Raw genomic sequence first — 57,671 nt, 5'->3', positions numbered from 1 at the left:
ACCCCAGTGACACGTCCCCCAGCGTCAGCAGCCCCATCAGGCTCAACAGGGTCAGCAGGCCAAACACGGCCATTATCAGTTTTGAATTCATACGGATCATTTCAACTGACTCGCCATGCCTTTAAGTTCAAACGCGCCATACCACGCCGAGCAGGCAAGTACAGCCGAAGGCACGGTAATCTGCTTGCCCGCCGCCTTCGCCGTCTCCAGTTTTTTGCGTACCAGAGGATGCCGCCCCGGCACACGCCGCATGGCATAGGCATCCGCATAAAACCCGAGCGCGTAGACATCTGCCGATTGCCGGATAAATACCTCAGGCGACAGATAATGATAACTCGCCTGCTCTGAGGCCATCGTAAAGCCAAGGGTTTTGAAAATCTCGCCCACCCATGTCTCCGGCCCCGCCGACCAGGCCGAGGGCGTATAATAGAGGACACGTCGTCCCTTTCCTGTCGCCTCAGCCCCTTTAAGCGCCTTTTGCATGGCCTGACGTTGCGACCGACCGGCTTGCGGCACCCCCAGCATTTCTCCGACGCGCACGACCTCATCACCTGCCTGAGAAAAGTCAGACACCTCATTGATCTGTATTATTTTTATACCCCGCGCCTCAAGACCGGACAGAAGCTTAAGATCGCCGCCCCATGTCCGTATCACCGCATCGGGTTTAAGCATCAGAAGCGTTTCAAGACTAAGCGGCCTTTGCGGCACCCCTGCCGCGCGCTGTTGAAAATAGGAGTCCGTATGACGCGAACGCTTCGAAATTCCCAGCAGATTTTCACGTGGCAACAGGCCCAGCGCATACTGATCCGCACACATATCAAGCGACACAACCTTTAACGGCGCAACAGAAGCAGGCGCGCCGAAACCGAAGGCGAAAATTGCAAAACACACGCATAAAGGGAAATTAATCCGCATCAACACTACCGGCAATTGGTTACCCTCAACACACGCATGTGCTTAATAAATTGTTAACACACCCCTAACGGGAACAGATGCAGGCAGGGGGGAACATGCCACATTCATCTACGCTGTACATAGCTGATTTCCGCCAGAAATGGCTGAATGGCGTTACGGCCCCCTTACGACCCGCTGTCACACCTGAGATAGCTGCCCTTGCACGGGCCTTCAGCGCCCGCTCCTGCCTGTCTGTCTGGCAGGTTGTGTTTCTGAGTACGGGCCTCCTAACCGGTATAGTCTGCACATATCTGTGGCCCTATACGGTTGCCACCTGCCTCTACTGGCTGTTTTTCAGCGGCTTTATGCTATCTGCGCTCATCCGTCTTTTCGCCAGCCTCATACCGGTCGCCCGGGCCAAACCGCCTAGCGTTAATCGCGCTTCCAACGAAAATTTGCCGTCCTATAGCGTGATCGTCGCCATGTATAAGGAAGCGCGTATCGCCACCCAGCTGATTACCGCGCTGAACCGCCTTGATTATCCCCGCGACCGGCTTGAGGTTTTGTTTGCTCTCGAAGACGATGACACCGAAACCATCCGCGCCTTTGAACAGGCCCTGTCCGGCCGTCCCGAACTCCGGCACATGCGCATTATCCGCGTCCCCGACGGCACGCCGCGCACCAAGCCCCGCGCCTTAAACCATGCCCTGATCCACGCCACTGGCGACCTGACGGTGATCTATGACGCCGAGGACATGCCTGACCCGCAACAGCTTATGACCGCCGCCCGCACCTTTGCCGAAGGCCCGTCACATCTGGCCTGCCTTCAGGCCCCGTTGCGCCCCCTGCACAGAAACAATTTCATATCCCGACATTTTGCCGCCGAATATGCCGTGCAGTTTGAAGTCATCCTGCCCGCCATGCACCGGTTGGGCCTGCCGTTCCCGTTGGGTGGCACCAGCAACCACTTCAAAACCGATATATTGCGCCGGATCGGGGCATGGGATGCCTTCAATGTCACCGAAGATGCCGATCTTGGCCTGCGGCTCACCCAATATGGCTACACAAGCGGCCTGATCCCTACACCTACCTACGAAAGCCCGCCTGAAAATGTGCGCACATGGATTCCGCAACGCACCCGCTGGATCAAGGGCTATATGCAAACCATCGGCGTCCATACACGCCTGCATACCGCCTTCAGGTTTAAGGTCTGGCTGGGTCTGGCCCTGAGCATCGGCCTGAGCGTGCTTTCGGCCCTGTGCTACGCGCCCTTTACCAGCCTGATCCTGACCACGGCCCTGATCAACCTGTTGCAGCCTGAGGCCATCACCCTACTGTGGCCGGACAAGCTACTCTTCATCGTCGGCATAATTTCGGCGCTCACGGCACTGGCCATAGGCACACGGCGTGCACGCGCGGTTTTCACCTTAACCGATATGCTGACCCTGCCCGCCTACTGGTCGCTGCAATCGATCGCTTGTTTGCATGCCCTGTGGCAACTGATCGTCTGCCCGTTCCACTGGGACAAGACCGAACACGCGCCTGTATTAGCGCCCGCTGAAACAACCCGCTGATTGACGCCATAGGCCGCTTGCGGCGAGAGCGTTTTCCCAATAAGTGGCTTCACTTATTGGGTAAGAAAGAGCGAAAAAATAAAAAGTTAGAGCAAATTTCCGATTCAATTTGAACGGAATTTGCTCTATGTGCGAAACATGAGCGTTTCAGATCATCCCATCACCCTACGCACCCTGCCCTGGCGGGATTACGCCCTGATCGATTCAGGCAATGGCCGCAAGCTTGAACGCTACGGCGACTATCTGGTCGTACGCCCTGAGCCACAATGCTGGTGGCAGCCGAAATATCCCGCCCTGTGGGATAAGGCCGACGCGATTTTCGACGCAGAAAACGAAGACGAAGACGGTGGACGCTGGGCCTTTTCGCGCCGCCCCGAAGAGCAGTGGGTATTGGGTTACGACCGCGTAAAATTCTACGGGCGCTTTACCTCCTTCCGTCATCTGGCTTTTTTCCCCGAGCAGGCGGCCAACTGGGGCTGGCAAAAATCAATCATTGAAAAACGCGACGACCAGCCGCACGTGCTGAACCTGTTTGGCTATACAGGCGTTGCCAGTCTGGTCTGCGCGTCAGCCGGTGCGCGGGTCACCCATGTCGATGCCTCAAAAAAATCCGTGGCCTGGGCGCGCGAAAATGCCGTCCTTTCGGGCATGGAAGACGCGCCCATTCGCTGGATCGTTGAGGACGCGCGCAAATATGTGCAACGTGAAGTCAAGCGCGGCAATAAATATGACGGCATCATCCTCGATCCGCCGAAATATGGCCGTGGCCCGACCGGCGAAGTGTGGCGTCTGTTTGAAGATCTGCCAGAACTTCTGAGCCTTTGCGCACAGCTTCTGTCCGATAAGGCCGCCTTCTTCCTGCTCAACGCCTATGCCGCCCGCGTCTCAGGCCCCGCCCTCGCGCACCTGATGGCCGAAAGCGTACCGGCAAAACTCGGGGGCCATATCGACTACGGCGAACTGACCCTGATGGAAGACGCAAAGACACCTAAAGGTGCCAAACCGACCGACATTGCCCCGCGTGAAATCGGCCTGTCCTTCTTTGCGCGCTGGAGGGCTCATGTCGATTAAACAGATCACCTCCCTGACCAATCAGACCATCAAGGACATACGCGCCCTGCATATGCGCAAAGAACGCGAAGCGACCAAAACCTTCCTGTCTGAAGGTCTGAAAATCGTTGTCGATGCCCTTGAACAAGGCTTTGTGCCGCGCATCCTGATCTATGGCAAGGACGCCGACCGCCACCCGCTGCTTGAGCGCGCCATTGCCGACACCCTTAAGGCAGACGGTCAGGTCTTAGAGGTAACCCGCGAAATCCTAGAGAAAATTTCGCGAAAGGATAACCCCCAGATGGTTCTGGCGGTCTTTGATCAGGTCATCTACAGACTAGGCGACATCGACCCGCAAACCAACCCTGTATGGGTGGCACTGGAACAGGTACGCGACCCGGGCAATCTGGGGACTATTATCCGCACTGCCGATGCCGCTGGTATTGGCGGCGTGATCCTGATTGGTGATTGTGTTGATCCGTTTTCCGTCGAAACCGTGCGCGCCACCATGGGGTCTGTCTTTGCCCTGCCTATCGTCAAATGTACGCGTGAAGAATTTCTGTCTGACCGCGCGCGCTGGACAGGTTCGGTTGTCGGCACCCTTCTGACCGCGACCCACAGTCATCGCTCAGCCCCTTATCAGCGCCCGACCCTTATCGTCATGGGCACCGAGCAATCCGGCCTGACACCGGAAATCGCCGCCACCTGCGACACCAATGTCAAGATTCCCATGCGTGGCAAGGCCGACAGTCTCAACCTTTCGGTCGCCACCGGCATCATGATCTATGCGGCCTGCGGCGACTGATTAAGCGCAGTTTGCGGCCGGTATCACCTGATTGATCGCACTTAGCAAACTATACGCCTCATCGGCATGATCCGCGGTTACTTCAAACAGCATGATCCCTGCCATGCCGCGTTCAAGGATCAATTGCGCCTTGGCGCGGGCCAGTTCCGGCGTCTCGAAGAAAACATGCGCCATGCGCCCCTTGTTCAGCGGCACTTTCTTTGCGTGGGCCTGCACCACCAGATCGCTGTAATCATGATGGCGGACGTCTTTCTTCTTGCCGTCAACAAACTCGATGCCATAGGCCGGCATACCAACGGTCAGCTTTTCCGGCACAAATCCCCGCTCTGTGACATAATCCAGCGCCCGCTTAAACGTCTTTAAATCCGCATGATGCCCTATCGGCGATGCCTCCCAGGCGCCTGTAAAATCATAGGCCATCAGCACGACATAGTCGGCATGATCCTGCAGGGCACTCAAGTACTGGTCGCCTACCCACGATCCGGCAAACACATCGACACTGAGAATCAGCGGGCGCGGCAAGGCTTCACGCAACGCCTGCATCAGGGCCACAAGCCGCTGGCTTTCCTCAGGGTCATTGCCCCCCTTGTTCTTCGCGTTCTGATAGGTCCAGTATTCCCAGTCAATATCCACCCCATCAAACCCGTTGGCCTTCACATAGGCCGCCAGATTTTCAATAAATTTCGCCTGAAGTTCAGGGTCACGCGTCAGGGATAGAAACGCCCGGCTCCCCTCACCACTGCCGCCGACCGATAATATGACCTTCCTGCCCTTGCTATGCGCCGTCTCGACAATCGCCGTGGCCGCTTCAAGGCCTTCTGTAACCAGACTTCCGTCTTGCGCCGGATAAGCCGAGGCAATGGCCAGATGGGTGAACCTGTCCCACGGCAGGGTTTCCGGCGGATGTGATGCAAATTTCCATACCGGATAGACGGCAATGACAGGCTTGCAGGCTTTGCTGACAGCAGGTTCCGCCGCCCCCTGACAGCCGGTCATTAGAACCGCCGCCCCACTCAAAGCCCCGCAGGTAAATCCGCGCCGCGATACAGGCATATTCGCCCCCCTGAGATAACTCCACTATGTCTAACAGAGCCTCGTCAGAAACCTAATTAAACTCCTGAAAGGTCTTCGATGTGCATGGGCCAGCCCCACTCCTTCTCCTCCCTATGCGATAGCATGGGGAGGTGGCGGCGAAGCCGTCGGAGGGGTATCTTTTCTTCGTGTTGCTAATCAAAACCCTCCTGTCATCTGGCTAACACCATCTGCCACCCTCCCGCTAAGCCGGAGGAAGAAAAAGACTTAAGACACCCCTCGGTTTTGCAACACTTTCCCCCTTGTGCAAACCCTCAGGTACCCCTCGGTTTTGCAACACTTTCCCCCTTGTGCAAACCCTCAGGTACCCCTCGGTTTTGCAACGCTTTCCCCCTTGTGCAAACCCTCAGGTACCCCTCGGTTTTGCACGGGCGGTCGCATCCGCGTTTTTCGGGTCCTCCGGCCACACATGCCGCGGATAACGGCCTTTCATTTCGGTACGTACCTCAGGCCATGAACCGTCCCAGAAGCCGACAATATCCTTAGTAATCTGAATAGGCCGATGGGCAGGCGACAATAGCGCCAGCGTGATCGGTGTCTTTTTCGGCCCCACTGACGGATGCACCTTCGTGCCATAAAACTCCGTCACACGCGCCTCGGCCCGTGGCCCGCCTTCGGCGGCATAATCGATCCGCACATGACTGCCGGTCGCCAGTTTCAACATCTCCGGTGCCAACCGATCAAGTTCACGCTGCTGGTCATAGTCAATCAACCCCAGCAAGGCCTGAGACACATCCCCCGCCGACAACGACATGAGCGGCTTACCCGCCGCATAAGGCCCCAGCCAGTCCGACAGCGCACCCAAAAGCGCCGCATCCGACATATCCGGCCATGCCTCATCCTGCGTCCGCAGGAAATTGACCCGCGCTCTTATCCCTTGCGCATTCTCTGAAAACCTGAGCGCCTTCAACCCTTTGGAACGAATTTCTTCAGCTTCGGCTTCAACCAGCAATTCCGGCGGCACGGCCTTAAGCTGCCGCGACTGAAGCACAAGTTCCCCTAACCGTGTCTGTTCAAACGCCTTAAATCCCGAAGGCCCGCGCTCAAGCACAACCCGCTTGTCCAGCCGATCAGAAAACAGGGCCAGAATCTCAGCTTCGTCCAATGCCGCCGCCAGAAGCACACGGTCACGCCCCGTCCCGCCCCCCAGATCGCCGACGGCAATATAGTCTGCCCGCGCCAGAGCATCATGTTCATCCACATAGACGCCCCGCCCGTTGGCCATGACAAATTCGCCCGCCTTACCGCCTGCCATCTTTCTGGCCTTGGCCACCCGCTCGGGAAAACATTCCGCCAGCAGCGCATGTACCGATGTTACCGCCCCTGTTCCCCCATTGCCCGCCAGCTTTTCCGCCATCTTCGCCCAGTTGGCCGCCAGTTGCCGCGCTTGCATTACCTTAGGTGAGCGATCACGCGACAAGGCCTCAAGCCGGGTATTGAGATCAGTCGAACGCCCCCCCAGACCATTTTCTGACAACAGAACCGCCAGAGCCGCCCCCTTGTCCGACATACCCTCTCGCGCCGCCAGCAACAGCATGTGCGCCAGTCGCGGACTGAGCGGCAATTTGCCGATCACCCGTCCGTGCGCCGTCAGATTCCCCTGCGTATCCAAAGCCCCCAATCCGTTCAACAGCTTTTCGGCCTCAGCCATAGCCGCTTTTGGCGGATGATCCAGAAGCGCCAGCCCCTCGGTCGTCTTTGCCCCCCACAGCCGCAAATCCAGTACCAACCGCGACAGGTCGGTTTCCATGATTTCCGGCTTGGCAAACGGGATCAGAGAGCGGTCATTTTCCGCGTCCCAAAGGCGGTAACAATCGCCCGCCTGCGTCCGTCCGGCCCGCCCGCGCCGCTGATCGGCGGCCGCCTTTGAGACGCGCTCCGTAACAAACCGGACGACACCCCGCGCCGGATCGAACCGCCCGAGCCGTGACACGCCGCTATCGACAACCATGCTGACCCGATCCAGCGTCAGGGATGTCTCGGCAATCGCCGTCGCCAGCACGATCTTCGGGCGGATGTTTTTTGCCAGCACCTGCGTCTGGTCACGCGCCTCCATCGCCCCATAAAGCTTAAAGACATCAATATGTTCGGGCAGTCCCTTTTCAGCAAGCATCGATGCCACGCGATGTATTTCGCCCTGACCGGGCAGGAAAACCAGCATCGTCTCAGGCGCTTCGGCCTTAAGTTTAGCCGACAGGCGATGGACGGTTTTCGCCACATCTTCCTCAAGTCTTATGGCCTGATTACGCCCGACATAGTGCGTCGTCACCGGAAAGGCGCGCCCCTCCGAATGAAGCACCTCAGCCCCCTCAAGCAAACCACTGACCCGCTCGCCATCAAGGGTCGCGGACATAACCAGCACCCGCAAATCCTCACGCAGGACACTCTGGCTGTCACGGGCAAAGGCCAGCCCCATATCGGCATCAAGGCTGCGCTCATGAAATTCATCAAAGATCACGCAGCCGACGCCCTCAAGCGCCGGATCATCAATAATACGCCGTGAAAAAATCCCTTCAGTTACCACCTCGATGCGTGTTTTCGGCCCCATCCGGCTGTCACCGCGCACGCGATACCCCACCGTTTCGCCGACCTTTTCCCCGAGCAACTCCGCCATACGCATAGCCGCCGCCCGCGCCGCCAGACGCCTTGGCTCAAGCACAATGATCGACTGCCCCAAAAGCCAGTCTTCATCCTTCAGGGCCAGAGGCACACCCGTAGTCTTACCGGCACCGGGCGGTGCGATAATAACCGCCGTGTTCGCCTGCGCCAGATGCGCCCGCAGCGCCGGAAAAATCTCTTCGACAGGTAAGGACATGTTTCTGCCCTTAACAGACATGTGTTCGGGGTCAAGCCGCCGACCGCCAAAGCGTCTGCATAAGCGCATTGTCAAATCAGGATTATGACGATAGCGTGTCTGTAAAACGCCGGTATTTTCAGCGCAACAGGGGTCAAAAACACACTATGTCCGGAATTTTTGCACGCCTTGGCCTCAAGAAATCGATTCTGAAAATCCAGACCGAGGCGGCCCGAAGCCCCCTCAAACGCAGCCTTGGGCCGCTCAACCTGATCTCACTTGGGGTTGGCGCCATTATCGGTGCCGGCATTTTCGTCCTGACCGGTGAAGTGGCTTCCGGCTATGCAGGGCCGGCCATCATCTTCTCGTTCATTCTGGCGGGCATTGCCTGTGCGCTGGCGGGTCTGTGTTACGCGGAACTTGCCTCGACCATGCCGGTGTCAGGTTCAGCCTACACCTATGCCTACGGCACCATGGGCGAAATATTCGCCTGGATCATGGGCTGGCTTCTGGTGCTGGAATATGGGGTCGCCGCCTCAACCGTCGCTGTCGGCTGGTCAGGTTATGTCGTCTCCATGCTGGGCGATTTCGGCATCAATTTCCCTCAGGTAAGCGTTGCCGGTAAGGACGCGCCTGCGCTTGCCACCCCGCTCATTCAGGCGGCGAACATTCCCGTCCTCAACGCGGCGGGCGAAGAGGTGCATCGCACGGTCTTTACGATGACCGGCACCTTTAATCTGGTAGCGGGCTTAGGCATCGCCGCCGTCTCCGCCCTGCTGGTCGCAGGTGTTTCCGAATCGGCCAAGGTCAATAACGCCATTGTCGTCATCAAGGTCGCGGTCCTCCTGACCTTCATTGCGGTCGGCATCGCCTATATCAACCCCGAAAACTGGCAACCCTTCATCCCGCCTCAGGGTGAGACCTGGGACAAGTTCGGTTACGGCGGCATCCTGCGTGGCGCGGCGATTATCTTCTTTGCCTATATTGGCTTCGAAGCCGTATCCACCGCCGCAGCCGAGGCCAAGAACCCTTCGCGCGATGTGCCTATCGGCATTCTGGGCGCGCTTATTGTCTGTACCGCCCTCTATATCATTGTGGCTCTGGTTATGACCGGCGTTGTGCCCTTCCCCGAACTGGCCAGCCCCGCCCCTATCGCCGTTGCCATTGACCGCATGGGGCTTGAGTGGGCCAATGTGCCTCTGGCCACTGCCGAAGGCGGCCAGCTCAACCTTATCAGCTTTCTGGTGAAAATCGGCGCGGTAACCGGCCTCGCTTCGGTCATGCTGGTACTGGTCTATGCCCAGACCCGCGTGTTCTACACCATGTCACGTGACGGGCTCCTGCCCGCCGTCTTCTCTAAAATTCACCCGAAATACCGCACCCCGTGGTTAGGCACCATTGTGCTGGGCGTAGCGATTGCTACCGCTGCCTCGTTCCTGCCGATCCGCATTCTGGGGGATCTGGTGTCATTAGGCACGACCATTGCCTTTGCCATTGTCTGCCTCAGCGTTATCTATCTGCGCGTCAAACACCCTGAGATGGAGCGCCCCTTTAAGGTTCCGGGCGGCGTATATACGGCCGGCGCAGGCATTTTCGCCTGCCTAGGCCTGGCCGCTTTCAACTTTGCCCCGATGATCGAACACGCCCTGAACGATAACCCTCTGCCGCTTATTCTGCTGGCCTGTTACGCAGGCGTCGGCGCGGTCATCTATGCCGCCTATGGCTTCTGGCACTCGAAACTCGCCAAGGGCATCGACATCACCGAAGATACCGAGCTTTCGTCAGCCACGGACGCTTTCCGCGGTGATATCGACGACAAGAAATAGACCTTTCGCCAATTCAGGTCTTGATCTGAAGGTCCCCGTCACGGCACATACGGGGGCCTTTTCTTTTACCCAGAGTATCCCCACATGTCCGCCGAACCGCCTGTCCGCCTGTTTGTCGCCCCTGTCACACCGCTTCAGCAAAACTGCACGGTCGTCTGGTGCACCAAAACCCACAAGGCGGCGGTCATCGATCCGGGTGGCGACATCGAGCCGGTGCTGGCCGAAATCAAGCGCCGCGGCCTGACAGTTGAAAAGATATGGGTCACCCACGGCCATGCCGACCACGCAGGCGGCACACAAAGCTTACGTGAAGCCACCGGCGCACCGGTCGAAGGCCCGCACAGGGACGATCAGTTCTGGATCGACCAGATACCGGACAATGCCAAACGCTGGGGCATCTATGACGCCCAAAGCTTCGTGCCGGATCGCTGGCTGGAAAACGGAGACACGGTGACACTGGGTGACACCGAATGGCAGGTCATCCACTGCCCCGGTCACACTCCCGGCCACGTCGTGTTTTATCACGCCCCGTCACAATTCGCTCAGGTCGGTGACGTCCTGTTCAAAGGTTCTATCGGACGCACAGATTTTCCGCGTGGCAACCACGCCGACCTGATCAACGCCATCACGACGCGCCTGTGGCCGCTGGGCGATGTGCGCTTCGTCCCCGGTCACGGGGGCATGTCGAGCTTCGCCGAAGAACGCCGCTCAAACCCGTTCGTGGCCGATAGCGTGATTGCCAACTCGGCCCCGAACTCAAGCGGCTTCGGCTAGCATACCTCCTCATCTCTGATGGGGAGGGGGACCGCCGCGCATCAGCGCGGGGGTGGTGGGGGTTCTTACTTCATAAGGTAAAGCCGCCTCACCCCTTCAACAGCGGGATTAACTTCTGCGCCAGCATCATATCGCCCTGCACCTTCAGCTTGCCCTGCATAAAGGCTGCGATGGGATCAAGCTCCCCCTTGGCCAGCGCCTTGAAATTATCCAGTGACACATTGATCGTCGTGTCGGCGTCGCCGTCTTCATTTGTGACCGTATTCGGCACTTTGGCCGCATTGATCAGCACCTTGCCCTCATCCCCCAGATCAAGCTTGATGATCTTGCCGATACCGGAATCCTCCCCCAGAGCCGAAGCGATTTTTTGCGTAATGGTGGCCAGATCGGTCATATCACTCTCCTGAGTTTGCATATATTGGCATATGACCTTAAACCGGTTTCAGCTTTCAACAAGCCTGTCCCTGCGTCAGCTTGTGACTAATTTTTCAGGATTTTTGTCGTTTTGCCCAGATTTGATGCGGTTATAATAGGTGCCGGTGCCGCAGGCCTGATGTGCGCCATCGAAGCCGCCGGTCGCGGTCGCAAGGTTGTGGTGCTTGATCACGCCAAGGCCCCTGCCGAAAAGATCCGTATCTCAGGCGGCGGGCGCTGTAACTTTACCCACCTTGAGGCCGCACCGAAAAACTATATTTCGGCCAATCCGCATTTCTGCAAATCGGCCCTGAAACGTTTTGGCCCGTGGGATTTCCTCGACCGCGTCATCGCCCACAAAATCCCCTACCACCATAAAACCGAAAACCAGCTGTTCTGCGATAATTCCGCCATGGATATTATCGACATGCTGCTGAATGAGCTACGTCACAAAGGCGGCGAACTGTGGCTGCAAAGCCCTGTGACGCATCTGGAAAAAACCCCCGAAGGCTTCCGCCTCACCACGCCCGACGCCGTTCTTGAAACGCCCAAACTTGTGCTGGCCACCGGTGGTCTGTCGATCCCCAAGATGGGGGCAACCGGCTTTGCTTATGAAATTGCCCAACGCTTCGGCCACAGCCTCGTCCCGACCCGCGCAGGCCTTGTGCCCTTTACGCTAGGCGGTGAAAAGCTCGACTATATCACCGGCCTTTCCGGCGTCTCAATGACCGCCAACATCACCTCCGACAAGACCCGCTTTACCGATGGCTTCCTGTTTACCCATCGCGGCCTGTCGGGGCCTTCGGTGTTGCAAATTTCCTCCTATTGGCAACCGGGCCAGTCCATCAACATCGATCTGAGGCCCGATATCGACGTGCTGGCCGCATTAAAAGAACGCCGTCAGACCACCCCGAAGCAGCTTATAAGCACTGTCCTTGGCGACATACTGCCGTCACGCCTCAGCGAACGGATACTGGAACGCACAGCCATTACCGGCCGCATCGCCGACCTGTCAGACAAGCACCTGACCGCCCTCACCGCCCTGATCCAGCCGTGGACCTTGATCCCTGACGGCACCGAAGGCTACCGCACCGCCGAAGTCACTATCGGCGGCGTCGATACTCAGCAGATTTCATCCCAGACCATGGAAAGCCAGATTTGCCCCGGCCTGTACATCATCGGCGAAGCCCTTGATGTCACCGGCTGGCTTGGCGGCTATAATTTCCAGTGGGCATGGTCCTCCGGCTGGGCCGCTGGGCAGGGCCTATAGGCAGGGCCTCAGGCCCTGCACCCGTTTGCCCCGAGGCTTGCTTCTTCGTCCGTTATATAAACTCCCTTATCCATGCCTTGCGGAAGGGAGTACCTGTACATTAGCAACGCGATCAAAAGGCGTTTAAACCTACTCACATATTGCGGGATAATCGTAACAAATCGCATCAAGACGATATTCCAAATCATCCTTTTCATTTTGCAAATCTGCAACTTTTTCTTGCAGTGCTGTTATTCGATAATGCGCATCACGCGCGTTATTAAACGCTAAATCAGCATGCTTATAGGTATCGTCAATCACGGCACTAAAACCGAAAATAGACAATATAAACGCAACAACAATTAAGATCATTTTCCGCCCCTCTTAGACATAAAAAAAGGAAGCATATGCCAAGCAAACGCTAAACATACACCTCCTTTATTTCACCAAGCATTAAATGCTTCAGAGACAAAATAGAACGCACTAACGTTGTGTCAATCTCTGAACTATGCTGCCTTGGTCAGTTGATCCTTAAGGCCATGCAGACGCTCGGCCACAAGGAACGACAGTTCCAACGCCTGATCCGCATTGAGGCGCGGGTCACAGTGCGTGTGGTAACGATGGCTCAGTTCGTCCTCGGACAGGGCACGCGCCCCCCCAAGACACTCGGTCACGTTCTGACCGGTCATCTCAAGGTGCATACCGCCCGGATGGACGCCTTCGGCGGCCGCCACATCGATGAACGAACGCACCTCCGAAAGGATACGGTCGAACGGACGAGTCTTGTAGCCGTTATTGGCCTTGATGACATTGCCGTGCATCGGGTCAATCGACCAGACCACCGGCACGCCATGTTCTCTGGTGGCCTTCATCAGCGCCGGCAGACGCTCGCCGACCTTCTCTGAACCAAACCGCCCGATAAGCGTCAGGCGACCCGGAATAGCTTCGGGGTTCAGGGCATCAATCAGGCGCTTCAGGTCATCAGGTTCCATGGTCGGGCCGCACTTGACGCCGATCGGGTTCTTGATGCCCTTCATGTAATGGACATGGGCCCCATCAAGCTGACGGGTGCGCTCACCGATCCACAGCATATGCGCCGAGGTGTCGTACCAGTCACCACTGGTCGAATCGACGCGCGTCAGGGCCTGCTCATAATTAAGCAACAGGGCTTCGTGCGAGGTGAAGAAGTCCACCTGACGGATTTCCTGCGCCGTTTCCGAGGTAATGCCGATGGCCGACATGAACGACAAGGTCTCGCTGATCTTCTCAGCCAGATGGCGGTAACGCTCCCCCTGCGGGCTGTCCGAAATGAAACCGAGCGTCCACTTATGGATGTTATACAGGTCCGCATAACCGCCATTCGCAAAGGCGCGCAGCAGGTTCAGCGTCGCCGACGACTGATGATAGGCCTTCACCAGACGCTGGGGATCAGGGATACGGGCTTCAGACGTGAAGTCCATGCCGTTGATATTGTCCCCGCGATAGCTCGGCAGGGTCACGCCATCGATGGTTTCAATGGGCGAAGACCGCGGCTTGCCGAACTGACCCGCGATCCGGCCAACCTTTACCACCGGCTTGCCACCGGCAAAAGTCAGCACCGCCGCCATCTGAAGGATCAGACGGAAGGTGTCACGGATATTGTCAGCGGAGAACTCCTTGAAGCTCTCGGCGCAATCGCCCCCTTGCAGAAGGAAGGCTTCACCCTTGGCGACCTTACCCAGAGCGGTCGTCAGGCGACGGGCCTCACCGGCAAAGACCAGAGGCGGAAGACCTGCGATTTCGGCCTCTGCGGCGCTCAACGCTGCCGCATCGGGGTAATCGTCAGGAATATGAAGTGCCGGCAGTGACCGCCAGCTTTGGGGGGACCATGTACTTGTCATAGGTGCTATTTAGGGCCTTATGCACGCAAACTCAATATCCACAGTTACACATTATTTTGCACCTGTGTCCAGAAAACACCTGAAAGTTCAGGATATTATAGTTCAAACTGAAACCTTTATAGTTTAGTTTGCAACGGCATCACCCGGACGCACTGCCTTTTGCACCACAATCATCACCACCGTCGCCAGCGCCCCGAGCGCCAGCCACCACTCCTGCCAGATGCCGAAACTTAAGCAGGCAATGGTGAAAAAGGCCGATGCCGTTGCCAGGGCATAGGGCCGTGTATCGACCTCGACGCCCACCGTCGGCGAATCCAATGACTGAAGCTCAGTCAGATTTACCCCCGTCGCCTCTGCCCCTCCCCGCCCGATACGCAGGATCAGATACCCCCAGAAGACCGCCAGAATAGCCACGCCGACATAGCCCAGTTCAAGGCCCACCTGTATCGGCATATTATGCGGATGCAGCGGAATGTTCTCGCCACCAAAGGTACGGCTTGAATTAAAGCCCCAGCCAAGCAGCGGCTTTTCAAACAGGCGTTCCGCCGCAAACTGCCAGATGTCGATCCGCGCATCCCATGACGGCGGCGCAAAGCGTTTAAATGCCCCCAGAATCCCCGTATGCACCACCGCCGGCGTCGCCAGAACAAATACCGCCACAAGACCGGCAAATATCTTATAGACGCTTATCCGCCCGATATAGGGGGCCTGTCTGGCCGTATAAAACACCGCCACCGACACAATAAGCGCCAGAACCGGCGCATTGGCTCCGGTAATCAGCGGCACCAGCACACAGGCCAGCAGCGTCACAATGCCCGTCCTGTAGGTGTGCTTAACCCGCGTCAGCAACAGGATCGGCCAGAAGACCAGCACCAGCGCATAGGCGGCAATCGACAGCTTGACCATGGCCAGATCGGGCCGGATCGGCTGATAAAGGGCGGCGGATAACTGCTGATAGATGGCCGCACCGGAGATGGCGTCCAGCAGCACCCACACACTTAAGGCCAAAACCCCGTAAGCGACCCATTTCGCCAGCCATCCGGCGTGCCGCGCCTTCAGATCAAACGCCGCCAGCACCAGCGCCGGATACCACAGGGTCTGGAAAGCTATCAGCACCCAGTCCTGCGCCGTCCCGCTTTTCAGGTCAATGACGCCCGTTGCACCTATATCCGACATCAGCGTGCTGCGATAACCAATCCAGGCGACCATGCCCAAAACCAACAGCACCAGCCCCCCCAGATGACGCACATTGCGCCAGTGTCCGAGCAGCAAAAACCCGCCCAGCGTCGCCGTAAGCGCAAAGGCCAGCGGCCCGACATAGCTGAACACCAGAAACAGACTGAGAATGAATGCCAGAACGCCCGCCGTATATCGCGGAAACTCCAGCCGTTTGATCGCTTCAGCCATTGGCTATCCAACTCCTTGCATACCTCCCCATCTCTGATGGGGAGGGTGGCATCGCCTTGGCGATGACGGGTGGGGTATCTTACTATCCTGCCTTCACGCGGTTCGCTTATCGCGCAAGGTAACAAACTCCTCCGCTGCCGTCGGATGCACCGCGCAGGTCGCATCCCACTGCGCCTTGGTCAGTCCGGCCTTCACGGCAATACCGGCCATCTGGATGATCTCGGCACTGTCAGGGCCGACCATATGCACCCCTAAAACCACATCGGAATTATGATCGACAATCAGCTTCATGAAGGTACGGCTTTCCCCGCCCACAAAGGTCGTCTTCATCGGACGGAAACGCGCGGTATAGATATCCACGCGGATGCCCTGCGCCACGGCCTCGGCTTCCGTTAAGCCCACCGTGCCGACTTCGGGCCGTGAAAACACGGCGGTCGCAATCAGCGCATGATCATAGGCTGTCGGATTGTTTTTGAACACCGTTTCAACAAAGGCCACGCCCTCACGGATCGCCACCGGCGTCAGGTTAACGCGATTGGTGACATCGCCCACGGCATAGATATGATCCACCGAGGTTTTGGAGCAGTCATCGACGCGCACGGCCCCGTCCCAGTTCAACTCAACCCCGACCTTCTCAAGCCCCAGGCCCGCCGTATTCGGCGTCCGTCCCGTGGCATAGAGCACCGTCTCAACGACCATTTCCGTGCCGTCCGTCAGCGTGACCTTAATGCCGTCATCGACCTTCTCCAGCGCCGAAGGTTCGGCATGAGTCATGATCTTAATGCCTTTTTTGGCCATTTCCTGCGTAACGTGCTCACGCACCTCATGGTCAAAGGGGCGCAATATATGCTCCCCGCGATAAAGCAGGTGCGTCTCAACCCCCAGCCCATTCATCACACCGGCAAATTCCACGGCAATATAGCCGCCGCCGACAATGATCATCGATTTCGGCAAATGATCGAGCAAAAACATATCATCCGAAGTAATCGCCAGTTCGCGCCCGGTCACCTCAGGCACAAACGGCTTACCACCAACGGCAATCAGTATGTGTTTTGCCGTCACCTCATAAGCGGCATCGCCGTTTGACGGCGCAATCGATACCGTGTGCGGCCCCTTGAGACAGGCTCGCCCGAGCAAAAGATCCGCGCCCGCCTTAACCAGATTGGCGGCATATATCCCCGCCAGTCGATTGACCTCAGCCTGATTGGCATCCCGAAACTTCGGCCAGTCAAATGTCCCGCACTGCGCGCCCCAGCCAAAGCCACGGGCATAGGCCACCTGCTCCGGCACGTCAGACGCATAGACCATGAACTTCTTGGGCACACAGCCGCGCAGCACGCAGGTGCCACCGGCACGGTCTTCTTCGGCCACCCCAACCTTAAGCCCCAGTTGCGCCGTCAGACGTGCCGCACGCACCCCGCCGGAACCCGCGCCCAGCACAAACAGATCGTAATCGTACTCAGACATGAGGCCCCTTCAGAGACAAAACAGAAATCATTTTCATACCTCCCCATTTTAATGGGGAGGGTGGCATCGCGTCAGCGATGACGGGTGGGGTATCTTGTTTCCGCCAGGATTCAAAGCATTGTAACACTTTAGGGGTGAAGCACTTCCACACCCTCATCAGTGCCGATCAGGGCGATATCCGCCAGATCAAGGAACAGGCCGTGATCCACCACACCCGTGGTCGCTTTCAGCGCATTCGCCAGTCCCGATGGATCATGAATTTCCCCGCAGGCAATATCGAAGATAAGATTGCCGCCATCGGTTACAAACGGCTCACCGCTCTTTTTGCGCAGGATCGGCATTTTAGTGATGTCGAATTCGCTCAGCACATCGGTCACACGATTAATCGTTCCTTTGTATGCAAAGGGTTCAACCTCGATCGGCAGGGCAAACGCCCCCAGCACCGGCACATGCTTGGCCGCGTCGGCAATGACGATACAGCGATCGGCCATTTCCCAGATCAGCTTTTCCCTGAGCAACGCCCCGCCGCCGCCCTTGATAAGCGACAGGCCCGGCCCGATCTCATCGGCCCCATCCACACAGACATCCAGCCGCCCGACATCATTGATGTCCTTGATCTCAAGCCCCAGAGACTTCGCCAGTTGCGCCGTCTGCACCGAGGTCGACACCAGCGTCAGCGTCATCCCCGCCTGCACTTCATCAGCCACCGCCTTGACAAACCAGGCCGCCGTTGAACCGGTACCCAGACCGACCTTCATGCCGTCCCTGATATGATCAATGGCCGCCAGTCCCGCCGTCTGTTTCTGAATATCTGCGCTCATGCTTATCGATCCTGTTTTTTAAGAGCGGCCTTTTCAGCGGCCTTGCGTTCACGGAAAGTCTTTGCCCAACCAGCTTTTTCACTCTGACGCGAGCGCTCAAACGCCAGCGCATCAGGGGCGACATCATCGGTTATCACCGATCCGGAGCCAGTAATAGCCCCGGCCCCCACACTTACCGGTGCCACCAGCGCGGTATTGGAACCGATAAAGGCCCCCTCGCCGATGGTGGTCCTATGCTTGATATAGCCATCATAGTTACAGAAAATCGTACCGGCCCCGATATTGGCCCGCGCGCCGATATCCCCGTCCCCCAGATAGGCCAGATGGTTGGCCTTGGCCCCTTCGCCGATTTTGGTGTTTTTCACCTCGACGAAATTGCCGATATGCACATCGCGGCCAATATCGGCGCCGGGGCGCAACCGCGCATAAGGACCAACCAACGCCCCCGAAGCCACCCGCGCGCCCTCAATATGCGAAAAGGCGCGGATAACCGCCCCGCCTTCAACCACAACGCCCGCGCCAAACACCACATTCGGTTCAATCACCGCGCCCGCTTCGATCACCGTATCCCACGCCAGAAATACTGTCTCCGGCGCGATCATCGTCACCCCGTCACGCATCAGTTCGGCACGACGACGTTGCTGCCATATCTTTTCGGCAAAGGCGCGTTCGCCCTGCGAATTAATGCCCGTCACATCGGCCTCAGGTGCAAAGGCGACCTTGGGCTTAAGCCCGCGTGCCCGCGCCAGACCGACCACATCCGTTAAATAATATTCGCCCTTGGCATTGTCATTCCTGACCTCACTTAAAAGCGAGAACAGCACCGCCCGATCCGCCGCCAGCACGCCCGAATTACAGACCGTGATCCCAAGCTGATCCGGCGTCGCTTCCTTGGCCTCGACAATAGCCTCAAGGTCATCTTCACCGGTGATAATCAGCCGCCCATAGGCTCCGGCATCTGCCGCCTCAAACCCCAGCACCGCCAGATCAGACCGGTCGGCCAGATCAAACACGCCCTTAAGCACGCCCGCCGTAATCAGCGGACAATCGGCATAGGACACAATCACCTGACCGTCAAAATCCGCCAGAGCCTCTTTGGCCGCCAGCACCGCATGACCTGTCCCCAGCGGCGGGTCCTGCACCACAACGCTTGCCTCGCCCAACCGCTTGCGCGCCGCAATCCCGACTTCAGCCGAATGGGCGCCGACCACCACGACCACGCGCTCACACCCCAGCCCCTCGGCGGCATCAATCGCCAGATCAAGCAGGGTCCGGCCACCGACCGTATGCAGCACTTTGGGCACCGGCGACTTCATGCGCGTACCTTGTCCGGCAGCAAGGATAACGGCGGCGCGTCTGGATGTCTGGCTCATATTTCTGATTCACCTGTTGCAGTGCGTCTGGATTTAGCCCAAAGCACAGGACAATTCGACGCCTAATTGCTTATTCATCAAGTTTTCTGGCTCTCTCAACTTTATGGCAGGATTACATGAGCGCAAGCCCCTTACCCGACCTCAGCGGCTATTGTCTGGCCTTTGACCTCGACGGCACCCTTGTCGACACCGCGCCGGACATTATCGGCACGCTGAATGACCTGCTGGCCGATCACGGGGCCGCCCCCTTCCCCGTTGAGGCTGCCCGTCGCTTTGTCGGACGCGGGGCACGCTCCCTGATCGAGCGCGGCTTCAGGGCCGCCAGCCTTGACATCGGCCCTGAAGCCGAAGACGCCCTCCTGCCGGTTTTCCTGAGCCGTTACGCCGAACGCATCGACCACGAAAGCCATCCGTTTGACGGCGTTTACGACACGCTTGATCTTCTGTTGTCCGCAGGCGCGAAACTGGCCGTCTGCACCAACAAACCCTATGACCTGTCGGTACTTCTGCTCACGCGTCTGAATATGATTGACCGCTTTGGTGTCGTCGTCGGTGCCGACAGTGTGGAACTGAAAAAACCCGATCCGGCCCACCTTAAGGCCTGCACAGATCACTTCGGCCTGCCCCTGTCGCAGTCCATCCTGATCGGCGATTCCGAAACTGACTTCAGAACCGCCCGCAATGCCGACGTGCCTTCGGTACTGGTCAGCTTCGGCTATAACGAAGCCCCCGTCGCCGATCTTGATCCCGACGCCCTCATTCATCATTTCAATGAGTTACCCACTGCCCTGATTGATCTCGTCCAATAAGGTCTTGTCAGCCTGATTTTGAAACGCTAATACCCGCCACCTCGCAATTGGTTCGGACTCGTAGCTCAGCGGGAGAGCATTCGCTTCACACGCGAAGGGTCACAGGTTCAATCCCTGTCGGGTCCACCATAACGTCTCATATTAAAGTCCTTCGCTTAGCTCAGTGTACTTTAATGTGAGGTCATCACGAAAAAATCAGCTCGAAGCGGTTCTTCGCTGATTTTTGCATTTTTCTCCAGTTCATTACGACAGCACGCCGCGAGGGCGGCGAACGATCGCCGACGCCCGGTCGGGCGCTGGGCAGCGCTGACAATACATACCTCCCCAATTCATTGGGGAGGGGGACCGCGATCCGTCAGGATCGGGGTGGTGGGGTGTCTTACTTACTTTGCTGTCGAAACAGAAAAGCAAGCCTGCATCCGGCTTGACTCTGATAAGGCCACATCACGCACGCCTTACAACTCAGTTTCTGAACAACCCCATTCTAAAACATGTATTGCAAGCGGGCATAAGATGCGTCTCCGCTGGAAAAAAAACGCGCAGAAAACCGATCAAACAGACCTTATCCCCCTGTACGACACCTTTTTGCACTCACCCGCAAAATTTGTGCATCATCTCGCAAAAACCCTATTCCCCCCACACCCTGCGCACCCACCATCGCCGTTGCACTTACAAAACAGACTTACCCAATTAGAACATTGTTTATATTAATATAATTTATTTTCACAACACTGCATTATTTCACTTGAAAGAACTTCGTTTTAAAAATAACGTCCCGACAAATCAGGCGTATGGGGGATAACTCAATGAAAAAATTTCTGGCAGCGATAACGCTGGCCGCAGGCCTCGGGCTGGGCACAATCACACCTACTCATGCCGCCACGCCTGTCACCCATGTCGCTATCGAAAAACCGGCTCAGGGTACGACCATACTCATCGTCACCCCCGAAGTCAGCCTGGGGATTCTGACCGCTTCAGGCATAACCGAACCACGCGCCGAATGGTCAAAAGCCGCCACCGGCTACTTTTCTGACGCTCTGAAAAAAGCGCTCGAAACGCGCGAATATGCGACACACGAAATCCATCTGGACACCTACGAAGACCCGCGCGCCCTGCAAATGCTCAAGCTGAACGACGAGGTCATCTCATCCATCATGCTCAACGCTTTCTACAAACTGCCGACCAAGACGACCTTCGACTGGACTCTGGGTGAAAACGCCGAAATTCTGATACCTGCCGATCTCGCAGATACCGAAACAGCCCCGCGCTACGCCCTGTTCCTGCGCGCCAGAGGCAGTTACCAAAGCTCAGCCAAGGCCGCGCTCAATGTCGGCATGGCCTTGCTGGGCGGGCCAATGCAGTTTGGCGGACAGGCGGTTCAGGCTACTCTGGTTGATCTCAATACCGGTCAGATCGTGTGGTATGAAATGGACGCCGTTCCGGCCGGTGAAGACATCCGCGAACCCGAAGGAGCCGTTTCGGTTATTGAGCGCCTGTTCAAAAAACTGCCCCTTTAAGCGGTGAAGTCCATGCTGATATCCGCAAACCGTCTATCCGGTCTTGTTGCTGTCCTGATGCTGGGAACCGCCCTACCGGTTATGGCCGCCGATGACATTCGCCGCCAGCCGGGCCAGCAACCCGAAGCCAACAGCCTTGAGCAGTCCATATGGGAGGAAACCCGCAAATCCGAGCGGGCGGCCCGCACCTCAGGCGAACGCAACCACGATCCTGAACTGAATGCCTATCTCAAGGGCATACTCGATAAGGTGTCCGGCGAATACAAAGGCGACCTCCGCCTCTATGTGATGAACCGGCCTTTCTTCAACGCCAGCATGGCCCCCAACGGCTATACCGAGGTGTGGACAGGCCTGTTGCTGCGCGCCCAGACCGAAGACGAAGTGGCCTTCGTCATGGGCCATGAATTTGCGCACTTCCGGCAAAACCACTCCATAAGGGCCTTTGAAAACGTCAAAGCCAATCAGAATGCCGCCACGGCCGCCACGATTGTTATCGCCGTGGTCGGTGCCGGTGCCGCCGCCAATGCCGGAAGCTACAGCGCCGCGCGCGACATCTCGAACCTGACCCGCGGACTGGTGGACGCGGTTTATCTCGGCTCGATTGCCGCCTATTTCGGCTATTCACGTGAAACCGAAGAAGACGCTGACCTGCACGGCGGCGAAGTAGCACATCTCGCGGGCTACGATCCCTATGCCGGTGCCCGTATCTGGCGCTTTCTCCTCGATGAGACCGCTGCGTCTGATTATGAACGCACCCGCCGCAGCCCCTCGCGCATCAATATATTCGGCTCGCATCCGCTGGAAATCGACCGCATTAGCGCCATCGAAAGCGCGGCTAAAAAACGCGGCGCGACACCCCTTTCGGACGAAGACCTGAAACAACAGCGTCTGACCTACCGGCAAAACATACGCCCCTATCTCGCCCAGTGGCTGCGCGACGACCTTCGCCGTCAGGACTATGGTCAGACCCTGTTTATCATAGAGCGCCTGAGCATCGACAATCAGGATCAGGGGCTTCTGAACTTCTATGCTGCCGAAGCCTATCGTCTGCGCGGCAAGGGCGACGACCTGACAAAGGCCGTTACCCATTACCAGACCGCCCTCACCTTCGAAGATGCCCCCGCCACGACTTGGAGGCAGCTCGGTGACGTCTATCGCCGTCTGGAAAGCACCGATGACGCGCTCATGGCCTTTGGCCGCTACATCACACTTCATCCTGACGCTGAAGATGTCTGGATGGTCGAAGATCAAATGACTGCACTTAAATCCGGCGCGACCGCGTCTGTTCCGGACAACCATCTTTAACGCACTTACAAAAAGCGCTTGGGGGAATTATCATGCGTATTTCGAAACCCGCCCTTGGTCTGGCACTGGCCGCTGTTCTCCTCAGCGGCTGTAGCGCCGTTGTTCTGGCCCCTAAGGGTAATCTGTCGGTGGGCACCACATCGGTCACCCTGAGCCGTGACTGGACCGATATCACCAAGCTCTATTATAACCGTGCCAAAAAGGTGAAAATCCTGTCGCTCGATGGCCCCGGCCTCAACCGCCTGTTCATTTCTGAGGGTTTGTCGAGCAAAGACCCGCTGATGGTTCACCCGCAACGCGGAGATCGCAAATCCGCGCCCGCCCCGCGCGGTAAATCCAATATGTCCTTTCAGGAACATATCGAACTGGTCACCACCTCTTTAAGCATTATTGACCTGCAACAGGTCACCACCTCAGCGCCGAAGCCCGTTGATCTTGGCGGCACACGGGCCGTGCGCTTTGACATCACCGCCAAATCGCCTGAAGGGCTTGACCTAAAGGGGATTGCACAGGCCACCAGCAAGGGCGGACTGAACTATTATATCGTCTATATTGCCCCGTCCGAGCATTATTACGGGGCCGCGCTCAATGATGTACTGGCCACAATGGACAGCGCCAAACTCCCCTAAGCCGGAAGTCTCTCGCAACTAAGACAGGGGCCTTTTATCCCGCCCCTGTTTTTCGCGCTATAATAGTTGTCTATCTGCCCCAGTGGGGCCTGCAAAGACGCTTAAAAACGCTCAGCAAGCCCTTCCACACTATTTTTCTTTCGTAAGCCCCCCACCCACCCAATAATATAATTTTATATAAATATATTATTTTATCAATTTTACTTATTCTGCTTCCACAACCTATTGTCCGTGAACGCATCCTCACAAGGGTGGAATATACGGAGATAACAAAATGAGTGAAGCCAAATGCCCCTTCCTGCATGGTGCGGTTCAGACCACCACCGCAGGTAACCCCATAGCCGATAATCAGAACAGCCTGACTGCCGGGGCACGTGGCCCTGTACTTTTGCAAGACTATCAACTGATTGAAAGACTGGCACACCAGAACCGGGAACGCATCCCTGAGCGGGTCGTGCATGCCAAGGGCTGGGGTGCGCACGGCACCTTCACCGTGACGCATGATATTACGCAATATACCCGCGCCAGAATTTTTGGTGAGATCGGCAAGCAGACGCCGCTGCTGGCGCGTTTCTCGACCGTGGCCGGTGAACTGGGTGCAGCCGATGCCGAACGCGATGTGCGCGGCTTCTCGCTGAAATTCTATACCGAAGAAGGCAACTGGGATCTGGTGGGTAACAATACGCCCGTGTTCTTTATCCGCGATCCGTATAAGTTTCCCGACTTCATTCACACGCAAAAGCGTCACCCGAAAACGCACCTGCGTTCGGCGACGGCCATGTGGGATTACTGGTCCCTGTCGCCCGAAGCCCTGCATCAGGTCACCATTCTGATGTCGGATCGTGGCATTCCGGTATCGCCCATGCACATGGATGGTTTTGGATCGCACACCTACAGTTTCATCAGTGCCGAAGGTGAGCGCTACTGGGTGAAATTCCACTTTAAGACCCGTCAGGGCAAAGTGAACCACACCAACGAAGAGGCCGCACAGGTGATCGGCCAGACACGTGAATCCTATCAGGAAGCCCTGTTTGGCGCCATTGAGGCGGGCAATTACCCGGCATGGGACCTGAAGGTTCAGATCATGCCGGAGACTGACGCCGAAAAGACGCCCTATAATCCGTTCGACCTGACCAAGGTCTGGCCGCACGCCGATTACCCTCTGATCCCTGTCGGCACGTTTGAGCTGAACCGCAATCCTGAGAACTATTTTACCGATATTGAGATGGCGGCCTTCTCGCCCTCCAATATCATTCCGGGGATCGGCTTCTCTCCGGATAAGGTCTTACAGGCGCGTATCTTCTCCTATGCGGATGCGCACCGCTACCGTCTGGGAACGCACTACGAAGCCCTGCCGGTCAATGCCCCGAAATGCCCGGTCAATCATTATCACGCTGACGGCCCGATGCGGTTCTTTACCAATTTCTCGAACCCCGACGCCTATTATGAACCTAACAGCTTCAGCGGTCCGAAACAGGCCCCTGAATATCGTGAACCACCGCTGAAAATCTCAGGCGATGCAGACCGCTATGATCACCGCGCAGGTAATGATGATTACAGCCAGCCCCGCGCCCTGTTCAATCTGTTTGATGAGGGGCAAAAGGCCCGCCTTTGTCAGAACATTGCTGGTTCAATGAAAGGCGTGCCGGAATTCATTATCGAACGCGCCCTGAGCCACTTTGAGAATATCCACCCTGACTATGCCTCAGGCATCAGAGCAGGGCTCTAGACCTTAAAATTTAAGCCTCTGCGCCATACGGCTCAGGGGCTTAAATGTCTAAATCTCCATCACATCTGATCGATCTTTGCGTTTGCGTAGGGATATAACGACCAACTCAACCAGAATGAAGCCGATACCTATACCCGCCAGCGCCGCCATAAGCGGCAGCTGATCACGGTTGACCGCCGCGCTCAGTATCCAGAACAGCGCCCACATCACCGGCAGGGCATATAGCCGGCTCCGCGTCAGCCAGATCATCGTCATGGCAAACAGAACCAAAACCATAAGCACAAAGCCTGAATTCATCGGCACACGCGGGTCAAAGGCGGCAAAGCCGGATTCCACCAGCGCCGAGGTGATATTGACCGTCAGGGCCGCACTCACCCAACCGGTCACAAGCGCCAGCGGCAGGGCGACAAACAGAATGTCCTTAACATCCAGCTTCTGATGTTTAAGCTGCATAAGCGCCGACAGGCCTGCCACAACGCTTATAACGATTATGATGACACTGGCCGGATCAAAACCCCGGAACGGCACCCAAAGCGCCCAGAAACCATTCATGACAAATATCAGCGACAGGCATAAAACCGCAAAACGGAAGCGTTGCGGGCGTGTATTTGCAGGCAAAACAGCCCAGATACCGGAAACCACCCCCAACAGATAGATCAGGCTCCAGATGCTAAAGGCCGCCCCTTCCGGCACCAGCGGGTGCTGGGCCTGAAAGGAACGCTCGTTAACCGCTATGCCCCAGTCGAAAACGGCAGGCAAGACAGCGCCAATGATCTGAAACAGAGCCGCCGCCAGCAAAACCACACCGACAGGGTTCACACCTGAGCGCGTGCGGTCAGAATGAGAACCACCAGAGTGATGAGCAGATGTATTATTCAAAGGGTCAGGCCGCACCTGAGGCTCATGAACCGGTATCACCATAACGACACTCCGTTAGCTTATCTGGATATCCCAAGAGTTAGCGCCTTCAGAAATGTTATATAAATACCGTCTGCCACTACCTGCATAAGCAGACTGTAAGTCAGGCCTTCTTGATAAACTCGGTCCGCAGGACGAGACCGCGCACCTTTTCGTGGTTGCACTCGATTTCGTCTTCGTCATAGGTCAGGCGGATATTCTTGATCAAGGTCCCACGCTTAAGCGTCACGCCGCCGGAGCCTTTAACCTTAAGGTCCTTGATCAGGGTCACGCTGTCGCCATCGCTCAGGCGTGTGCCATTGGCATCCTTTACGATCAGTTCTTCATCATCAGCCATATGGGGAATCCTTTTATGAATGCCCCTAGCTATCCTATGGGTTTAATCGCGGCAATAGCCTTCACCGGTTTTCACCACAATACAGTCGCGCTTATCCATCAGCCATTTCATGCCGGTGTCGATACCGCTGCCGTGCACGACCAGCAAAGACTCACCATCGCGATTGATACGAATGCCCTCACCCTCAACCGAACCTTTGAAACTGCGCATACCATCCAGGTTTTGCAGAGAAACCTCATATCCACGCCCAAGCGCCGTAATCTCGGCATAGGTGCCTTCCGGTCCGTTCCACCTTCCGACAAAGTCACTGCCGATGGTCGCCGCACTTGAGGCCGCGACAGATACAGCGACCGCTTCGGGTGGCAAGGGCGGCTCTTCCTCACGCGCCGTACAGGCGGCAATAACGCTGATCGCTCCGATTACAAGATACCTACGCCACATGATGATCGCCCCTTTACAACTTTCACCGTTAACCTAGCTGTAAGTGGCGCATAAATTCATGCGTAGATGTAGCTATAAAATAAAAACCGCATAATCCCGCCGCAGCAGAACGCACAAGAAATTCACGCAATTATCTGATTTCAAAATAAAAATCAAAACAACGCATCAACTTCGCTTTGCAAGGTGCTGCCAACCGGTTCGCGCCGACCATGAATATGCGAATCCATCTCCAGCACCAGAGCCTTCATGGCCTCCAGCCGCGTCTCAAGATCATCACGCGGGGCCGGTGCGGCCTCGCTGGAACTTAAGAGGATATGAATAGCCGATTCAAACACCTCAAGCGCGTGGGCGCAACAGTCATCAAAGGCCTGACGTGTAATGATGTCAGCCTGCTCATAGGCAGCGATCACCACATCCTTCTGCTCAAAACCGGATTGATCGAAATGCGCCTGATACCCACGCGGCGCCCAATCCATCAGTTCCTCGGCCATGTCAGGCATGTCTATGCCCATTTCGAACAGCATAATCGCTTCATTGAACAGGTTCAGATAATCGGTAGCCAGACCCGTTGCCGGATTGACGTTCGCTGCCCGTAATGCCTCTTCGTCATAAAGCCGCATAGCCCTGTCTTATCCCCACGCCCACATCCGGTATTGCCGAATCTCTTTCGTTACCGGCCCACATTGACACAGCACACCTTACCAAAGGGTGGAGATAGCTATTCGGAAGGACGCAACCCGTCAAGAAGCCGTGAGCGTATCTCCGGCAGAGGCTGATTGAGCGGATGAAATATATGCCGCTCAAGGAAGAATCCGGTCAGGCCAAACCCGTCTTCCAATGATTTTCCGCCTCGCACCCCCTGTGCGGACAGCATGAATTCCGGCAAGGCCAGCAACTTGCTTTCGTAAGGCGCACCGGCCTTGCGGCTGACGGCGCGGCCCGATTTCGGACTGACATAGATCAGGTCGTCCATCTCACCGGTGACGGCACAGCTGCTCAGGTCAAGGCCAAACCCCATCGCCTCAAGCAATCCCGCCTCAAAGCGCACATAGACATAGGGCCAGATATCCGGCCACTCAAACGACCGAATAAGCGCGGCAAACGCCTCGAAGGCCCCCACCTGCGGATCACGCTCCGGCAGAGCGGCCCGGGTCATGACACAGGCGCACTGAAGCCCCAGAAGCGCCAGCGGGTCATCCAGCACATCGGCGCCCTCACCTAACGGCTCAAGGGTCGCCGACCCCAGATTATCCGAGGTACGCGCCCTATAACTGAGGCGTACATGACTTGCCGGTTGCAGATAGGGCTTAAGCCGCCGTGAGGCCGCACCCGCCACATGGGCGGCGATATGCCCATGCTCACGCGTCAGGAAATGCACCACCGCCCCTGTCTCACCGTGCGGACGGGCACTCAGGACAAAGGCCTCATCCTCATAGATCACGAGTCGAATTCTAGCCCGAACTGGCTGTACAGGCCGCGGTCATCTGTCCAGCGCTCATTGACCTCGACATGCAAAAACAGGTGCACCTTGCGATCAAGGATCAGCATCAGTTCCTCACGCGCCTTCTGTCCAATCCATTTCAGGGTCTGACCGTTCTTACCGAGAACGATCGGACGCTGGCTTTCGCGCTCGACATAGATAGTTTGTTCGATACGCGCCGAACCGTCCGGCATTTCCTTGAAGTCCGTACTGGCCACAGCTGCGGCATAGGGCAGTTCTTCGTGTACGCGCAGGAAAAGCTTTTCGCGGGTAATTTCTGCCGCCAGAATACGTATCGGGGCATCCGCCGCCTGATCTTCCGGATAGAGCCACGGGCTGGCAGGCATTTTATCGGCCAGCGCCTGCTTTAGGTCAGCGACCCCATGCCCCTTATCGGCCGAGATCATGAATACCTGCTCAAAGATACCTTCCTTGAACAGATGATCGGCCAGCGCCAAAAGGTTATCGCGTCTCAGAAGATCGATCTTATTAAGCGCCAGAATGACCTTTTTGCCATTGGCCTTAAGGCTTTCGATAATGGCTTCGGCATCGGCGACATCGCGCTTGTCGGCCCCGGACGCCTTGGTGTCTTCGGTTGGGAAATGGACATTCAGGTGTGCCGCTGCATCAATCAGCAAGACCACAACGTCTGCATCATCCGCCCCGCCCCAGGCCGATTTAACCATGGCGCGATCAAGCCGACGGCGCGGCTTGAAGATACCCGGCGTATCCACCAGCACAATCTGAGCGTCGCCTTGAATGGCAATACCGCGCACCGGAAAGCGCGTTGTCTGGACCTTTTGCGTGACAATGCTGACCTTGATGCCAACCAGTTGGTTGACCAGTGTGGATTTTCCGGCATTAGGCGCGCCGATAATGGCGGCAAAACCGGCTTTTGTATCAGAGATAGCAGACGTATCGGACAAGGGAACTCTTCTTGAATAGGATGATTAAGGCTTATCAAGACCGTGGCGCTCGATAAAACCGACAGCCGCCGCCTTTTCCGCCTCCTGCCGTGACCGGCCCTTGGCGATTAACACCTCATACCCTTTTAGCGTCAGTTGCATCGTAAAGATAGGGGCATGGTCAGGGCCTTCGCGTCCGACCACCTCATACTCCGGCGCAGGCAGCTTCTGACGGGCCGCCCATTCCTGAAGATGTGATTTGGGATTGAGCACAGCGCGGCGCACACCGGCCTTAATGCGCGGCAACCAGTAAGGCAGGATGATGCGGTCAACCGTCTCCTTACCGCCATCCAGATACAGTGCCGCAATTACGGCCTCACAGGCGTCGCCTAGTATACTGAGGTTCTTGCGCCCCCCGCTGCGGGTCTCACCGGCGGCCAGACGCATGACCGGCCCCAACTCCAGCGCCTGAGCGACCTCGGCACAGGTTTCACGGCTCACGAGGCCATGCAGGCGCTGCGACAATTCACCTTCATCGACATCTGGGAAACTGCGGATCAGGTTTTCGGCCACCATCAGCCCGAGAACGCGATCGCCGAGAAACTCAAGGCGCTCATAGTTGACGACCTTGGTATCCGTGACACTGGGGTGCGTAAGGGCAGCATCCAGAAGACTTTTATCTTTGAACTCATAGCCCAGCCGCGTTTCAACGGCGCTCAGTTGACCGCGACGATGATCGGACGTGTCTTTTTTCAGTATGCGTACCATCCAGAAGGTTGCTTCTGGTCTAGTGCAAGGACTTGAAGAAACGATCCCAGCGCAGATCAAGCCATGTCCACGGCTTCCACAGAGACGCGCCACGGTTCCATGACAGCAGGATCATGCTCGCCTTTCCTTCAAGATTTTCTGCCGGCACAAAACCGACGCCATCCGCATAGACAGGGAAGCGGCTATCGGCCGAATCGTCGCGGTTATCGCCCATGACGAAGTAATGGTTTTCAGGCACAATGAAGGCTTCGGTATTATCGCCCTGTGTGTCGTTACGCAGGTCCTGAATCTGGTGGTTTTTACCGTTCAGGCTTTCCTGTTGTATCGTAGCATAGGCATTACCGTATTTTTCGAGCACAGGCCCCTGATCGATCAGGGGTACCACCTCGTCATTCAGGAACAACTGCCCGTTACGCATCTGCACCTTATCACCGGGCACGCCGATCACGCGTTTGATGTAGTCAGTCTTGTTGTCACGCGGCAGCTTGAAGACGACAATATCCCCACGCTCGGCCTGTTTAGCAAATATGCGGCCTTCAAACACAGGCGGCGAAAACTGAATGGAATGCTTGGAATAGCCATAGTTCCATTTGGAAACGACAATGTAATCGCCTTCATACAGATTCGGCTCCATCGAAGCCGATGGAATGGTAAACGGCTGAAACAGGAAAGTACGGAACACCAGCGTGATCAGAAGCGCAATCAGCACCGTCTTGACGATATCCCACGTATCTTCCTTCACCGGTTTATCGGTATCAACGCCTGTATTATCTGCGCTCATGAATATGCATTCCCCATAAATATCAGGCCTGACTATCGCCGTTTTGTGGCATGGATAAGGCTTCAATGACCACATATGCCCCCGCATAGGGCCATTCGTCCGTCAAGCTTAGATGAATATGTGCCTGCTGACCAGATGGCGTAAGCGCCCGAAGCCGCTCAAGCGCCCCGCCCTTAAGGATGACCGACGGCTTGCCCAGATCATCCCGTGCAATTTCAACATCCGGAAAGCGGAACCCTCTGAGGCCCGTCCCCAGCGCCTTCATCACCGCTTCCTTGGCGGCATAGCGCTTGGCGTAAACAGCCACGGGCTTAGCTACCGATTGCGCATAGGCCTGTTCCGCAGGTGTGAAGACACGGTTGACAAAGCGCTCACCAAAGCGGGTCACCGACTGCTCAATGCGGCGTATATCACACAGGTCTGTGCCGATACCGATGATCACAGTCGGGCCGCATCCATCAGGTAACGCATCCGGCGTATGGAGGCATTAAGCCCCGTAAAGATCGCCTCACCAATCAGAAAATGGCCGATATTCAGTTCGCGTATCTGCGAAATTTTCGAGATAAAGCTTACGGTGTCATAGTCGATGCCATGACCGGCATGGACTTCTATACCGACCTCATGCGCCAGATTGGCTGCCCATTCCAGACGCCGCATCTCATCATTGAACAGGGTCATTTCCCCTGCCCGCCAAGTATCGCACAAGGCACCGGTATGAAACTCAACGACCGGCGCACCTATATCAGAGGCCGCTGACACCTGTGCCGCATCCGCCGCAATGAACAGAGATACACGAATACCCGCCGCCTTGAGACGCGCGGTCGCTTCGCCCACCTGATCCGTATTGCCCGCCACATCAAGCCCGCCTTCGGTCGTGCGTTCCTGACGCCGTTCCGGCACCAGACACACCGCATGCGGCTTAAGCTTAAGCGCGATACCGATCATTTCATCAGTAACCGCCATTTCAAAATTAAGCGGCGTATTCAGTTCGTTACACAGATCACCTAAGGCCCAGATATCCTTATCGAGCACATGCCTGCGATCTTCACGCAGGTGCGCCGTAATCCCGTCAACACCCGCTTCAATCGCCTGTCGGGCTGCGCGAACCGGATCAGGCGCACTGCCACCACGGGCATTGCGCACGGTCGCTACGTGATCGATATTCAATCCTAAACGAATACGGTTGGGGGTCATCAGGAGGCTTTCGATATCCGGCGCGAACCGGGGTCTTCAACCGGAACCGCCGCCAGCTCAGGCGGCAGGGCATCCGCCGGATAAGCGGGCACCTCTAAGGTAGCCAGAGCGATCAAAGGCACCCCGACATCGGCCTTACCCCCCGAACGGTCAACGATACAGGCCGCAGCCACCACCTCACCACCGGCGGCCTTAATGGCAGCGATACATTCGCGTGACGACAGGCCCGTAGTGACGATATCTTCTACCATCACCACCTTTTCACCCGGTTCGATATGGAACCCGCGACGCAGCTTGAATTCGCCGTCCACACGCTCAACATAAAGCGAGCGCACCTTCAGGTGACGTGCCGTCTCATAGCCCGGAATAATACCGCCGACCGCCGGTGAAATCGCCACATCGACCTGACCGACTTCAGCGGTAATTTTTTCAGCCAGCGCCTTACACAGGCGCTCGCAGCGCTCCGCCTCCATGAACACCAGATTCTTTTGCAGGAACAACGGGCTATGAAGACCACTTGAGAGAACGAAATGACCTTCACGCAGGGCATTGGCGGCGCGAAATTCGTTGATTACGTCTTCAGAGGTCATGCGGCAGATTCCTTAACTAACAGCGCTTTCCTTTACCCCAAGCCGCGCCGCAGACGCAACGCCTTTCAGCAGGGCTAGCGCGCTCAAGCAGCGAAGCGGTAGCGCCTCACAAAAGCCCCTGCACCCGATTGACCGGAGGTGTGAGGCGTCTTCCTTTGTAAATGACGACATCTAGCACTTTTTTTTGTCTTATGGCGTGACTTACTCATCCATCGTTGACCCTATGCCCCTGTACGCTCACGCCACAGGTAAGATGCAATGTGATATCGGAATGGACGAGGTTTCACACCTAGGGGCAATCGGGGGCAGGGTCTAAGACCCTGCCTGCCTAGCCCCGAACGCGTTCGACACCTTCAACCGACGGACAGGTGCGAATAGCGGCAATGATATTGGCCAGATGTCGGGCATCCATTACCTCGATGTCAAAGCGGGCATCAATGAAGTCCACCTGTTGATCGGCCAGATGAATATTGACGATATTGCCCTTGGCCTCCCCGATCAGGCCACAGACCTGCCCCAGAACCCCCGGATTATTACGAATGCTCGCCCGGAGACGCGCCGTCGAAATGGTGTTCTTTTCGGCATTAAGCGTCCATTGCAGATCGATCCACGCCTCCTTGTGGCCTTCAAAGGCCTCAAGCGTATCACATTCGATAGAATGGACATGCACGTCGTCGCCATCGACAATACCGACAATGCGATCGCCCGGCACCGGCGTACAGCACTTCGAGAACCACACCTTCTGATGCGGCTTCAGGGCCTGACCGCGTACAAAGTTGCCCATGTCGTCGCCGTCCTTGATACGGCTCAGGGCGTCGGTCGTCAGGGTGGCGGGCAGCTTCAGGCCGGGGAACAGAACCTCAAGCACCTTAAGCGTCGGAATCTTGCCGCGCCCGACCAGTTCATAAAGCTCGTCTTCGGTCTGGACCTGAAAACGCTCCAGCGCCGGACGCCAGCTTATATCGGTGATGGACTTGTCAATCTGCGCCGACGTCCGTTCAATCGAAGCGCGCCCCAGACGGATAAAATCTTCTTTTTGCGTCTGGCGGATATGGCGACGAATGGCCGACCGCGCCCGACCGGTAATGGTCAGAGAAAGCCAATCCGGATTAACACGCGATTCAACCCCGCTGATGATTTCGACCTGATCACCGTTTTGCAGTACGCTACGCAGGGGTTTGTGTTCTCCGTTAATGATCGCACCAATTGCCGTTTCACCAACCTCAGTATGCACCGCAAAGGCAAAATCAAGCGGCATAGCCCCCCGTGGCAACGAAATCAGACGGCCCTTGGGCGTAAAACAGAAGACCTGATCGAGGAACATCTCAAGCTTCGCATGTTCAACCCATTCTTCCGAATCGCCGCCGCTTTCTACGATCTGAACGATATTGCGCAAAGAGTTGATCGGGTTACGGCCATCCTTTGTCGCCGCTTCTTCATCGAAGCCATAGGACTGATTCTTGTAGCCCCAGTGCGCCGCCAGACCTTCTTCGGCAACACGGTCCATGTCTTCGGTGCGAATCTGCATTTCGATCCGCGTGCCCTTATGGCCGATGACGGTCGTATGCAGGGACTGATAGTTATTGCTCTTGGGCGTCGATATGAAGTCCTTGAAGCGTTCCTGCACGCACGGCCAGGCGCGGTGCAGCACCCCAAGGGCGCGATAGCAATCGTCTTCGCTGTCGACGATCACCCGAAAGGCATAGATATCCGAAAGTTGCGAAAAGCCGATGGATTTTCGCTGCAACTTCTTCCAGATCGAATAGGGTGATTTCTCACGTCCCGACACACGCGCCCTGATACCAGCCTCAGACAGATGCAGGCCAATGTCGCGGGCAATTTCGGAAATGGCCTGCCCTTTGTGGGTGCGCATTTCCACCAGACGGTGGGTAATCGCCTCAAGGCCACGCGGATTGATAAAGCTGAAGGCCAGTTCCTCAAGTTCGGTCGCAATGCGGTTACAACCGATCTGACGCGCCAGAGGGGCATAGACCTCAAGTGTTTCGCGCGAAATGCGCTCACGCTTGTGTTCCGGCACAAACTGCAGGGTGCGCATATTATGCAGACGGTCAGCCAGCTTGACCAGCAGCACCCGTACATCCTTTGAGATAGCCAGAATGAACTTGCGCAGGTTTTCCGATTGCTTGGTGTATTCCGACTGAAGCTCAAGCCGCGTCAGCTTGGTCACGCCCTCGACCAGTTCGGCAATTTCCTCACCAAACAAAGAGGCGATTTCCTCATGCGTAGCGGGCGTATCTTCGATGGTATCGTGCAGCAGTGCGGTGACAATGGCCGCCGTATCCAGCTTATAGTCCGTCAGGATACCCGCAACCTCAATCGGGTGCGCGAAATAGGGATCACCCGAAGCCCGCAACTGTGCGCCGTGCATACGCATGGCATAGACATAGGCGCGATTGAGTGTCGCCTCATCCATGGTCGGATCATAGGCCGCCACTTTTTCAAGCAGTTCCATTTGACGTAAAAACCGGCGCGGTGCCGGTTTTTTTTCTTCAGTCTTTGAGATTTGAGGCGCGTCCATAGGCGGCGGAATTTCCGTCGGCGGCGAAATGGGCGGCGTTTCCGCTGGCGGGGTTATCGGCGGCGTCTCGCTGGGCGGATCAATGGGCGGCGTTTCCGGCGGTGGTGCCGGTTCTTCCTCATTGGGTTTCTCAGGCGGGAAGCCGGGCGGCACCTTTGGCGGATCGTTCGATTCCGTCAGATAGCCTGCTACACCGGTTTGGCCTTCACTACTCATCTCACCTGCCGCCACTCAAAATTCCGAGGCGTGCGCGTCCGTCCAGACCGCCTCACCCTAAGATATATAGGAAGCTTACGCCCAACCGCCCGTCTTAGCTACAAAATATCTTGTGAAGACTTACAAAAAGGCACGAAAAACCGCGCCACCCTACGGCAGCGCGGTTTGAATTTCGGCTTAATACAGGCCAAAGCCTAGTAGCGCTCTTCCTGACCACCGTCACGATCCGACTGCAAAGCGCGGATCAGTTCCGATTCCGACATTTGCTGATGTTGCGGATCAGCCAGCAGGGCGAGGGTTTCAGCCTCTTCCTCAGCTTCCGTGCGTTCATCGACGCGTTGCAGGCTGGCAATCAGGCTTTCGGTCAGGGTTTCCGGCGGCAGCACCTCATCGGCGATTTCGCGCAGGGCCACAACCGGATTCTTGTCATTGTCGCGGTCGAGCAGCAAGGACGCTCCCGACGAAATGGCGCGGGCGCGATGAGCGGCCAGCAACACCAGATTGAAACGGTTATCGACCTTATCGATGCAATCTTCGACGGTAACGCGCGCCATAAAAACCTCTGTAAAAATGACAATAACACCGCAACCGGCAGGGCAACCCCATCGGCTTAGCGGCGCATCAAGTCCTGTGCTGCGTTTTCCTTACAATCAGCGCCGCTAAAATACAAGAACTTCCTTGCATCCTAAATGGGCGTGCATACCCGCCCGAAGCGCAGGGATTTTATTTTTACATCCGCAGTCGATGACACGACCTGTAAGTTAGTGGCCATGCCCAGACTATGGTTTTGCACCTCATAGGGGCCGTTAAATGCCTTTTTACCCGTATAAAGTTTCAAACTGACGTCTCCATAGACATTCCACAGAACATCAGCTCTGAAGTCCGCCTTCATATCCTGACGATGGCTGAAAACATGTTCCGCAATCTTCTCGCCATTTGCCCACAACTCCGTCTCCACCTGCATGGATACTTCCCCCTTCGGACGCCTAAAGCGGAGAATATAGCTGGCTGACGGGCCGACATCAAAGATCAGCGCTACGCCCGGCGACCAGTTAGGATGCGACTTCAGGGTTCTGAACTGGCCCTCGATCCGCACCCCTTCGTATCCGGAAGGCACAGTGAGGCGTTCTTCCTTATAATAGCCGGCATTCGGCCTATGCATATAGGCGTGGGTTTCCGGATGCCATTGGCACAGGGCCATATCGACAGGCTGCGCCTGAACCTGAGCGGCCAGCAGGCCATACGCAAAAACAGCTAATATACCTAAGGTTTTCATTCCCCACTCCTCGCCCCTAAAGACCTAAAGTCCCGCCGTCCGAAGTCAAGCGATTTAACAGACACCTTGCTTTACAGACCCGGCAGGCATACGGAAGGCCTATGTCCACCTCTGCGTCTAATTCTGGCAACAGACTGAACCTTCTCATCGGCTATGCACTGGCCTTTGCCGGATCGTTCCTGTTTGCCACCAAAGGCATATTTATCAAGCTGGCATACGACTATAATATTGACGCCATTACGCTTTTGACCATTCGCCTTCTGATGGCCACGCCGTTTTTCGTCATAGTCGGCCTGATCACCCGCTATCAGCAACGCCACCTCGACCCCCTGCCCCTGAGCCTGTACGTCAAGGCTCTGTTCGTGGGTGTGCTCGGCTACTGGTTCGCCAGCTATACGGATTTTGAGGGATTGGTACATCTGACGCCACAGTTTGAACGGCTGATCCTGTTCACCTATCCGCTGTTTGTCATCCTGCTCGGGGCCATGTTCTTTGGCCATAAGATCAAACCTCTGGCCTTAAGCGCCTTTGGTATCTCCTATGCCGGACTGGCCTATGTGCTTGTCCATGACCTTCAGGTGCGCGGCGATACGATTGTCACAGGTGCCATATGGGTCACCATATCCTCGGTGGCCTTCGCGCTTTATCTGCTGCTGGCCAAGCCGGTCATCAAACGCATGGGACCATCACTATTCACCTCGGTGGCCATGATCGGCGCAGCACTGGCGACCTTTGTGCATTTTGGTGTGACGCATGAACTGAAACTACCCGCCTTTACACCGGAACTGTTCTGGCTGTGTCTGGGACTGGCAATCGGGGCGACGGTTCTGCCGGGCTATCTGATCAACTTTGCCCTGGCGCGCATCTCGTCTCAGGCCAATGCCGTCATCGGTTTCATCAATCCGGTGATTACACTGGCCTTGAGCGGGCTTATCCTGCGCGAATATATCACGCTGGCCGACCTGATCGGCACGGCAATGGTGCTAACCGGCGTGGCCCTCTATACATGGCTCGATCAGCGTAGCCAGTCACGCCGCACGTAACAATCCACAACCCACATTGAATTGTGCATCGCAACATAGACATTGTGTGATCACAGCTTTGCGGCTATAGGCAGGCCATCCAAGGAAACAAAACCATGTTTGACCACCTCGTCACCAACCGCGCCACACTGAGCCTCGACATCTTCGCCCTTATTCTTCGGGCATTCCGCGCCGTTCGCTAGTCGCGAACACGTATCTCGGGCAATCCTTCAATCGGCGTCAGAACCATCCGCCGGAAGAAGGTTTCCGCCCCTTCCGACTGCAACTGAATGCGTCCATGCGTTAAGGGCTGACAGACACCGGCCTCATCCGGCGCACAGAGGTTCCATGCCTGCATCACCGGCACACCATTCAGGACGTGCACGGATTTGTCACCATAGACATAGAGATCAAGCACATTCCATTCTCCGACCGGTTTTTCGGCATCGGACCCGTTCTCGATGTTCCAAACCGCCGTATTACCTACCGCCTGAGATTCCAGCCCACCCAGCATAAAGCGCCGCTTCGGGTCGATGATGCTCTCATCGCGAGCCACGGTCGTCGTCACACTCAGCCCCTTACCCACCGGCACAATCATGCCGGTTGAACCGTACATGATCTCATATTCCACCGAGGCCATCCAAGTGCCCCATACCGCGCCATGTGGCCCATGCGAATGATACAAAAGCCCGTTATTTTCCGGCTCATTAAGGCGCGGCGCATGACGCACCCCGCTCCATTTATATTCAAGCCGCAGGTGATAGTTGCTGTAATCGCCCGTGTGCACCAGCGATCCCCAGATCGCACCATCCACCCGTAAGGCCGGTTCGCCGTCTTCCTTAACCACCGTAAACATCGCGGGACTATCGACGCGGCCAATGGCTGGGGCATGATCGGCCTGATAGGTCTGGGCCGCATCGGGATAGCCCAGCCACTGCTCCCAGTCCTTCAGATCAGTCCCGTTAAACAGACTAATCGCCTCACCGGCCGGTTCAGGCACGCCCCTGAGCTCAAGGGTCTGGGCCACGAAAGGCGGATCGTTTTTCGTCAGTTCCTCAAGCGATTGCGCCTGCGCATTTATCCCGCCTGCAAGTAAAAAAAGGCATCCGGTTATAACATAAGCCTTGCGACGCATATCATTTTCCTCACTTGTTTCTCTTCTTGTTTTCTTCGGCCTAACATGCGCTGATAACGTTGTCATCAGGTTATGATGCAAGAATAAAGCCCCTGCCTTACAACAGGGGCTTTTAGGCTATCATACTTCCCTACCTTGTTGGGGAAGGTGGTTTTGACATCGCCCGATGTCATAAACGGATGGGGTGTCTTCTGTCTTATGGCGAAGAAAGATAAATCCCTAGGCCAGACTGGCCTCAAGTGTAATCGGCACCGCCGACAAGGCCTTTGAGATAGGACAGTTTTCCTTGGCACCCTTAGCCAGTTCGTCAAATTGCGCCTGATCGATACCCGGGATATTGGCCTTGAGCTTCAGGGTAATGCCGGTGATCGAAAACCCGCCATCAGAGGGTTGAATCTCCACATCGGCGGCGGTTTCAAGCAACTCTGCTGTAAAGCCAGCCTTAGCCAGCGCAAACGACAGGGCCATGGTGAAACAACCCGCATGGGCGGCGGCGATCAGTTCCTCAGGGTTTGTCCCCGCCTTACCGTCTTCGTCACCAAAGCGGGTTTTGAAGCTGTAAGGTTGGGCGTTGAAGACACCACTCTGGGTCGAAAGTGTGCCTGCGCCGGTCTGGCCATCGCCGCGCCATTGCGCCGTTGCTGTGCGTTTCATAGGTAGCTCCTTAAATGCGTGTGAACGGCGTTATTGGTAATCACATAAATATAAGGTGGCAATGACAAGCGCACTTTATGCCGCTTTTGTGAGTATGATCGCTTGCTTACCCCTTCTGAAACCGTCATCAATAAGGCGATAACCCACCTCTGACGGTACAGATTTCTATGTGCGAACTTTTGGGCATGAGTGCCAATGTCCCGACGGATATCCGTTTTTCCTTTTCGGCGCTCGCCAAACGCGGCGGCGAGACCGGCCCGCACAAGGACGGCTGGGGCATCAGCTTCTATGAGCAAAAGGGCTGCCGGTCCTTTCACGAACCCAATGCCAGCGCCGGTTCCGAACTGGCGCAGCTGATGAAAAACTACCCCATCAAAAGTCGTACGGTTATTGCGCATGTCCGTAAGGCCAATCGCGGGCGCGTGACGCTGGAAAACACGCATCCCTTTACCCGTGAACTGTGGGGACGGGCCTGGACCTTCGCCCATAACGGCCAGCTTAAGGGTATCAAAGCCCTCCCCTTAAGCTTTTTCCGCCCCATTGGCACGACCGATTCCGAACATGCCTTCTGCTGGATCATAGATCAGCTGTGCCGCACCTATACGGATTATCCGTCTGCGGCCACGCTCGATAAGGAAATCAAACGCTTGTTCCACGTGCTGCGGCAGATGGGTGTATTCAATGCGCTGCTGACGGACGGGCGTTCGCTTTACGCCAGTTGCTCGAAAAAGCTCTGCTATATCACGCGTCAGGCCCCTTTCGGCACAGCCTCGCTCATTGACGAAGACCTCAAGGTTGATTTTTCAACCGAGACCACCCCAGACGATCGCGTCAGCGTCATCGCCACCCAGCCCCTGACCCACGATGAGATGTGGACACCGCTTCCACCTGACAGTTCTGCCATTTTCCGCAATGGCGACTTTATCGCCTGACAAGGAGTTTTCATGCCTCTCGCTATTCGCGTTCATGCCACCGGAGGTCCCGAAGCCCTGACGTCCGATGACATCGAAGTCGGCGCCCCGTCCGCCGGAGAGGTCAGGCTGTGCCATACGGCTATCGGCGTCAATTTCATCGACACCTATTTCCGCTCGGGCCTTTACAAAAGCGAGCTACCATTCGTGCCCGGTGCCGAAGCCGCAGGTATCATCGAAGCCATAGGTGAAGGCGTGATTGATTTTAAGGTCGGCGATCGCGTCGCCTATGCCGCAACAACCGGTGCCTATGCGCAACAGCGGATGATTATGGCTGACCGGCTGGTGCCGCTGCCCGACGACATTCCTGATGACATTGCCGCCGCCGTTCTGCTCAAAGGCCTGACCGCACAGTTTCTGCTGCGACGTACCTTTAAGGCCGGGCCTGAACACACGATCCTGTTTCATGCCGCCGCCGGCGGTGTCGGGCTGATCGCCGGTCAGTGGGCAAAACATCTGGGGGCCACAGTCATTGGCACCGCCGGATCAGCCGATAAGATCGAACTGGCACTGAAAAACGGTTATGATCATGTCATCAATTACCGCACAGACAACTTTACCGCACGCGTCCTTGAGCTGACCGAAGGCCGCAAGGTCGATGTGGTCTATGATAGTGTCGGCAAGGATACGTTTGAGGGCTCGCTGGATGTCCTCAAATCACGCGGCCTGTTTGTATCTTTCGGACAATCCTCAGGCCCGATCCCGCCGTTTGATATAGGCCTTCTCAATGCCAAGGGGTCACTGTTTGCCACCCGACCATCTATCTTTGGTTACAACAGCGAACGGGCCGATCTCCTGAGTGCTGCCGAGGAGCTGTTTGATATGATCCGCCAAGGCGTTATCCGAGTCCCCATTCACCAGCGCTTCGCCCTCAAAGACGCCCGTGCCGCCCATGAGGCTCTGGAAGGCCGCGCCACCACCGGTGCTACCCTGCTCATCCCCTGAACCATTCCCCGCGCAGAACCTTAGAGCGCCAGACTGAGTTGCGGCCCGTTATCTGCGTCTGTGTCGCCCCCCTTACCGAGTGACGACAGACTGACGCCCAATAAACGTATACCCTTAGCCAGAGGAAACACCCCCTCAAGCAAGCTGGCGCTTAAACGCGACAGTTCCGAAGGGTCGGCCACCGGAGCCGAAAGCGTATGACTGCGCGTGACCTGCCGGAAATCATTATATTTGACCTTGAGCGTGACCGTGCGTCCCCGCGCCCCGCTCTGTTCGCAGTACCGCCAAACTTTCTCAACAATGGGTGACAGGGCCTCACGCGCCGCCTCGAACGAGAAAATGTCCTGAAAGAAGGTATTTTCCGCCCCGACTGATTTACGAATACGATCAGGATTCACGCGGCGATGATCGACCCCGCGGGAAATATTATAATAGTGCTGCCCCGATACACCGAAATGCGCCGTCAGAAACTCAAGGCTCTGCGCCCTCAGGGCCGCCCCGGTTATAATACCTAACCGGTTCATTTTCTGCATGGTGGCCGGGCCAACCCCATGAAACCGCTCAACCGGCAAGGCCTCAACGAAATCCGCCCCCATACGCGGCGTAACAACAAACAAGCCATCCGGTTTATTGTAATCAGACGCCAGCTTGGCGAGAAACTTATTATAAGACACACCTGCCGAGGCCGTCAGGCCGGTCTTGAGGCGAATGCGTGCCCGTATTTCCTGCGCAATCAGGGTCGCGGACTGAATGGCCTTATGGTTTTCCGTGACATCCAGATAGGCCTCATCCAGCGATAATGGCTCAACCAGATCGGTATAGTCGTTGAAAATATCCCTGATTTCCCGCGATACAGCCTTATAGACCTCGAAGCGCGGCTTGACGAAAATCAGTTCCTGACATTTCCGCCGCGCCGTCACCGAGGCCATGGCCGAGCGCACACCAAAACGTCGCGCCTCATAGGACGCCGCCGCCACAACCCCGCGCTCACGCTCGCCGCCCACCGCCACAGGCTTTCCCCGCAAATCCGGATTATCGCGCTGCTCTACCGAGGCAAAAAAAGCATCCATATCCACATGGATGATCTTGCGCATCGCCCTGTCTTCGTCATGTCCGGTCACGACCTTACCTCACAACTCAAATCGGAACATAATGAGAACATAACATAGCTTGTTCTCTTTTCAAGTTTTTTTCGCACCCCGCTTGCCACCTGTGGTTTTTACAGCCTATCCTTCGCCCCTGAGTATGGGGGCGGACATGATCATAAAAAAACTTATCGCTATGCTAGCCGTAGTTGCGGCGTTTTTCAGCGGGGGCACAACGGCATGGGCCGACAACTGGTTACGCGCCGAAAGTCCGAATTTCATTGTCTATTCCAATGCGCGCGAACGGGTGACACGGGATTATGTAAAGCAGCTTGAAAGCTTTAAATACCTGACCGACACCATGCTGGGTAAGGATTCAAGCCTCACGGTTCAGGCACCGAAATTTCCCGTCTATCTGCTTAAAAGCACCGAGCAGATGAAAGAGGTTCGCCCCAAATTCGCCAGGACTGTGGCAGGCGTTTATTTCACCTGCGGCGAAGGCGTCAGCGCCTATTCCGGCATTATCGAATCAGACAAAAATATTGCCGATTTCGGTCTGGAGGTACTGTTCCATGAATATGGCCACCACGTCATGTTCCAGCACGCCAAATTGCGCTACCCGGCATGGTATGTCGAAGGTTTCGCCGATTATCTGAGCACGGTTCAGTTCACCAAGGGCCGCATTAGTGTCGGCCAGTCGCCCCTATCACGGATCTATACGCTTTCACAGGACAGGTGGATTTCTTTCGAGACGATCCTCGATCCGGCCTATGATACGCTTGAGGATAAAAAAAGACGCAAGGACGAAGTCGGCAAGTTTTATGCGCAATCGTGGCTGCTGACCCACTATATGCTCAGCGATCCGCAACGCGCACGTAATATGAACGATTACTTCGCCCGACTGACTATGGGGGAAGACTCCATCCCCGCCTTCGAAGCCGCAACGGGCCTTAAGGTCAATGATCTGGCCGGCAAACTGCGCACCTACATGCAGCGCACGCCCTATGTGGACATCAAAAATACCGAGGTGCCTGATTCGGATATTCGCATCGTCCCTCTGCCTGATCATACCGATCAGTACCTTTTAAATGCCTCCCTGCTGCAAACCTGTGTGCCCGAAGAACAGGGCAAGGCCATACTTGATGACCTGCGTACAAAAAAAGCCACCCTCGCCCACGACCCGAACTTCCTGCTGGCCCTGACCCGCGCTGAAATTCTGCATGGCACGCCTGAGAACGTCGAGGAGGATATCTATAAGCTTACGCAATCCGATCCTGACAATTATGAAGCGCACTACCTTATGGGACGCCTGTATGAGGCAATTGCCCGTAAGGCCCCGCCTGAGGAATATGATGAGCTGATATCTATCGCCAGAGGCGCCTATATGGACGCCTACAAAGCAAACAAGTTGCACGCGCCCAATCTGTATTATCTGGCCCGCACTTTTCAGGGCGAACGGGATTTCCCGAACCAGAGCGCGGTCAATGCCGCCTTTGGGGCCAACCGGCTGTCTCCTGGGGTGTTTGAATACGCTCAGTTTGCCGCCTACGTCCTGATTATTGACGGTAAACGCGATGAGGCCGTTATGGCTCTGACCCCTTTCACCGGTGATCCGCATAATCCTGAGCAGGCTCTCAGAATTCGCAAGGGTATTGAGGCCATCCAGAATGGCAAGCCTGTGGAAGAGGTGATGAATACCCTGTTCTCTTCACCTCGAGCTTCGTCCGATGACGAGGATATGCCCGAGGCGGATGAGCCTGACACGCACACGGAACACTGACCGACATAGAAAACCCCCGCAAGGCTTACCTTGCGGGGGTTTTTTATAACCGTAACGGTCAAACCTATTACGAAGAATAGTATTCGACGACGAGGTTCGGTTCCATCTTAACCGGATAAGGCACTTCGGCCAGTTCCGGCATACGCAGATAGGTAGCCTTTTGCGCCTTGGCATCGATTTCGATGTAGTCCGGCACATCGCGCTCAGGCGACTGCAGGGCTTCGAGCACGAGGGCCAGATTGCGCGAACGCTCACGAACTTCGATCACGTCACCGACCTTAACGCGGTAAGACGGGATGTTTACGCGCTTGCCGTTGACCAGAACGTGACCATGGTTGACGAACTGACGGGCAGCCCAGACGGTTGGCACGAACTTGGCGCGGTAAACGACGGCATCCAGACGCGATTCCAGAAGCGCGATCAGGTTCTCGGAGGTGTTGCCCTTACGGCGGTCAGCCTCTTCGTAGGTACGCAGGAATTGCTTTTCGGTGATGTTACCGTAGTAACCCTTCAACTTTTGCTTGGCGCGCAGTTGCAGACCAAAGTCAGAAACCTTGGACTTACGGCGCTGACCGTGCTGGCCGGGGCCATAGGAGCGCTTGTTGACGGGGGATTTCGGACGGCCCCACAGGTTTTCACCCATGGCGCGGTCGAGTTTGTACTTGGCGCTGTGGCGCTTTGACATACTATAAGACCTTATGTCTAACCCTGACCGGCTCCCCGCGAGAGTGCGGAAAACGATTACAACGGCGGCTTCAGGATCAACCCGTAGTACCCCGCACCTGCAAAGCGGGTGGGGATGAAAGAGGGGCTTATGATCACTGAATGGCCCCAAGTCAAGCTTTCACCACAAAAACCGTCTCTTTTTTCCATCCTAAACGGTAAGCAAAGGCCTTTGGCGCCCCATAGTTAACGGTTGAGAAACCGATTCCACATCACGGTGATATTCTCAGTAATCAGCTCGTGTGGGGCGCACATGTTTTCCCGTTCTTTGTCGGCCAAGATATCTCTTATCGGTGCCGTCAGCGTCGCTGCCGTTTTTGGCATCGGCACCCTGTTCATATCGCAACAGACCAATTCAACCCTGTCCGGGCAAAATGATGTCCTACAGTCTAATGTCGCGGAAAATCAGGCCGCACGTGTGCAGAACCGGCTCGATCTGGCGGCACGTACCGCTCAGGAAACCGTCTCGGCGATGGGGGCCTTACGCGCACAAGGGGTCACTGATCGTGCGGTCTATGATGGCATACTGAAGAGCAGCCTTGAGGCCAATCCGGATTTGCTGGGGGTATGGTCAGGCTGGGAGCCGGATGCCCTTGATGGCAAGGATGCAGATTACGCCGGTACAGACGGCCATGACGCCAGCGGGCGTTTCGTCCCCTACTGGAACCGCGGCGCGGGTTCGGTCGTAAAAGAGCCTCTGGTTGGCTATGATCAGGACGGGGCCGGAGACTATTATCAACTGCCCAAGAAAAACGATCGTATGATCGCCATTGAGCCTTATAGCTATAGTGTCGGCGGCAAGGATTTCCTGATTACCACCTTCAGCGCCCCCATCAAGGTCAATGGCCAGTATTACGGTACAGCCGGCATTGATATTGCCCTGAACGACCTCAATGCAGAACTGGCATCGGTTAAACCCTTCGGTACCGGCTTTGTCGCTCTCGTCAGCTCCGCCGGTATGGCCGTCAGCTATCCTGACGCCGCAGCCACAGGCAAGCCCCTGAAAGACACTGATCCAGCGTCTGCCAAGGTGGCCGCCGAAGCCATCGCCACCAACAAACCCGCCAGCACGGACGCCACCACCAAGGGCGAAGGCTGGCATTATCTGGCCCTGCCCGTGGCTGCTGGCGGCACGTCAGAACGCTGGGCCGTTGTGGTCGCGGTTCCTAACGCCACCCTGAATGCCGAAGCCAATAAAAACAACACTATCATGTTGGCCCTCTCGGTCTTGAGCATACTTATTGCGGCAGGCATTCTTTTCCTTGTGCTCAACCGGATGGTCGGCGCGCCCCTCAAAGTCCTTGGGCGTACCTTTGACCGCATGGCCTCAGGCGATCACAATGCCGAGGTCCCCGAAGCCAGACGTGCCGATGAAATCGGTCAGATCGGCAAGGCCGTCTTACGTTTCCGTGACAGCCTGCGCGACCGCGTCACCGCCGATGCTGATGCTGAACATCATCGTCAGTTGCAAGCCGCCGAAGAGCGTAAGGCCGCGATGGACAAGCTGGCTATCGAATTTGAACAGGCCGTCGGTGGCGTGGTCGATCAGGTGGCCTCGGCCTCGATTGATATGCGCAATTCCGCCGAAGCCTTAAGTCAGATCGCTTCCAATGCTTCCGGCCAGACAACAACTATTGCCTCGGCCACCGAACAGGCAGCCAACAACGTCCGAACCGTTGCCGCTGCCTCCGAAGAACTGACCAGTTCGATTAACGAGATCACCTCCAAGGCCGAGGCCTCATCGACCATAGCGCGCCGCGCCGTGGACGAAGCCAACCGCTCCGACGCCCGTATCCGTGAGCTTGAGGCTGCGGCAGGTAAGGTCGGTGAAGTCGTTACCCTCATTCAGGCTATTGCCCAGCAAACCAACCTGCTGGCGCTTAATGCCACCATCGAGGCGGCACGTGCCGGTGATGCCGGTAAGGGCTTTGCCGTGGTCGCCACCGAGGTCAAGTCTCTGGCCAATCAGACGGCGAAGGCAACCGACGAAATCGGCGAGCAGATATCGGCCATTCAGTCAGCGACCAACGGCACGGTTGAAGCCATTGCCTCGATCCGCGACATCATCCACGAAATGAGCCAGTTCTCTCTGGCCATCTCCGAAGCCATGACCCAGCAGGGCGCGGCCACCGATGACATTGCCCGCAACGTCCACGAAGCGTCACAGGGCACTGACGAAGTCGCCACCCATGTCCACAGTCTGGCCATGGCCACTCAGGAAACCGGTGAGGCCTCCTCACGCACCCTGAATACCGCTGCCCAGTTGGTGCAGCAGTCTGAAACCCTGAAATCACAGGTGCAGGCCTTTGTTAATCAGGTGCGACACGGCTAATCGCCCCTGAAAACGAAAAAACATAAACCGGCGCAGTCATCTGCGCCGGTTTTTTGTTGCGCCGGTGAAATTGATCCGTAAAAGCTCCGCGCTGTAAGATTGGAGTTAAACATGCCCGCACTGGAACGTCTGGTTGAACGTGTCATCCTCTCAAGCCGCTGGATACTGGTGGCCTTTTATCTCGGTCTGGCCGCAGCCCTCGCCGTCTATGCGGTATCCTTCGCGCTGAAATTCTGGAAAGTGGCCAGCCATGTCTTTGATTACGGCGAAAATCAGATGATCCTGGCCATGCTTGGCCTGATTGATGCGGCGCTGGTGGCCTCACTGATCGTCATGGTTATGATCTCAGGCTATGAGAACTTCGTTTCCCGCTTTGACGAAGAAGAAGGCAAGGGCGACGTCAGCTTTATCGGCAAGCTTGATGCCGGTTCGCTGAAAATCAAGGTTGCCTCCTCCATTGTCGCCATCTCTTCCATTCATATGCTTCAGGTGTTCCTGAATATCGAAAAATACAGCTCCAACACTCTGATGTGGGTGGTGGTCATGCATATGGCCTTTGTCTTTTCCGCCCTGTTGCTTGGGGTCCTTGAGCGAATGGGCGTCAAGAAGGGCAAGGCTGAAGATTACCCCAAACTGTAATGTAGAATAAAGAAAGAAACCCCATCCGTCTTTGACATCTGACGATGTCAAATCCACCTTCCCCATCAAAGATAGGGAAGTATGCAGGACACCCGCTTCATCCCTTTCATACCTCCCCATCTCTGATGGGGAGGGGGACCGCCGTGCATAGCACGGTGGTGGTGGGGCATCTTTCTTACTAGATTGACTGTCCGGCAACCACGGCTATGACCACCAAACCTACAACGAAAAGAACTAAAATAACAATACCTTGCCAACTTCCCGGCTCTATCCCGACCCCATAAGCTTTCGGCCTGAACCATTCGTCCGGATTTCCCAGAAGTTTCCGTAACAGATTTTTCAGACCAAGCGCTTTATTCATTCGTGATGCGTATCCTTCTGTTTCCGCTCTCCCTTTGGGATTACCTGAAACAAAAGCTTGTCAATACGCCGCTCATCCATGTCGATGACCTCGACCTTGAAACGGCCGATACGCACATACTCCCCTTCCTTTGGGAAGCGTTCGAGCTTGTGCAGCACAAGGCCCGCCGCCGTATGATAGCCTGACCCCGGCTCGAAATCCTCGCCCAGCGTCTCAGACAGTTCGAACAGATCCGCCCGACCATCCACCAGATAGGAGCCATCCTCGCGTTGCAGGATCATCGGCGCGGCATCGTCATGCTCTTCGTTGAAATCACCGGCAATCATCTCAAGCAGATCGGTCGGCGTCAGAACGCCTTCGATGGTGCCAAATTCATTAATGACAAAGGCAATATGCAGCTTGGAGGCCTTGAACATCTCAAGCGCCTTCAAAAGCGACGTCGTATCAGGTATATAGATCGGGGAAACCACCAAGGCCTCAAGGTCAAGCGCCTCACCGCTCAGCAGCACATCGGCGACATCGCGTTTATGCAGAATGCCGATCGGGTCTTCCATATCCTGTCCCCGCGCCACAACAATGCGCGAATAGGGACAGTTACGGATATCCTGCGCCAGCGCTTCTTTTTCGTCCTCAAGCGATATCCAGTACACTTCGGGACGCGGCGTCATGGCTACACGCACAGGACGGTCGCCCAGACGCATCACTTCGGTCATCATCGCCTGTTCTTCAGGCTCGATCAGGCCCGCGCCCATACCTTCGGCCAGAGCGCTTTCGACCTCTTCCTTGGTGATGGTTTCGCCCTTTTCATCCTTGATGCCCAAAAGCTTGAGCACCAGCATGGTCGATGATGTCAGAAGCGTGACAAACGGCCCCATGGCCAGCGCCATGAACGATAAAGGACGCGATACAATACCGGCTATGGTTTCAGGGAACATCAGCGCCAGACGCTTGGGCACCAGTTCGCCGACAATCAGCGACAGATAGGTAATCAGCACAACAACGATACCTGTGGCGATGCCCTGCGAGTAAGGCGTCAACACCGGAAAATTGTGTTCGATAATAAGATCAAGCTCGCCCGCGATGGTCGCCTGACCATAGGCACCCGCAAGAATACCGATAAGCGTAATCCCCACCTGAACGGCAGACAGAAAACGCGTCGGATCATTAGACAGTTTAAGGGCCTGCGCCGCCCCCTTATCGCCTTTTTCAGCACGGCTTTGTAACTTGGGCCGCCGTGAGGATACCACCGCCAGTTCGGACATGGCAAAAATGCCGTTCAGCACCACCAGCAGCAGCACAACAGCACAGGCAAAAAGTAACATTGAAGGAAAAATCCGGAACGAAGCCTTATGCGGCTCCGTCTGGAAATCTAACGTCTAATATTAAGCGAGGCAATCATTTCATTGCGCCCCATCCTCGGAAACCGGTTTAAATTCTGCGTGATCAGACAGTCGGTAGCGCATCATGACCGCAGGCATAACCACGGCAACGCCGGAATTGGCCGTACCTATATGGATTTCAATCGAACTTTCACGCTCAAAGCCCAGAGTCTGGTAGAAGCCTTCGGCGTTCAGACCCGAGTAGCAGACAAACTCTTGCGCGCCAGCGGCCTTCGCCTCTTTTAGGCAATGATCGAACAAGCGCCGCCCAAGACCATAACCGGCATAGTCAGGGTGTGTGGCGAAATGGCGAATATGCGCTGTGCCTGCGGTTGGTTTAGCTGTTCCCGGTGCCGAGAAGCTATAGCCGCCACAGGCTGCAATCTGTCCGTCCATGTCCGCCAGCACATAATAGGTGCCGCTGGTCAGAAGCGTTGGCTCAATGTGCGTCAGGAACGGTATGATCTGATCGATCAGGTCAGACCCATAGGCATGGCTCAGGCCCTCCTCGAACGCAAAGCCCAGAGTTTCCTCTATGGTTTCCCGATCTTCGGGACGGGCCACACTCAGGGCTAGGGTTTCGACATAATCGAGCTCATCGCCCTTGTCGGCCCCGAAAAGCACCTGCTCTTCCCACGGCCAGGCCCCCTTCCAGTTTTTCTGCAAACAGACCGAATGGGCCCAGAAATCCTGCGCCAAGGGTGAAAACCGTCCGGCCCGCCAATGTGGCATCCACGTCGCCGTCAGCGCCACTGCCGCCTGCTCATTCTCTATCGTTTCCGAACAGAAGATGCAGCTATAGGGCTCAGGCGGCATGGGGATATCGTCATCATCATCGGTCATAAACGGGTCTCAGTGGTACGAACCTAATCGGAATCAAAGCTGTATAAGGGTGCGCCGCTTCCGGCAAGCTGAAAGGCCCACCTCACAACGCAGGCAGTTGCCAGTCAATAGGTTGCTGCCCCTTATCCGTCAAAAAGGCATTGGCCTGAGAGAAGTGACGGCAGCCTAAAAATCCGTTATGTGCCGACAGGGGCGACGGATGCGCCGCCTTAAGCACCAGATGACGACTTTGATCGACAAAGGCCGCCTTTTTCTGCGCATAGGCCCCCCAGAGCATAAACACCACCGGTATGTCGCGTTCATTGACTCTGGCGATCACCGCGTCGGTAAACTGTTCCCAGCCGCGCTTCTGATGCGACGCCGCCAGCCCCGCCTCAACCGTCAGCACACTATTGAGCAGCAAAACCCCCTGTTTGGCCCAATGCTCAAGGAAGCCGTGTCGCGCCGGTTCAATCCCGAGGTCGGTCTTCAGCTCCTTATAGATATTAACCAGAGACGGCGGGGTGCGCACATCGGGCCGCACGCTGAAACACAGGCCGTGCGCCTGCCCCGGCCCGTGATAAGGGTCCTGCCCCAGTATCACCACCCTCACCTGATCCAGCGGCGTCAGATTAAGGGCGTTGAAATATTCTGAGCCTTTTGGGAAGATAGTCTTTCCGGCGGCTTTTTCCGCCTTAAGAAAGGCTTTCAACGCCGCCATGTACGGTGATGCGAACTCAGGGGCCAAGGCCGCCTTCCAGCTAGTCTCAAGGGCAATAGTATCGTCCGACATCCTGTCCACCTGACGCATGATAAGGTGGCATAAAGCAATGACTCCATCAGACGGGTCAAGGCCAGCCTCCCTATTGAATCCTTACGGGCAACGGATTTTGTTACCATGCACGTATCACAGTATGTTGATAACCGTTCGCAGGCATGCCATGCTTTGCACCTGCTTCAGTCTATATTTTTAAGGGTACTTAAATGCGTAAGACGCTTTCGCTACTGGCCGTAGCCGGTATTCTCTCAGCGGTTCCGGCTCTGGCCCATAACCACACCGAATCGGGTGCAGGCACGATCAAAGGCAATGACGGCAGCGTACTGGGGCATGTCACCGCTCAGGCGGCCCCCAAAGGCGTTTTGCTGCGCGTGGACGTTAAGGGCCTCACCCCTGGCTGGCACGGCATCCACTTCCACGCCAAAGGCGACTGCGGCGATCAGGAAAAGTTCCTTAATTCCGGTGCCCATGTCCACCATCATGGCCTCGAGAAAGCCACGCACGGCCTGTTGAATGCCGAAGCCAACGATTCCGGCGACCTGCCCAATATCTTTGTCCACGCCGACGGCACGGCTCAGGTCGAACTGTTCTCGACCTTCGTAACCTATGATCCCGTTGAAGGTGACGACCGTCCGGCCCTTAAGGACGCCGATGGTTCGGCGCTGGTTATACACGCCAATCCTGACGACCATATCACGCAGCCCATCGGCGGCGCAGGCGCACGCGTTGCCTGTGCGGTAATACCGTAAAACAACTGATTTGGGTGCGACAGAATATCCTGCGCACCCGCCCCTTGTGTGGTGTAAAAATCACACCATATCGGTGTCAGAGGCGGTCGCTTAAATCAAAAAGGGCCGCCTTATATTCAATCCGCCGACATGGGGAGCCACCTTATGAATCCTGAAAAATACACTGAAAAGACACAAAAAACGATCCAGAGCGCTCAGGCGATTGCCCAAAGCCGCAATCATCAGTACCTGACGCCACTGCATATCCTTAAAGCCCTCACCGAAGATCGCGATGCCATTGCCCGTCACCTCATTGAGCGTGCTGGCGGTCGTACCGAAGCCTTTATAGGTGCCGTCGATACGGCCCTTGGCAAGCTGCCGTCCGTGCAGGGCGAGGGTCAGCAGCTTTATATGCACAACGACACCGCCAAGCTGTTTACCGAAGCTGAAAACGAAGCCAACAAACAGGGCGACGCCTTTGTCACGGCGGATCGCCTGCTCGTGGCTGCGCTCAACAATACCGAAGGCGCTAATCTGCTTAAGGCCGCAGGTATAAGCCTCGGCAAGCTGAAAGAGGCGCAAACAGAATTCCGCAAAGGCAAGCCTGCCAATTCATCAAACGCCGAATCTGGCTTTGATGCGCTCAACAAGTATGCCCGCGACCTGACGCAGGACGCGCTGGACGGCAAGATCGACCCAGTAATCGGCCGCGATGAAGAAATCCGCCGCGCCATTCAGGTTCTGGCACGCCGCACGAAGAACAACCCTGTCCTGATCGGTGAACCCGGCGTGGGTAAGACCGCCATTGTCGAGGGTCTGGCGCAGCGCATCATCAATGGTGACGTGCCTGAATCCCTTAAGGACAAGAAACTCTGGTCGCTCGATATGGGCGCGCTGATTGCCGGTGCCAAATATCGCGGCGAGTTCGAAGAACGCCTCAAGGCCGTCCTGACCGAAGTCACTCAGGCCGAAGGTCAGATCGTGCTGTTCATTGACGAGATGCACACTCTTGTGGGTGCCGGTAAATCTGATGGCGCGATGGACGCCTCTAACCTTCTGAAACCGGCTCTGGCGCGCGGTGAGCTTCACTGCGTTGGTGCAACCACGCTTGATGAATACCGCAAGCACGTTGAAAAAGACCCTGCCCTTGCCCGCCGCTTCCAGCCGGTATTTGTGCAGGAACCAACGGTTGAGGACACGATCTCCATCCTGCGCGGCCTTAAGGAAAAATACGAACTGCACCACGGCGTGCGCATTTCCGACAGCGCCATTGTCTCGGCGGCCACCCTGTCGAACCGTTATATCGCTGATCGCTTCCTGCCCGATAAGGCCATTGACCTCATCGACGAAGCGGCCTCGCGCGTGCGCATGGCCGTCGATTCCAAGCCCGAAGAACTGGATGAACTGGATCGCCGCATCGTCCAGCTTAAAATCGAGCGTGAAGCCTTACAAAAGGAAGACGATTCTGGTTCAAAGACCCGCCTTGAACGCCTCAATGGGGAACTGGCCGAACTTGAGGAAAAATCAGCCGAACTGACCCTGCGCTGGAAGGGCGAAAAGGACAAGGTCGGGGCCGCATCCCGCGCTCGCGAAGCGCTGGATCGTGCCCGTAACGAACTGGCTGTCGCCCAGCGCAACGGTGATCTGGGCCGCGCCTCGGAAATTCTTTATGGCCAGATTCCGCAACTCGAAAAGCAGCTTGCCGATGCCGATCAGGCCTCTAACGAAGCGCCCCTGACGCCCGAAGTCGTCGATGCCTCGCAAATTGCGCAGGTCGTCTCGCGCTGGACAGGAATCCCCGTCGATAAGATGCTTGAGGGTGAACGCGAAAAACTCCTGAAAATGGAGGACGAACTGCGCAAACGCGTCGTAGGTCAGGACGAAGCGCTTGTCGCCGTGTCCGATGCTGTGCGCCGTGCCCGTGCGGGCCTCAAGGATCCTAACCGCCCCATCGGTTCGTTCCTTTTCCTCGGCCCAACCGGTGTGGGCAAGACCGAGCTCAATAAGGCTTTGGCCGAATTTCTGTTCGACGACGAAACGGCCATTACCCGTCTTGATATGTCCGAATATATGGAAAAGCACAGCGTCTCGCGCATGATCGGCGCACCTCCGGGCTATGTCGGCTACGACGAAGGCGGGGCCCTGACCGAAGCCGTGCGCCGTCGCCCCTATCAGGTGGTGCTGTTCGACGAGGTGGAAAAAGCCCACCCCGATGTGTTCAACATCCTGCTGCAAGTCCTGGATGATGGTCGCCTGACCGACGGACAAGGACGCGTGGTTGATTTCCGCAACACTCTGATCGTCATGACCTCGAACCTCGGGTCGGACATTCTGGTCAATATGGACGATGAAGTGGATATCGAAACCATTCGCCCGCTGGTCATGGAGGTCGTGCGTCGTCACTTCCGTCCTGAGTTCCTCAACCGGATCGACGAAACCATCCTGTTCCATCGCCTTGGCCGTGAGAACATGAACGACATCGTCCGCATCCAGCTTAAGGGTCTGGAAAAGCGTCTGGCGGATCGGGACATGACACTCTCGATCACCGATGCCGCCCTCAGCCATCTAGCCGACAAGGGCTATGACCCCGCCTATGGCGCGCGCCCGCTCAAGCGCGTGATCCAAAAGGAACTGGTCGATGGCATCGCCAAACGCATCCTTAATGGCGACTTCAGCGATGGCGATGTCCTGAGCGTAGATTTCAACGGCGACGCCCTGACCATCAACCGCCCCACCGTCAACTAGGCAGGGCCTCAGGCCCTGCACCCGTTAGCCCCGAGGTGTGAGACCCCGACCATACCGCTCCCCCTCTCCCTCTCCCTCTCAGGGAGAGGGTCGGGGTGAGGGTTTCTTAATTTACTTCGCCCGTACCGTGCGCGTCACCAGCCAAATCCCAACACAGACCAGCACCAGCGCCATAAGGTTCTTGGCCTCAAGGATCGTCTCGCCCAGAAACAGGCCCGACAGCAGAACGCCAGCCACAGGAATAAGAAACTGGAACGTCGCCACCAGCCCCACGGGATTGAACTTCATCAATATCCCCCACAAAGCAAAGGCTACCGACGATAACAGCACCATATAGGCCAGCAAGGCCACAGCCTCAGGCCCGACCGGCCCCATATGGCCGCCGCTGATATACCCCACCACCGTCAGGGCCACACCGCCGATCCCCAATTGCCAGCCCGTCATAACAATGGCGTTCATGTTCTGCGATAGACGCTTGCCGAATATCACCGCCGCCGACAGTACAAAGGCGGCAATAACCACAAAGCCTTCGCCCATAAGCGAAAACTCAAGATCAAGCGCCCCCGGTTTGAAATTGACAACCATCACCCCGATAAACCCGAGCACGCACCCCAGCGCCTTAAGCGGCGACAGCTTATCGTTCTGATAGATAAAATGCGCCAGCAGTACGCTGAAAAACACACCCGTCGCGTTCATAATGGAGGCCTTGACGCCCGTGGCATTAGCCACCCCGACATAGAAGAACACATATTGCAAACCGGTCTGCCATAGCCCCAGAATGGCAATCTCACCTGCCTGACGCCGTGTAAAACCGAACACCTTCAGGCCGGTAAAATGCGCAAACACCAGAAGCACCAGACCGGCAAAAACAAAGCGCCAGCCGGCAAACACCAGCTGTGACGCAATATCGCTGCGTTCAATCGATAGAAGCTCGTAACCGATTTTGATGGCGGGATAGGCGCTGCCCCACAAAAAGCAGCACAAGGTTGCACAAGCGAACACGACCTTGCGGTCGCTGAAAATCTTTTGGAAATCCATAATAAGCACTCAGCCGGTCGCAAATCTCACGCGCCTGCCCTGCTCTTAGCCCGTCCGCTACACAAAGTCCAACGAGGCGCTCAGGACACCAGACGCATTGCCATCTCTGGCTCCCGCAAATACTGGCGCACGGCGCAATTGTCACTGAGCGAGCAGGCCTGACAGATGCGCGTCTCCATCGCCTCCATGTCACTCATTTCCACCTCGCGCCCCTTGAGGTGCACCCCCATGCCCTTAAGCTGCCCCAGAGCTCGCGAAAAGGTTTCCGGCTCCATCCCAAGTCCTGACGCCAGGACGGATTTGGTATAGGGCAAAGGAAAGCGCTCCGGTGCATAATCGCGCTCGGCACACAGATGCATCAGAAAGCAGCCCAACCGCTGCGACGCCTTAAGCGTCAGTAATTGCTCACGATCACGCCGCATCTGCTGCACCTGACGCGCCGAAAGCTGCAACAGATTAAGCATAAGCGCCGGATGGGCACTCATGGCCAGTCTGAAAACCGCCCGCGGAAACATCAGCGCGCGGGCGGACTCCATAATCTCCGCTGAGGTACTGTAGTGGCCACTGTCTTCCAGTAACTCCGTCTCGCCCAGTAACTGACCGGGCATAACAATATGCAAACCCGCCACCTTACCTTCGGGCGTTTCGCGATACAGCCTGACCGCCCCGCTCACCAGAAGGAAGACATGACCAGCCACCTGTCCGCACCTGAACAGATGGTCTCCCTTGGTCAGATGTCTTGTCTGAGCCGAGGCCCCAAGTTGAACGCGGGCCTCAGGGGACAAATCGGCAAACAAATCCGGCGCTATTTTTGCTAAAGGCATCAACCCCTCCGAATCATTTTTCAGCAACACAACTAATGATTGAATGCCATCGGTTAACAATTCATGGAAGCGCGCAACCTGATTTCTGATGGTGCCGCGTCACGGTCGCTTGACAAGGCCTTGCGCAACCGTTCCACTGCCGTAATGTCAGCCTCTCCGCATTCCCTTAACGCGCCCTTCATCAGCCATCAGGGCACCTCACCTCTGGTTATCGCTGCGCCACATGTCGGCACCTGTTTACCGCCTGACATTGCCAGACGGATGAACGACACCGGCCTGAGCGTCAACGAAACAGATTTCAATGTGCATCGTCTGTTTGACTTTGCACAGACCGAAGGCGCATCTACCCTGTGGGCAACCCATTCGCGGTATGTGATCGATCTGAACCGCGCGCCCGACAGTTCACCTCTGTATCCGGGACGTTTTGAAACCCCGCTGTGCCCGCTGACCGACTTTGATCTCAACCCGATCTATAAGGCCGGTGAGGAACCGGATCAGGCTGAGATAAACCTCAGGCGACAACAGTTGTGGTGGCCCTATCATGCCGAGCTTGAACGCCTGCTTGAGGCCGCCCGCGAACAACATGGCTTTGCCCTCCTGATCGATGCCCATTCCATCAGGCCGGAAATACCGACCCTGTTCGAAGGCCGCCTGCCCGACCTTAGTTTCGGCACAGATGACGGCCAGACCGTCACCCCCGCCCTGAAGCTCAAGCTTCAGGACTATCTCACCATAAGCCCGTTTTCCGCCGTGCTCGATGGCCGGTTCAAGGGCGGCTACACCACCCGCGCCCACGGACGCCCCGAAGATGATATCTATGCCGTACAGGTCGAAGTTGTGCAGGACGTCTATCTGG

The 57,671-nt window shown here is 56.4% G+C and carries 55 protein-coding genes and 1 tRNA gene (2 of these 56 running past the window's edge); 21 read left to right on the top strand and 35 right to left on the bottom strand.

The annotated features are described in order from the left end of the window. Both E5201_RS04810 and E5201_RS04805 read right to left on the bottom strand, forming a co-directional pair. Positions 1 to 91, bottom strand: partial view of a FecCD family ABC transporter permease gene (locus tag E5201_RS04810; protein WP_246050397.1) — the start only. The gene continues 905 nt to the left of window position 1, outside the view; only the first 91 of its 996 coding nucleotides appear in the window; its start codon is at positions 89 to 91; its stop codon lies beyond the left edge, outside the window. 5 nt (positions 92 to 96) lie between these two features. Beyond that, positions 97 to 816, bottom strand: a complete 720-nt coding sequence (locus E5201_RS04805; RefSeq protein WP_181404541.1) for an ABC transporter substrate-binding protein — start codon at positions 814 to 816, stop codon at positions 97 to 99. A gap of 194 nt (positions 817 to 1,010) precedes the next feature. Here E5201_RS04805 and E5201_RS04800 point away from each other — a divergent pair, with 194 nt between their 5' ends. From E5201_RS04800 to E5201_RS04790, 3 genes are all read left to right on the top strand, one after another. Next, the gene (locus E5201_RS04800) at positions 1,011 to 2,468 is read left to right on the top strand and encodes a glycosyltransferase family 2 protein (protein ID WP_181404540.1); all 1,458 of its coding nucleotides are present in this window, start codon (positions 1,011 to 1,013) and stop codon (positions 2,466 to 2,468) included. 138 nt (positions 2,469 to 2,606) lie between these two features. Beyond that, a complete protein-coding gene (locus E5201_RS04795; protein WP_140984870.1) occupies positions 2,607 to 3,539 on the top strand; it encodes an RsmD family RNA methyltransferase in 933 nt (310 codons plus the stop codon). Next, positions 3,529 to 4,323 carry a TrmH family RNA methyltransferase gene (locus E5201_RS04790; protein WP_140984869.1) on the top strand — a complete coding sequence of 265 codons (795 nt, stop codon included), beginning with the start codon at positions 3,529 to 3,531 and terminating at the stop codon, positions 4,321 to 4,323. The genes E5201_RS04795 and E5201_RS04790 overlap by 11 nt, the downstream gene beginning before the upstream one ends. On the opposite strand, the gene E5201_RS04785 is transcribed toward E5201_RS04790, so the two are convergent. Together E5201_RS04785 and hrpB are read right to left on the bottom strand one after the other, a co-directional pair. Next, the gene (locus E5201_RS04785; RefSeq protein ID WP_140984868.1) at positions 4,324 to 5,376 is read right to left on the bottom strand and encodes a glycoside hydrolase family 18 protein; all 1,053 of its coding nucleotides are present in this window, start codon (positions 5,374 to 5,376) and stop codon (positions 4,324 to 4,326) included. Between the two features lie 385 nt (positions 5,377 to 5,761). Further along, complete coding sequence (hrpB, locus tag E5201_RS04780) at positions 5,762 to 8,230, bottom strand: ATP-dependent helicase HrpB (protein WP_140984867.1); 2,469 nt, start codon at positions 8,228 to 8,230, stop codon at positions 5,762 to 5,764. A 146-nt stretch (positions 8,231 to 8,376) separates the two neighbouring features. Here hrpB and E5201_RS04775 point away from each other — a divergent pair, with 146 nt between their 5' ends. Beyond that, complete coding sequence (locus E5201_RS04775) at positions 8,377 to 10,035, top strand: amino acid permease (RefSeq protein ID WP_140984866.1); 1,659 nt, start codon at positions 8,377 to 8,379, stop codon at positions 10,033 to 10,035. A gap of 84 nt (positions 10,036 to 10,119) precedes the next feature. Then, positions 10,120 to 10,809 (top strand): MBL fold metallo-hydrolase, encoded by a 690-nt coding sequence (locus E5201_RS04770; RefSeq protein WP_140984865.1) that lies wholly within the window; start codon positions 10,120 to 10,122, stop codon positions 10,807 to 10,809. Positions 10,810 to 10,897: 88 nt separating this feature from the next. Here E5201_RS04770 and E5201_RS04765 read toward each other — a convergent pair whose 3' ends face one another. Continuing rightward, a complete protein-coding gene (locus E5201_RS04765; protein WP_140984864.1) occupies positions 10,898 to 11,203 on the bottom strand; it encodes an SCP2 sterol-binding domain-containing protein in 306 nt (101 codons plus the stop codon). 111 nt (positions 11,204 to 11,314) lie between these two features. Between E5201_RS04765 and E5201_RS04760 the strand changes: the two genes are divergently transcribed. Beyond that, the gene (locus E5201_RS04760) at positions 11,315 to 12,493 is read left to right on the top strand and encodes a BaiN/RdsA family NAD(P)/FAD-dependent oxidoreductase (protein ID WP_140984863.1); all 1,179 of its coding nucleotides are present in this window, start codon (positions 11,315 to 11,317) and stop codon (positions 12,491 to 12,493) included. Positions 12,494 to 12,622: 129 nt separating this feature from the next. Here the strand turns inward: E5201_RS04760 and E5201_RS04755 are convergent, their stop codons facing one another. From E5201_RS04755 to glmU, 6 genes are all read right to left on the bottom strand, one after another. Next, entirely contained in the window at positions 12,623 to 12,844 is a 222-nt protein-coding gene (locus E5201_RS04755; RefSeq protein WP_140984862.1) for a hypothetical protein, read from the bottom strand. A 134-nt stretch (positions 12,845 to 12,978) separates the two neighbouring features. Further along, positions 12,979 to 14,352, bottom strand: a complete 1,374-nt coding sequence (locus E5201_RS04750) for a class II 3-deoxy-7-phosphoheptulonate synthase (protein ID WP_140984861.1) — start codon at positions 14,350 to 14,352, stop codon at positions 12,979 to 12,981. A 123-nt stretch (positions 14,353 to 14,475) separates the two neighbouring features. After that, entirely contained in the window at positions 14,476 to 15,759 is a 1,284-nt protein-coding gene (locus E5201_RS04745; protein WP_140984860.1) for an O-antigen ligase family protein, read from the bottom strand. A 93-nt stretch (positions 15,760 to 15,852) separates the two neighbouring features. Beyond that, positions 15,853 to 17,226 (bottom strand): glutathione-disulfide reductase, encoded by a 1,374-nt coding sequence (gene gor, locus E5201_RS04740; RefSeq protein WP_140984859.1) that lies wholly within the window; start codon positions 17,224 to 17,226, stop codon positions 15,853 to 15,855. Positions 17,227 to 17,354: 128 nt separating this feature from the next. Then, positions 17,355 to 18,047: a ribose-5-phosphate isomerase RpiA gene (gene rpiA / locus E5201_RS04735; RefSeq protein ID WP_140984858.1), complete on the bottom strand. Its 693-nt coding sequence runs from the start codon at positions 18,045 to 18,047 to the stop codon at positions 17,355 to 17,357. A 2-nt stretch (positions 18,048 to 18,049) separates the two neighbouring features. Next, positions 18,050 to 19,420 (bottom strand): bifunctional UDP-N-acetylglucosamine diphosphorylase/glucosamine-1-phosphate N-acetyltransferase GlmU, encoded by a 1,371-nt coding sequence (gene glmU / locus E5201_RS04730; protein ID WP_140984857.1) that lies wholly within the window; start codon positions 19,418 to 19,420, stop codon positions 18,050 to 18,052. A gap of 116 nt (positions 19,421 to 19,536) precedes the next feature. Between glmU and gph the strand changes: the two genes are divergently transcribed. From gph to E5201_RS04700, 6 genes are all read left to right on the top strand, one after another. Beyond that, on the top strand, positions 19,537 to 20,229 hold the full coding sequence (gph, locus tag E5201_RS04725; RefSeq protein WP_140984856.1) for a phosphoglycolate phosphatase: 693 nt from the start codon (positions 19,537 to 19,539) through the stop codon (positions 20,227 to 20,229). 54 nt (positions 20,230 to 20,283) lie between these two features. Then, positions 20,284 to 20,358 (top strand) — tRNA-Val (locus E5201_RS04720). A gap of 677 nt (positions 20,359 to 21,035) precedes the next feature. Next, the gene (locus tag E5201_RS04715; RefSeq protein ID WP_140984855.1) at positions 21,036 to 21,746 is read left to right on the top strand and encodes a hypothetical protein; all 711 of its coding nucleotides are present in this window, start codon (positions 21,036 to 21,038) and stop codon (positions 21,744 to 21,746) included. Between the two features lie 12 nt (positions 21,747 to 21,758). Further along, a complete protein-coding gene (locus E5201_RS04710) occupies positions 21,759 to 23,051 on the top strand; it encodes a M48 family metallopeptidase (RefSeq protein WP_140984854.1) in 1,293 nt (430 codons plus the stop codon). Between the two features lie 32 nt (positions 23,052 to 23,083). Continuing rightward, positions 23,084 to 23,680 (top strand): hypothetical protein, encoded by a 597-nt coding sequence (locus tag E5201_RS04705; RefSeq protein WP_140984853.1) that lies wholly within the window; start codon positions 23,084 to 23,086, stop codon positions 23,678 to 23,680. A gap of 274 nt (positions 23,681 to 23,954) precedes the next feature. Next, entirely contained in the window at positions 23,955 to 25,409 is a 1,455-nt protein-coding gene (locus E5201_RS04700; protein ID WP_140984852.1) for a catalase, read from the top strand. Between the two features lie 48 nt (positions 25,410 to 25,457). On the opposite strand, the gene E5201_RS04695 is transcribed toward E5201_RS04700, so the two are convergent. The 14 genes from E5201_RS04695 to E5201_RS04630 form a co-directional block, all read right to left on the bottom strand. After that, complete coding sequence (locus E5201_RS04695) at positions 25,458 to 26,330, bottom strand: hypothetical protein (RefSeq protein ID WP_140984851.1); 873 nt, start codon at positions 26,328 to 26,330, stop codon at positions 25,458 to 25,460. A 100-nt stretch (positions 26,331 to 26,430) separates the two neighbouring features. Beyond that, entirely contained in the window at positions 26,431 to 26,664 is a 234-nt protein-coding gene (locus E5201_RS04690; RefSeq protein WP_140984850.1) for an alkylphosphonate utilization protein, read from the bottom strand. Between the two features lie 42 nt (positions 26,665 to 26,706). After that, positions 26,707 to 27,105, bottom strand: a complete 399-nt coding sequence (locus E5201_RS04685; RefSeq protein ID WP_140984849.1) for a hypothetical protein — start codon at positions 27,103 to 27,105, stop codon at positions 26,707 to 26,709. A gap of 152 nt (positions 27,106 to 27,257) precedes the next feature. Next, entirely contained in the window at positions 27,258 to 27,725 is a 468-nt protein-coding gene (locus tag E5201_RS04680; protein ID WP_140984848.1) for a hypothetical protein, read from the bottom strand. A gap of 98 nt (positions 27,726 to 27,823) precedes the next feature. Continuing rightward, complete coding sequence (recO, locus tag E5201_RS04675; RefSeq protein ID WP_140984847.1) at positions 27,824 to 28,546, bottom strand: DNA repair protein RecO; 723 nt, start codon at positions 28,544 to 28,546, stop codon at positions 27,824 to 27,826. Beyond that, positions 28,543 to 29,511: a GTPase Era gene (era, locus tag E5201_RS04670; RefSeq protein WP_140984846.1), complete on the bottom strand. Its 969-nt coding sequence runs from the start codon at positions 29,509 to 29,511 to the stop codon at positions 28,543 to 28,545. Before era ends, recO begins: the two co-directional genes overlap by 4 nt. Positions 29,512 to 29,535: 24 nt before the next feature. After that, positions 29,536 to 30,258: a ribonuclease III gene (gene rnc, locus E5201_RS04665; RefSeq protein ID WP_140984845.1), complete on the bottom strand. Its 723-nt coding sequence runs from the start codon at positions 30,256 to 30,258 to the stop codon at positions 29,536 to 29,538. 19 nt (positions 30,259 to 30,277) lie between these two features. Further along, positions 30,278 to 31,039 (bottom strand): signal peptidase I, encoded by a 762-nt coding sequence (gene lepB, locus E5201_RS04660; protein WP_181404539.1) that lies wholly within the window; start codon positions 31,037 to 31,039, stop codon positions 30,278 to 30,280. A 22-nt stretch (positions 31,040 to 31,061) separates the two neighbouring features. After that, positions 31,062 to 31,481, bottom strand: a complete 420-nt coding sequence (gene acpS, locus E5201_RS04655; protein WP_140984843.1) for a holo-ACP synthase — start codon at positions 31,479 to 31,481, stop codon at positions 31,062 to 31,064. After that, entirely contained in the window at positions 31,478 to 32,233 is a 756-nt protein-coding gene (locus E5201_RS04650; RefSeq protein ID WP_140984842.1) for a pyridoxine 5'-phosphate synthase, read from the bottom strand. Before E5201_RS04650 ends, acpS begins: the two co-directional genes overlap by 4 nt. Continuing rightward, a complete protein-coding gene (pyrE, locus tag E5201_RS04645; protein WP_140984841.1) occupies positions 32,233 to 32,823 on the bottom strand; it encodes an orotate phosphoribosyltransferase in 591 nt (196 codons plus the stop codon). The genes E5201_RS04650 and pyrE overlap by 1 nt, the downstream gene beginning before the upstream one ends. Positions 32,824 to 33,151: 328 nt before the next feature. Beyond that, on the bottom strand, positions 33,152 to 35,362 hold the full coding sequence (locus E5201_RS04640) for a RelA/SpoT family protein (RefSeq protein ID WP_181404596.1): 2,211 nt from the start codon (positions 35,360 to 35,362) through the stop codon (positions 33,152 to 33,154). Between the two features lie 410 nt (positions 35,363 to 35,772). Next, on the bottom strand, positions 35,773 to 36,132 hold the full coding sequence (gene rpoZ, locus E5201_RS04635; protein WP_140984839.1) for a DNA-directed RNA polymerase subunit omega: 360 nt from the start codon (positions 36,130 to 36,132) through the stop codon (positions 35,773 to 35,775). 131 nt (positions 36,133 to 36,263) lie between these two features. Next, the gene (locus E5201_RS04630; RefSeq protein WP_140984838.1) at positions 36,264 to 36,854 is read right to left on the bottom strand and encodes a hypothetical protein; all 591 of its coding nucleotides are present in this window, start codon (positions 36,852 to 36,854) and stop codon (positions 36,264 to 36,266) included. 101 nt (positions 36,855 to 36,955) lie between these two features. On the opposite strand from E5201_RS04630, the gene E5201_RS04625 reads away from it, so the two are divergent. Next, entirely contained in the window at positions 36,956 to 37,897 is a 942-nt protein-coding gene (locus tag E5201_RS04625) for a DMT family transporter (RefSeq protein WP_140984837.1), read from the top strand. A 178-nt stretch (positions 37,898 to 38,075) separates the two neighbouring features. Here the strand turns inward: E5201_RS04625 and E5201_RS04620 are convergent, their stop codons facing one another. Then, positions 38,076 to 39,011, bottom strand: a complete 936-nt coding sequence (locus E5201_RS04620; RefSeq protein WP_140984836.1) for a 3-keto-disaccharide hydrolase — start codon at positions 39,009 to 39,011, stop codon at positions 38,076 to 38,078. Positions 39,012 to 39,230: 219 nt separating this feature from the next. Then, a complete protein-coding gene (locus tag E5201_RS04615) occupies positions 39,231 to 39,665 on the bottom strand; it encodes an OsmC family protein (RefSeq protein WP_140984835.1) in 435 nt (144 codons plus the stop codon). 167 nt (positions 39,666 to 39,832) lie between these two features. On the opposite strand from E5201_RS04615, the gene E5201_RS04610 reads away from it, so the two are divergent. After that, the gene (locus E5201_RS04610) at positions 39,833 to 40,597 is read left to right on the top strand and encodes a class II glutamine amidotransferase (RefSeq protein ID WP_140984834.1); all 765 of its coding nucleotides are present in this window, start codon (positions 39,833 to 39,835) and stop codon (positions 40,595 to 40,597) included. A 12-nt stretch (positions 40,598 to 40,609) separates the two neighbouring features. Further along, positions 40,610 to 41,581: a quinone oxidoreductase family protein gene (locus E5201_RS04605; RefSeq protein ID WP_140984833.1), complete on the top strand. Its 972-nt coding sequence runs from the start codon at positions 40,610 to 40,612 to the stop codon at positions 41,579 to 41,581. Positions 41,582 to 41,601: 20 nt separating this feature from the next. On the opposite strand, the gene dinB is transcribed toward E5201_RS04605, so the two are convergent. Continuing rightward, positions 41,602 to 42,702, bottom strand: coding sequence for a DNA polymerase IV (dinB, locus tag E5201_RS04600; protein ID WP_342774706.1), 1,101 nt, complete (start codon positions 42,700 to 42,702; stop codon positions 41,602 to 41,604). A 136-nt stretch (positions 42,703 to 42,838) separates the two neighbouring features. Between dinB and E5201_RS04595 the strand changes: the two genes are divergently transcribed. Continuing rightward, positions 42,839 to 44,446, top strand: coding sequence for a hypothetical protein (locus E5201_RS04595; protein ID WP_140984832.1), 1,608 nt, complete (start codon positions 42,839 to 42,841; stop codon positions 44,444 to 44,446). Positions 44,447 to 44,513: 67 nt separating this feature from the next. Here the strand turns inward: E5201_RS04595 and rpsD are convergent, their stop codons facing one another. Further along, positions 44,514 to 45,131 (bottom strand): 30S ribosomal protein S4, encoded by a 618-nt coding sequence (gene rpsD / locus E5201_RS04590; protein ID WP_140984831.1) that lies wholly within the window; start codon positions 45,129 to 45,131, stop codon positions 44,514 to 44,516. Between the two features lie 291 nt (positions 45,132 to 45,422). Here rpsD and E5201_RS04585 point away from each other — a divergent pair, with 291 nt between their 5' ends. Together E5201_RS04585 and E5201_RS04580 are read left to right on the top strand one after the other, a co-directional pair. Further along, a complete protein-coding gene (locus E5201_RS04585; protein WP_140984830.1) occupies positions 45,423 to 47,501 on the top strand; it encodes a methyl-accepting chemotaxis protein in 2,079 nt (692 codons plus the stop codon). Between the two features lie 111 nt (positions 47,502 to 47,612). Next, the gene (locus tag E5201_RS04580) at positions 47,613 to 48,140 is read left to right on the top strand and encodes a TIGR00645 family protein (protein WP_140984829.1); all 528 of its coding nucleotides are present in this window, start codon (positions 47,613 to 47,615) and stop codon (positions 48,138 to 48,140) included. Positions 48,141 to 48,318: 178 nt separating this feature from the next. On the opposite strand, the gene E5201_RS04575 is transcribed toward E5201_RS04580, so the two are convergent. From E5201_RS04575 to ung, 4 genes are all read right to left on the bottom strand, one after another. Continuing rightward, positions 48,319 to 48,501, bottom strand: coding sequence for a hypothetical protein (locus tag E5201_RS04575; protein ID WP_140984828.1), 183 nt, complete (start codon positions 48,499 to 48,501; stop codon positions 48,319 to 48,321). Further along, a complete protein-coding gene (locus tag E5201_RS04570) occupies positions 48,498 to 49,823 on the bottom strand; it encodes a hemolysin family protein (RefSeq protein ID WP_181404538.1) in 1,326 nt (441 codons plus the stop codon). Before E5201_RS04570 ends, E5201_RS04575 begins: the two co-directional genes overlap by 4 nt. Positions 49,824 to 49,901: 78 nt before the next feature. Then, positions 49,902 to 50,723, bottom strand: a complete 822-nt coding sequence (locus E5201_RS04565; protein ID WP_140984827.1) for a GNAT family N-acetyltransferase — start codon at positions 50,721 to 50,723, stop codon at positions 49,902 to 49,904. A gap of 82 nt (positions 50,724 to 50,805) precedes the next feature. Then, entirely contained in the window at positions 50,806 to 51,495 is a 690-nt protein-coding gene (ung, locus tag E5201_RS04560; RefSeq protein WP_140984826.1) for a uracil-DNA glycosylase, read from the bottom strand. A 191-nt stretch (positions 51,496 to 51,686) separates the two neighbouring features. Here ung and E5201_RS04555 point away from each other — a divergent pair, with 191 nt between their 5' ends. Together E5201_RS04555 and clpB are read left to right on the top strand one after the other, a co-directional pair. Continuing rightward, positions 51,687 to 52,229 (top strand): superoxide dismutase family protein, encoded by a 543-nt coding sequence (locus E5201_RS04555; RefSeq protein ID WP_140984825.1) that lies wholly within the window; start codon positions 51,687 to 51,689, stop codon positions 52,227 to 52,229. Between the two features lie 144 nt (positions 52,230 to 52,373). Beyond that, positions 52,374 to 54,953 (top strand): ATP-dependent chaperone ClpB, encoded by a 2,580-nt coding sequence (gene clpB / locus E5201_RS04550; RefSeq protein WP_140984824.1) that lies wholly within the window; start codon positions 52,374 to 52,376, stop codon positions 54,951 to 54,953. 111 nt (positions 54,954 to 55,064) lie between these two features. On the opposite strand, the gene E5201_RS04545 is transcribed toward clpB, so the two are convergent. Together E5201_RS04545 and E5201_RS04540 are read right to left on the bottom strand one after the other, a co-directional pair. Further along, on the bottom strand, positions 55,065 to 55,991 hold the full coding sequence (locus tag E5201_RS04545) for a DMT family transporter (RefSeq protein WP_140984823.1): 927 nt from the start codon (positions 55,989 to 55,991) through the stop codon (positions 55,065 to 55,067). A gap of 80 nt (positions 55,992 to 56,071) precedes the next feature. After that, a complete protein-coding gene (locus tag E5201_RS04540; protein WP_140984822.1) occupies positions 56,072 to 56,815 on the bottom strand; it encodes a Crp/Fnr family transcriptional regulator in 744 nt (247 codons plus the stop codon). 63 nt (positions 56,816 to 56,878) lie between these two features. Here E5201_RS04540 and hutG point away from each other — a divergent pair, with 63 nt between their 5' ends. After that, a protein-coding gene (gene hutG / locus E5201_RS04535; protein ID WP_246050396.1) for an N-formylglutamate deformylase crosses the window boundary here: on the top strand, positions 56,879 to 57,671 show its 5' portion. 107 nt of this gene lie beyond the right edge of the window; only the first 793 of its 900 coding nucleotides appear in the window; the start codon lies at positions 56,879 to 56,881; its stop codon lies off the right edge, out of view.

It is taken from the genome of Asticcacaulis tiandongensis, assembly GCF_006475605.1.
Lineage (GTDB): Bacteria > Pseudomonadota > Alphaproteobacteria > Caulobacterales > Caulobacteraceae > Asticcacaulis > Asticcacaulis tiandongensis.
Note: the sequence above shows the minus strand (reverse complement) of the source record. Positions and strands in the feature narration are given on the sequence as shown.

Excerpts from the sequence above, each read along its gene's own strand:
- E5201_RS04625 (WP_140984837.1), top strand. The coding sequence starts at position 36,956 with ATGTCCACCTCTGCGTCTAATTCTGGCAACAGACTGAACCTTCTCATC.
- E5201_RS04745 (WP_140984860.1), bottom strand. The coding sequence starts at position 15,759 with ATGGCTGAAGCGATCAAACGGCTGGAGTTTCCGCGATATACGGCGGGC.
- E5201_RS04570 (WP_181404538.1), bottom strand. The coding sequence starts at position 49,823 with ATGTTACTTTTTGCCTGTGCTGTTGTGCTGCTGCTGGTGGTGCTGAAC.
- rpoZ (WP_140984839.1), bottom strand. The coding sequence starts at position 36,132 with ATGGCGCGCGTTACCGTCGAAGATTGCATCGATAAGGTCGATAACCGT.
- E5201_RS04605 (WP_140984833.1), top strand. The coding sequence starts at position 40,610 with ATGCCTCTCGCTATTCGCGTTCATGCCACCGGAGGTCCCGAAGCCCTG.
- E5201_RS04710 (WP_140984854.1), top strand. The coding sequence starts at position 21,759 with ATGCTGATATCCGCAAACCGTCTATCCGGTCTTGTTGCTGTCCTGATG.
- E5201_RS04770 (WP_140984865.1), top strand. The coding sequence starts at position 10,120 with ATGTCCGCCGAACCGCCTGTCCGCCTGTTTGTCGCCCCTGTCACACCG.
- E5201_RS04585 (WP_140984830.1), top strand. The coding sequence starts at position 45,423 with ATGTTTTCCCGTTCTTTGTCGGCCAAGATATCTCTTATCGGTGCCGTC.
- gor (WP_140984859.1), bottom strand. The coding sequence starts at position 17,226 with ATGTCTGAGTACGATTACGATCTGTTTGTGCTGGGCGCGGGTTCCGGC.
- E5201_RS04620 (WP_140984836.1), bottom strand. The coding sequence starts at position 39,011 with ATGCGTCGCAAGGCTTATGTTATAACCGGATGCCTTTTTTTACTTGCA.
- E5201_RS04695 (WP_140984851.1), bottom strand. The coding sequence starts at position 26,330 with ATGGTGATACCGGTTCATGAGCCTCAGGTGCGGCCTGACCCTTTGAAT.
- E5201_RS04795 (WP_140984870.1), top strand. The coding sequence starts at position 2,607 with ATGAGCGTTTCAGATCATCCCATCACCCTACGCACCCTGCCCTGGCGG.
- clpB (WP_140984824.1), top strand. The coding sequence starts at position 52,374 with ATGAATCCTGAAAAATACACTGAAAAGACACAAAAAACGATCCAGAGC.
- gph (WP_140984856.1), top strand. The coding sequence starts at position 19,537 with ATGAGCGCAAGCCCCTTACCCGACCTCAGCGGCTATTGTCTGGCCTTT.
- E5201_RS04640 (WP_181404596.1), bottom strand. The coding sequence starts at position 35,362 with ATGGACGCGCCTCAAATCTCAAAGACTGAAGAAAAAAAACCGGCACCG.
- E5201_RS04540 (WP_140984822.1), bottom strand. The coding sequence starts at position 56,815 with ATGCCTTTAGCAAAAATAGCGCCGGATTTGTTTGCCGATTTGTCCCCT.
- E5201_RS04680 (WP_140984848.1), bottom strand. The coding sequence starts at position 27,725 with ATGCGGCTTTATGACGAAGAGGCATTACGGGCAGCGAACGTCAATCCG.
- rpiA (WP_140984858.1), bottom strand. The coding sequence starts at position 18,047 with ATGAGCGCAGATATTCAGAAACAGACGGCGGGACTGGCGGCCATTGAT.
- E5201_RS04575 (WP_140984828.1), bottom strand. The coding sequence starts at position 48,501 with ATGAATAAAGCGCTTGGTCTGAAAAATCTGTTACGGAAACTTCTGGGA.
- E5201_RS04650 (WP_140984842.1), bottom strand. The coding sequence starts at position 32,233 with ATGACCCCCAACCGTATTCGTTTAGGATTGAATATCGATCACGTAGCG.
- hrpB (WP_140984867.1), bottom strand. The coding sequence starts at position 8,230 with ATGTCCTTACCTGTCGAAGAGATTTTTCCGGCGCTGCGGGCGCATCTG.
- E5201_RS04615 (WP_140984835.1), bottom strand. The coding sequence starts at position 39,665 with ATGAAACGCACAGCAACGGCGCAATGGCGCGGCGATGGCCAGACCGGC.
- E5201_RS04555 (WP_140984825.1), top strand. The coding sequence starts at position 51,687 with ATGCGTAAGACGCTTTCGCTACTGGCCGTAGCCGGTATTCTCTCAGCG.
- E5201_RS04595 (WP_140984832.1), top strand. The coding sequence starts at position 42,839 with ATGATCATAAAAAAACTTATCGCTATGCTAGCCGTAGTTGCGGCGTTT.
- lepB (WP_181404539.1), bottom strand. The coding sequence starts at position 31,039 with ATGAGCGCAGATAATACAGGCGTTGATACCGATAAACCGGTGAAGGAA.
- E5201_RS04785 (WP_140984868.1), bottom strand. The coding sequence starts at position 5,376 with ATGCCTGTATCGCGGCGCGGATTTACCTGCGGGGCTTTGAGTGGGGCG.
- E5201_RS04750 (WP_140984861.1), bottom strand. The coding sequence starts at position 14,352 with ATGACAAGTACATGGTCCCCCCAAAGCTGGCGGTCACTGCCGGCACTT.
- glmU (WP_140984857.1), bottom strand. The coding sequence starts at position 19,420 with ATGAGCCAGACATCCAGACGCGCCGCCGTTATCCTTGCTGCCGGACAA.
- E5201_RS04790 (WP_140984869.1), top strand. The coding sequence starts at position 3,529 with ATGTCGATTAAACAGATCACCTCCCTGACCAATCAGACCATCAAGGAC.
- E5201_RS04715 (WP_140984855.1), top strand. The coding sequence starts at position 21,036 with ATGAAAAAATTTCTGGCAGCGATAACGCTGGCCGCAGGCCTCGGGCTG.
- E5201_RS04685 (WP_140984849.1), bottom strand. The coding sequence starts at position 27,105 with ATGTGGCGTAGGTATCTTGTAATCGGAGCGATCAGCGTTATTGCCGCC.
- pyrE (WP_140984841.1), bottom strand. The coding sequence starts at position 32,823 with ATGACCTCTGAAGACGTAATCAACGAATTTCGCGCCGCCAATGCCCTG.
- E5201_RS04775 (WP_140984866.1), top strand. The coding sequence starts at position 8,377 with ATGTCCGGAATTTTTGCACGCCTTGGCCTCAAGAAATCGATTCTGAAA.
- E5201_RS04630 (WP_140984838.1), bottom strand. The coding sequence starts at position 36,854 with ATGAAAACCTTAGGTATATTAGCTGTTTTTGCGTATGGCCTGCTGGCC.
- E5201_RS04765 (WP_140984864.1), bottom strand. The coding sequence starts at position 11,203 with ATGACCGATCTGGCCACCATTACGCAAAAAATCGCTTCGGCTCTGGGG.
- E5201_RS04580 (WP_140984829.1), top strand. The coding sequence starts at position 47,613 with ATGCCCGCACTGGAACGTCTGGTTGAACGTGTCATCCTCTCAAGCCGC.
- E5201_RS04565 (WP_140984827.1), bottom strand. The coding sequence starts at position 50,723 with ATGACCGATGATGATGACGATATCCCCATGCCGCCTGAGCCCTATAGC.
- E5201_RS04545 (WP_140984823.1), bottom strand. The coding sequence starts at position 55,991 with ATGGATTTCCAAAAGATTTTCAGCGACCGCAAGGTCGTGTTCGCTTGT.
- rpsD (WP_140984831.1), bottom strand. The coding sequence starts at position 45,131 with ATGTCAAAGCGCCACAGCGCCAAGTACAAACTCGACCGCGCCATGGGT.
- E5201_RS04700 (WP_140984852.1), top strand. The coding sequence starts at position 23,955 with ATGAGTGAAGCCAAATGCCCCTTCCTGCATGGTGCGGTTCAGACCACC.
- E5201_RS04755 (WP_140984862.1), bottom strand. The coding sequence starts at position 12,844 with ATGATCTTAATTGTTGTTGCGTTTATATTGTCTATTTTCGGTTTTAGT.
- E5201_RS04800 (WP_181404540.1), top strand. The coding sequence starts at position 1,011 with ATGCCACATTCATCTACGCTGTACATAGCTGATTTCCGCCAGAAATGG.
- E5201_RS04705 (WP_140984853.1), top strand. The coding sequence starts at position 23,084 with ATGCGTATTTCGAAACCCGCCCTTGGTCTGGCACTGGCCGCTGTTCTC.
- E5201_RS04805 (WP_181404541.1), bottom strand. The coding sequence starts at position 816 with ATGTGTGCGGATCAGTATGCGCTGGGCCTGTTGCCACGTGAAAATCTG.
- E5201_RS04690 (WP_140984850.1), bottom strand. The coding sequence starts at position 26,664 with ATGGCTGATGATGAAGAACTGATCGTAAAGGATGCCAATGGCACACGC.
- ung (WP_140984826.1), bottom strand. The coding sequence starts at position 51,495 with ATGTCGGACGATACTATTGCCCTTGAGACTAGCTGGAAGGCGGCCTTG.
- E5201_RS04610 (WP_140984834.1), top strand. The coding sequence starts at position 39,833 with ATGTGCGAACTTTTGGGCATGAGTGCCAATGTCCCGACGGATATCCGT.
- rnc (WP_140984845.1), bottom strand. The coding sequence starts at position 30,258 with ATGGTACGCATACTGAAAAAAGACACGTCCGATCATCGTCGCGGTCAA.